Origin of the sequence: Streptomyces sp. SCUT-3, from assembly GCF_014083985.1 — a bacterium.
Classification (GTDB): Bacteria; Actinomycetota; Actinomycetes; order Streptomycetales; family Streptomycetaceae; genus Streptomyces_H; species Streptomyces_H thermolineatus.
Window position 1 is genome coordinate 5,999,463 of sequence record NZ_CP046907.1, and the last position, 57,251, is coordinate 6,056,713.

47 protein-coding genes and 5 pseudogenes (1 of these 52 only partly in view) are annotated in these 57,251 nt (G+C 72.6%); 26 read left to right on the forward strand and 26 right to left on the reverse strand.

Annotated elements, in window-relative coordinates:
* A protein-coding gene (locus tag GQS52_RS26550; protein WP_259371002.1) for a YncE family protein crosses the window boundary here: on the forward strand, nt 1-707 show its 3' portion. The gene continues 634 nt to the left of window position 1, outside the view; only the last 707 of its 1,341 coding nucleotides appear in the window; its start codon lies beyond the left edge, outside the window; it ends in the stop codon at nt 705-707.
* Nucleotides 708-765: 58 nt separating this feature from the next.
* Here the strand turns inward: GQS52_RS26550 and GQS52_RS26555 are convergent, their stop codons facing one another.
* The 3 genes from GQS52_RS26555 to GQS52_RS26565 all read right to left on the reverse strand — a co-directional run bounded on the left by GQS52_RS26555 (nt 766) and on the right by GQS52_RS26565 (nt 3,573).
* Nucleotides 766-1,065, reverse strand: a complete 300-nt coding sequence (locus GQS52_RS26555) for a DUF2087 domain-containing protein (protein WP_182316074.1) — start codon at nt 1,063-1,065, stop codon at nt 766-768.
* A gap of 344 nt (nt 1,066-1,409) precedes the next feature.
* The gene (locus GQS52_RS26560; protein ID WP_259371210.1) at nt 1,410-1,925 is read right to left on the reverse strand and encodes a DoxX family membrane protein; all 516 of its coding nucleotides are present in this window, start codon (nt 1,923-1,925) and stop codon (nt 1,410-1,412) included.
* A gap of 448 nt (nt 1,926-2,373) precedes the next feature.
* On the reverse strand, nt 2,374-3,573 hold the full coding sequence (locus tag GQS52_RS26565; RefSeq protein WP_259371003.1) for an NUDIX hydrolase: 1,200 nt from the start codon (nt 3,571-3,573) through the stop codon (nt 2,374-2,376).
* A 145-nt stretch (nt 3,574-3,718) separates the two neighbouring features.
* On the opposite strand from GQS52_RS26565, the gene GQS52_RS26570 reads away from it, so the two are divergent.
* Nucleotides 3,719-4,003 carry a ribosomal protein L7/L12 gene (locus tag GQS52_RS26570; RefSeq protein WP_182316076.1) on the forward strand — a complete coding sequence of 95 codons (285 nt, stop codon included), beginning with the start codon at nt 3,719-3,721 and terminating at the stop codon, nt 4,001-4,003.
* A gap of 37 nt (nt 4,004-4,040) precedes the next feature.
* Here GQS52_RS26570 and GQS52_RS26575 read toward each other — a convergent pair whose 3' ends face one another.
* Together GQS52_RS26575 and GQS52_RS26580 are read right to left on the reverse strand one after the other, a co-directional pair.
* On the reverse strand, nt 4,041-4,688 hold the full coding sequence (locus GQS52_RS26575) for a response regulator transcription factor (RefSeq protein WP_182316077.1): 648 nt from the start codon (nt 4,686-4,688) through the stop codon (nt 4,041-4,043).
* Nucleotides 4,679-5,899, reverse strand: coding sequence for a sensor histidine kinase (locus GQS52_RS26580; protein WP_182316078.1), 1,221 nt, complete (start codon nt 5,897-5,899; stop codon nt 4,679-4,681). Before GQS52_RS26580 ends, GQS52_RS26575 begins: the two co-directional genes overlap by 10 nt.
* 169 nt (nt 5,900-6,068) lie before the next feature.
* Between GQS52_RS26580 and GQS52_RS26585 the strand changes: the two genes are divergently transcribed.
* Nucleotides 6,069-7,580, forward strand: a complete 1,512-nt coding sequence (locus tag GQS52_RS26585) for a serine hydrolase domain-containing protein (protein WP_346268266.1) — start codon at nt 6,069-6,071, stop codon at nt 7,578-7,580.
* Between the two features lie 12 nt (nt 7,581-7,592).
* Here the strand turns inward: GQS52_RS26585 and GQS52_RS26590 are convergent, their stop codons facing one another.
* Nucleotides 7,593-7,883: a hypothetical protein gene (locus GQS52_RS26590; protein ID WP_182316080.1), complete on the reverse strand. Its 291-nt coding sequence runs from the start codon at nt 7,881-7,883 to the stop codon at nt 7,593-7,595.
* Nucleotides 7,884-8,210: 327 nt separating this feature from the next.
* On the opposite strand from GQS52_RS26590, the gene GQS52_RS26595 reads away from it, so the two are divergent.
* Complete coding sequence (locus GQS52_RS26595; RefSeq protein WP_182316081.1) at nt 8,211-8,573, forward strand: hypothetical protein; 363 nt, start codon at nt 8,211-8,213, stop codon at nt 8,571-8,573.
* 231 nt (nt 8,574-8,804) lie between these two features.
* Here the strand turns inward: GQS52_RS26595 and GQS52_RS26600 are convergent, their stop codons facing one another.
* Nucleotides 8,805-9,257, reverse strand: coding sequence for a DUF2267 domain-containing protein (locus GQS52_RS26600; protein ID WP_182316082.1), 453 nt, complete (start codon nt 9,255-9,257; stop codon nt 8,805-8,807).
* 387 nt (nt 9,258-9,644) lie between these two features.
* On the opposite strand from GQS52_RS26600, the gene GQS52_RS26605 reads away from it, so the two are divergent.
* Nucleotides 9,645-10,718 carry a ferritin family protein gene (locus tag GQS52_RS26605; protein ID WP_182316083.1) on the forward strand — a complete coding sequence of 358 codons (1,074 nt, stop codon included), beginning with the start codon at nt 9,645-9,647 and terminating at the stop codon, nt 10,716-10,718.
* 278 nt (nt 10,719-10,996) lie between these two features.
* Here GQS52_RS26605 and GQS52_RS26610 read toward each other — a convergent pair whose 3' ends face one another.
* Nucleotides 10,997-11,758 (reverse strand): pirin-like bicupin family protein, encoded by a 762-nt coding sequence (locus GQS52_RS26610; protein WP_182316084.1) that lies wholly within the window; start codon nt 11,756-11,758, stop codon nt 10,997-10,999.
* 236 nt (nt 11,759-11,994) lie between these two features.
* Here GQS52_RS26610 and wrbA point away from each other — a divergent pair, with 236 nt between their 5' ends.
* Entirely contained in the window at nt 11,995-12,615 is a 621-nt protein-coding gene (gene wrbA / locus GQS52_RS26615) for an NAD(P)H:quinone oxidoreductase (protein ID WP_182316750.1), read from the forward strand.
* Between the two features lie 209 nt (nt 12,616-12,824).
* A complete protein-coding gene (locus GQS52_RS26620; RefSeq protein WP_182316085.1) occupies nt 12,825-13,793 on the forward strand; it encodes a pirin family protein in 969 nt (322 codons plus the stop codon).
* Here the strand turns inward: GQS52_RS26620 and GQS52_RS26625 are convergent.
* Nucleotides 13,721-14,793, reverse strand: a pseudogene (locus tag GQS52_RS26625) (LysR family transcriptional regulator). The gene GQS52_RS26620 and the pseudogene GQS52_RS26625 overlap by 73 nt on opposite strands.
* A gap of 102 nt (nt 14,794-14,895) precedes the next feature.
* Between GQS52_RS26625 and GQS52_RS26630 the strand changes: the two are divergent.
* Together GQS52_RS26630 and GQS52_RS26635 are read left to right on the forward strand one after the other, a co-directional pair.
* On the forward strand, nt 14,896-15,837 hold the full coding sequence (locus tag GQS52_RS26630) for an AraC family transcriptional regulator (RefSeq protein ID WP_259371004.1): 942 nt from the start codon (nt 14,896-14,898) through the stop codon (nt 15,835-15,837).
* A gap of 33 nt (nt 15,838-15,870) precedes the next feature.
* Nucleotides 15,871-16,731, forward strand: coding sequence for a carbohydrate-binding protein (locus GQS52_RS26635; RefSeq protein ID WP_182316086.1), 861 nt, complete (start codon nt 15,871-15,873; stop codon nt 16,729-16,731).
* 969 nt (nt 16,732-17,700) lie between these two features.
* Here GQS52_RS26635 and GQS52_RS26640 read toward each other — a convergent pair.
* Nucleotides 17,701-18,840: a PP2C family protein-serine/threonine phosphatase gene (locus GQS52_RS26640; RefSeq protein ID WP_182316087.1), complete on the reverse strand. Its 1,140-nt coding sequence runs from the start codon at nt 18,838-18,840 to the stop codon at nt 17,701-17,703.
* Nucleotides 18,841-19,218: 378 nt separating this feature from the next.
* Nucleotides 19,219-19,464 carry a hypothetical protein gene (locus tag GQS52_RS26645; RefSeq protein WP_182316088.1) on the reverse strand — a complete coding sequence of 82 codons (246 nt, stop codon included), beginning with the start codon at nt 19,462-19,464 and terminating at the stop codon, nt 19,219-19,221.
* Between the two features lie 1,136 nt (nt 19,465-20,600).
* Between GQS52_RS26645 and GQS52_RS26650 the strand changes: the two are divergent.
* Nucleotides 20,601-21,770, forward strand: a pseudogene (locus GQS52_RS26650) (sulfatase-like hydrolase/transferase); the annotation flags it as partial.
* A 123-nt stretch (nt 21,771-21,893) separates the two neighbouring features.
* Here the strand turns inward: GQS52_RS26650 and GQS52_RS26655 are convergent.
* Nucleotides 21,894-24,386 carry an excinuclease ABC subunit UvrA gene (locus GQS52_RS26655; RefSeq protein WP_182316089.1) on the reverse strand — a complete coding sequence of 831 codons (2,493 nt, stop codon included), beginning with the start codon at nt 24,384-24,386 and terminating at the stop codon, nt 21,894-21,896.
* Between the two features lie 378 nt (nt 24,387-24,764).
* On the opposite strand from GQS52_RS26655, the gene argG reads away from it, so the two are divergent.
* Nucleotides 24,765-26,213, forward strand: coding sequence for an argininosuccinate synthase (gene argG, locus GQS52_RS26660; protein ID WP_182316090.1), 1,449 nt, complete (start codon nt 24,765-24,767; stop codon nt 26,211-26,213).
* Between the two features lie 126 nt (nt 26,214-26,339).
* Here argG and GQS52_RS26665 read toward each other — a convergent pair whose 3' ends face one another.
* From GQS52_RS26665 to GQS52_RS26675, 3 genes and pseudogenes are all read right to left on the reverse strand, one after another.
* A complete protein-coding gene (locus tag GQS52_RS26665) occupies nt 26,340-26,615 on the reverse strand; it encodes a hypothetical protein (RefSeq protein ID WP_182316091.1) in 276 nt (91 codons plus the stop codon).
* Nucleotides 26,616-27,366: 751 nt separating this feature from the next.
* Nucleotides 27,367-28,584, reverse strand: a pseudogene (locus GQS52_RS26670) (glycoside hydrolase family 64 protein); the annotation flags it as partial.
* 175 nt (nt 28,585-28,759) lie between these two features.
* Nucleotides 28,760-30,172 (reverse strand): aldehyde dehydrogenase family protein, encoded by a 1,413-nt coding sequence (locus GQS52_RS26675; RefSeq protein ID WP_182316093.1) that lies wholly within the window; start codon nt 30,170-30,172, stop codon nt 28,760-28,762.
* 50 nt (nt 30,173-30,222) lie between these two features.
* Here GQS52_RS26675 and GQS52_RS26680 point away from each other — a divergent pair, with 50 nt between their 5' ends.
* Nucleotides 30,223-31,062, forward strand: coding sequence for a TetR/AcrR family transcriptional regulator (locus tag GQS52_RS26680; protein ID WP_182316094.1), 840 nt, complete (start codon nt 30,223-30,225; stop codon nt 31,060-31,062).
* A 118-nt stretch (nt 31,063-31,180) separates the two neighbouring features.
* Here the strand turns inward: GQS52_RS26680 and GQS52_RS26685 are convergent, their stop codons facing one another.
* The 3 genes from GQS52_RS26685 to GQS52_RS26695 form a co-directional block, all read right to left on the reverse strand.
* Nucleotides 31,181-32,410, reverse strand: a complete 1,230-nt coding sequence (locus GQS52_RS26685; RefSeq protein WP_182316753.1) for a SpoIIE family protein phosphatase — start codon at nt 32,408-32,410, stop codon at nt 31,181-31,183.
* Nucleotides 32,411-32,717: 307 nt separating this feature from the next.
* On the reverse strand, nt 32,718-33,062 hold the full coding sequence (locus tag GQS52_RS26690) for a hypothetical protein (RefSeq protein WP_182316095.1): 345 nt from the start codon (nt 33,060-33,062) through the stop codon (nt 32,718-32,720).
* A 153-nt stretch (nt 33,063-33,215) separates the two neighbouring features.
* Nucleotides 33,216-34,418, reverse strand: coding sequence for a helix-turn-helix domain-containing protein (locus GQS52_RS26695; RefSeq protein ID WP_182316096.1), 1,203 nt, complete (start codon nt 34,416-34,418; stop codon nt 33,216-33,218).
* A 147-nt stretch (nt 34,419-34,565) separates the two neighbouring features.
* Here GQS52_RS26695 and GQS52_RS26700 point away from each other — a divergent pair, with 147 nt between their 5' ends.
* Complete coding sequence (locus GQS52_RS26700) at nt 34,566-36,059, forward strand: long-chain fatty acid--CoA ligase (protein ID WP_182316097.1); 1,494 nt, start codon at nt 34,566-34,568, stop codon at nt 36,057-36,059.
* 94 nt (nt 36,060-36,153) lie between these two features.
* On the opposite strand, the gene GQS52_RS26705 is transcribed toward GQS52_RS26700, so the two are convergent.
* Together GQS52_RS26705 and GQS52_RS26710 are read right to left on the reverse strand one after the other, a co-directional pair.
* On the reverse strand, nt 36,154-36,438 hold the full coding sequence (locus GQS52_RS26705; RefSeq protein ID WP_182316098.1) for a hypothetical protein: 285 nt from the start codon (nt 36,436-36,438) through the stop codon (nt 36,154-36,156).
* Nucleotides 36,439-36,571: 133 nt separating this feature from the next.
* Entirely contained in the window at nt 36,572-37,795 is a 1,224-nt protein-coding gene (locus GQS52_RS26710; RefSeq protein WP_182316099.1) for a thiolase family protein, read from the reverse strand.
* A gap of 229 nt (nt 37,796-38,024) precedes the next feature.
* Between GQS52_RS26710 and paaI the strand changes: the two genes are divergently transcribed.
* Both paaI and GQS52_RS26720 read left to right on the forward strand, forming a co-directional pair.
* Nucleotides 38,025-38,411: a hydroxyphenylacetyl-CoA thioesterase PaaI gene (gene paaI, locus GQS52_RS26715; protein ID WP_182316755.1), complete on the forward strand. Its 387-nt coding sequence runs from the start codon at nt 38,025-38,027 to the stop codon at nt 38,409-38,411.
* A 366-nt stretch (nt 38,412-38,777) separates the two neighbouring features.
* A complete protein-coding gene (locus GQS52_RS26720; RefSeq protein ID WP_182316100.1) occupies nt 38,778-39,302 on the forward strand; it encodes a hypothetical protein in 525 nt (174 codons plus the stop codon).
* Nucleotides 39,303-39,372: 70 nt separating this feature from the next.
* On the opposite strand, the gene GQS52_RS26725 is transcribed toward GQS52_RS26720, so the two are convergent.
* Nucleotides 39,373-39,975 (reverse strand): TetR/AcrR family transcriptional regulator, encoded by a 603-nt coding sequence (locus GQS52_RS26725; RefSeq protein ID WP_182316101.1) that lies wholly within the window; start codon nt 39,973-39,975, stop codon nt 39,373-39,375.
* A 77-nt stretch (nt 39,976-40,052) separates the two neighbouring features.
* Between GQS52_RS26725 and GQS52_RS26730 the strand changes: the two genes are divergently transcribed.
* Both GQS52_RS26730 and GQS52_RS26735 read left to right on the forward strand, forming a co-directional pair.
* The gene (locus tag GQS52_RS26730; RefSeq protein WP_182316102.1) at nt 40,053-41,192 is read left to right on the forward strand and encodes an acyl-CoA dehydrogenase family protein; all 1,140 of its coding nucleotides are present in this window, start codon (nt 40,053-40,055) and stop codon (nt 41,190-41,192) included.
* Nucleotides 41,193-41,357: 165 nt separating this feature from the next.
* Complete coding sequence (locus tag GQS52_RS26735; RefSeq protein ID WP_182316103.1) at nt 41,358-41,921, forward strand: snapalysin family zinc-dependent metalloprotease; 564 nt, start codon at nt 41,358-41,360, stop codon at nt 41,919-41,921.
* Between the two features lie 452 nt (nt 41,922-42,373).
* Here the strand turns inward: GQS52_RS26735 and GQS52_RS26740 are convergent, their stop codons facing one another.
* From GQS52_RS26740 to GQS52_RS26745, 3 genes are all read right to left on the reverse strand, one after another.
* Complete coding sequence (locus tag GQS52_RS26740; protein WP_259371005.1) at nt 42,374-43,615, reverse strand: hypothetical protein; 1,242 nt, start codon at nt 43,613-43,615, stop codon at nt 42,374-42,376.
* Nucleotides 43,616-43,687: 72 nt separating this feature from the next.
* Nucleotides 43,688-44,203, reverse strand: coding sequence for a hypothetical protein (locus GQS52_RS28135; RefSeq protein WP_259371006.1), 516 nt, complete (start codon nt 44,201-44,203; stop codon nt 43,688-43,690).
* 605 nt (nt 44,204-44,808) lie between these two features.
* The gene (locus GQS52_RS26745; protein WP_182316104.1) at nt 44,809-46,209 is read right to left on the reverse strand and encodes a DEAD/DEAH box helicase; all 1,401 of its coding nucleotides are present in this window, start codon (nt 46,207-46,209) and stop codon (nt 44,809-44,811) included.
* Nucleotides 46,210-46,489: 280 nt separating this feature from the next.
* On the opposite strand from GQS52_RS26745, the pseudogene GQS52_RS26750 reads away from it, so the two are divergent.
* The 3 genes and pseudogenes from GQS52_RS26750 (at nt 46,490) to GQS52_RS28140 (ending at nt 49,342) form a co-directional block, all read left to right on the forward strand.
* Nucleotides 46,490-47,022, forward strand: a pseudogene (locus GQS52_RS26750) (GNAT family N-acetyltransferase).
* A gap of 604 nt (nt 47,023-47,626) precedes the next feature.
* Nucleotides 47,627-48,052, forward strand: coding sequence for a DUF4259 domain-containing protein (locus GQS52_RS26755; RefSeq protein WP_182316106.1), 426 nt, complete (start codon nt 47,627-47,629; stop codon nt 48,050-48,052).
* A 42-nt stretch (nt 48,053-48,094) separates the two neighbouring features.
* The gene (locus GQS52_RS28140; protein WP_259371007.1) at nt 48,095-49,342 is read left to right on the forward strand and encodes a DUF4253 domain-containing protein; all 1,248 of its coding nucleotides are present in this window, start codon (nt 48,095-48,097) and stop codon (nt 49,340-49,342) included.
* Between the two features lie 532 nt (nt 49,343-49,874).
* On the opposite strand, the gene GQS52_RS26770 is transcribed toward GQS52_RS28140, so the two are convergent.
* Nucleotides 49,875-50,297 (reverse strand): transposase family protein, encoded by a 423-nt coding sequence (locus tag GQS52_RS26770; RefSeq protein ID WP_259371212.1) that lies wholly within the window; start codon nt 50,295-50,297, stop codon nt 49,875-49,877.
* 267 nt (nt 50,298-50,564) lie between these two features.
* Between GQS52_RS26770 and GQS52_RS26775 the strand changes: the two genes are divergently transcribed.
* The 3 genes and pseudogenes from GQS52_RS26775 to GQS52_RS26780 all read left to right on the forward strand — a co-directional run bounded on the left by GQS52_RS26775 (nt 50,565) and on the right by GQS52_RS26780 (nt 52,987).
* Nucleotides 50,565-51,779, forward strand: coding sequence for a nucleotide disphospho-sugar-binding domain-containing protein (locus GQS52_RS26775; RefSeq protein ID WP_259371008.1), 1,215 nt, complete (start codon nt 50,565-50,567; stop codon nt 51,777-51,779).
* Between the two features lie 31 nt (nt 51,780-51,810).
* A pseudogene (locus GQS52_RS28145) lies at nt 51,811-51,964 on the forward strand (IS6 family transposase); the annotation flags it as partial.
* 603 nt (nt 51,965-52,567) lie between these two features.
* Entirely contained in the window at nt 52,568-52,987 is a 420-nt protein-coding gene (locus GQS52_RS26780) for a YkvA family protein (protein WP_220472810.1), read from the forward strand.
* A 359-nt stretch (nt 52,988-53,346) separates the two neighbouring features.
* Here the strand turns inward: GQS52_RS26780 and GQS52_RS26785 are convergent, their stop codons facing one another.
* Nucleotides 53,347-54,258, reverse strand: a complete 912-nt coding sequence (locus tag GQS52_RS26785; RefSeq protein WP_182316108.1) for an NAD-dependent protein deacetylase — start codon at nt 54,256-54,258, stop codon at nt 53,347-53,349.
* Between the two features lie 259 nt (nt 54,259-54,517).
* Between GQS52_RS26785 and GQS52_RS26790 the strand changes: the two genes are divergently transcribed.
* From GQS52_RS26790 to GQS52_RS28150, 3 genes are all read left to right on the forward strand, one after another.
* Nucleotides 54,518-54,988 (forward strand): hypothetical protein, encoded by a 471-nt coding sequence (locus GQS52_RS26790; RefSeq protein WP_182316109.1) that lies wholly within the window; start codon nt 54,518-54,520, stop codon nt 54,986-54,988.
* Nucleotides 54,989-55,440: 452 nt separating this feature from the next.
* Entirely contained in the window at nt 55,441-56,025 is a 585-nt protein-coding gene (locus GQS52_RS26795; protein ID WP_182316110.1) for a GNAT family N-acetyltransferase, read from the forward strand.
* A gap of 64 nt (nt 56,026-56,089) precedes the next feature.
* Nucleotides 56,090-56,584, forward strand: coding sequence for an RHS repeat-associated core domain-containing protein (locus tag GQS52_RS28150; protein WP_259371009.1), 495 nt, complete (start codon nt 56,090-56,092; stop codon nt 56,582-56,584).
* The last annotated feature ends 667 nt before the right edge of the window (nt 56,585-57,251 follow it).

The window sequence follows — 57,251 nt, forward strand, 5'->3', positions numbered from 1 at the left end:
TCAAGACCGGGGACAAGCCCCACGAGAACGTCTTCACCGACGGCGGCAAGTACCTGTGGAACATGTCGATCGGCGAGGTCAACACCGCGCTCGACGCCCCGTCGATGGACTGGACGAAGGGCGACCGCCGCATCACCGTGGTCGACGCGAAGACCTTCGAGCAGGTCAAGGTCATCGACATGCGCGAGCGGCTCGACGCCTTCGGCCGCAAGGACCTGTCCGACGCGGTCCGGCCCGTCGCCCTCACCCCCGACGAGTCCAAACTGTACTTCCAGGTGTCGTTCTTCAACGGCTTCCTCGAGTACGACGTGCCCTCCGACACGATCACCCGCGCGAAGACGCTCCCGAAGAACCCCGCGACCAGCGAGGACCGCACCACCTGGGTCAACGACTCGCGCCACCACGGCATGTCGACGAGCCCGGACGGCGACAAGCTGTGCGTCGCGGGAACGATGGACGACTACGCCACGATCGTGGACCGCGACACCCTGCAGGAAGGGCCGCTGGTGACCGCGTCCAAGCCGTACTGGGCGACGGTGAGCGGTGACGGCAGGTCCTGCGTGATCTCCGAGAGCGGCGCCGACCAGGTCACCGCGATCGACTTCGCGACGGGGAGGAAGGTCGTCTCCGTACCGGTCGGCGACCACCCGCAACGCGTGCGCATCGGTCACGTGCCGGCCGGCTGGACCGGGCCCGCCGCGGGCTGACCGGGGCCCGGACTCCGGAGCCGGGCGGCCCCGCCCCCGTCGGGCTCCGGAACCCCGGTCAGCCGGTCGTTCGGCCGTCCGGTCGTTCGGCACGCCGGTAGGTGCTTCCGTCCCTGGTCCGGATCAGCAGCCCCGCCTCGACCAGGTGGCGGCGCAGCGCCGGGAAGTCGTCGTGCACGGTGAGCAGCGCCTCGTCGACCTCGCGCTCGCTGTAGGCGCGATCCCGTTCGAACAACGTCTCCGCCAGGTGCACGAGCAACTGCTCACGACGCGCGGCCCTGCGCGGGATCGTGGTCGGACGCCCCCGGGAGAAGAGGGCTGTCACCCCGTGCGAACCACGGGAATCGTCGTCGGACATGGACGGGAGTCTCCCGGCCGGCCGGTCGCCGTGCAACGCATTTCCACTGCCGGGGCGACGGCCCCTACGCGCCCGCGCCGTCCGGCAGGGCGCCGGACCGGTGTTCCGCGGCGCGCCGTTCCGGGCTGTCCGCAGCCCCTGCTCTACCGTCTTCCTCGGCCGCACCGTGCCGGGAGGCGGGAGCTGCCGGGACGGTACTCACCCCGGGCCGTCCGGCGGCACCCGCCTCCCACCTTCCGGGACGCGCCGCCCCCCGGGGGCTTCCCCGGAGACCGCGTCCCCGCCCGGTACCGCACCTCGTCGACGGGGGACGGGGGACGGTGCACGAGAACGGATGCAGGGCGTCACAGCAGCCAACGCCTGCCCCGCACCAGCTTGGCCCATGTCCGGCCCAGGCCCCAGACGTTGCCGGAGTACGTCAGCGCCAGAGCGACGAGAACCAGCGCGTAGATCACGTGGTAGTCGACGAGGGGATTGGTCGACATGCTCGGCGCCCCGTCGGACGTGTACCGGTCCGGCGGCCACTCGGCCACCCACATCAGGGCCAGCATCACGATGCCCGCGACCGCGGCGAGCCGCAGGGCCACCCCCGCGACCAGGGCGACGCCCACCCCGAGCAGCCCGAGCATGAACAGCCAGTCGGCCCAGGCGGCCCCGGCCCAGCCGCGCAGGGCGGACTGCATCGGCCCCACGGACACGCTGCTGAGATAGCCCTCGGTGGGTGATCCTCCCCTGACCCAGGCCCGCTCGGAGGGAGTGGCGTATCCCCACCCGAACGTCTTGTCCAGGAAGGCCCAGAGGAAGACGAAGCCGAGTGCCAGCCGCAGGACGGCCATCGTCCGGCCCGCCGCCGGGGTCATGACCGCGCCGTGCTCGGAGGCCGTGACGGCCGCCCACCGTCCGGGCACCTGCGTGCGGCCGGGCGTCCCGGGTTCCTGTTCGGTGGTCATGAGGTTTCCCTCCTCACCTGCCGTTCTCTCGGCAGCAAGTGGCGCCCCTGCCCATTAGGCACCGCCCGGTGGCCGGACGCGAGCGGGAAGCGGCGCCCCTGCGCCGGGTACGGAGCGCTTCCGGACCGCTTTCCCGGCCCGGTCGCCGAAGGCTCGCGGCCCCGGCGGCGGGGGAGTGGGCCGCCGGCCGCGCGGGGAAGGGCGCGTCCGCGTGAAGGACCGGGCCTGCGCGGGGCCGGCGCCCGCCGCGCGGCAGGTGCCGGCTGCCCGACCGGCACAGGTTCGGGAACACTGCGGCCCGCCGCTCGGCAATCACCCGTTCGGCTCAATGAGGCGCCGACGGGCCGCCGCGCACGGTTCACCCCTGCAGCCCGCCGCCTGCCGGACCGGGGCCGGAATCCCCGGCGGGCAGACCGCCCCCGGCGGGGATCTCGGTCACGGGGACGGGAGGAGCAGGGGGGATGCCCCAGCGCTCGGCCGCGGTACGGGCGGCCAGCTCGGCCTGCCGGTGGCCCCGGTCGCCCCAGCCCAGCAGATCCGCAGCCTGGGCGGGGGTCGCCAGCAGCCGGGCGAAGGTGCGGCCGGTGGCCGGATCGGGCGCTGCCGGGCCGACGGCGGTGACCGGGGCCGCCAGGCGCAGCCGTGCGCAGGGGCCGGTGCCGCCGTGGACGGCTCCCGTCGCGTCGTACGACCATCCCAGGCGCAGGGGAGCGCCGATGCGCAGTTGCGCCTCCTCGGCGACTTCCCGGAGCAGGGTGGCCTCCGGGTCGGCGTCGTAGGCCTCCACGGTGCCGCCGGGCAGCTGGACCAGTGCCCCGTCCGGGTCGACGACCAGCACCACCCTGCCGTCGGGGACGAACAGCCAGCCCCAGGCCTGCGTGACGCGCAGCCGGCCGGGCACGGGCTCCGGGTGCCAGGGCCACGTCCTCCCCGCCCGGGGCCGGGTGTGCACGGCGTGCCGGTCCAGCGCGGGGACGGGCCCCGTGTGCCGGCCGTCCTCGAGGTGCGCGGTGCCGGTGCCGCCGAGCCGGGCCCGCAGCGCGGCGAGCGCGGTCCGTGCCTCCACCGGCACCATGCACGAGGCCACCGCGGCCGAGTCGTGGAAGGAGTAGCCCTTCAGTTCGCCGCCCGGCAGCCGGATCGCCGCCGTGTCCTCCTCGTCCAGGACGCCGCCGTCGAAGACGTAACGGACCTCGCCGGGGAAGGGCATGTCCCCGGGGACCGCCTCGTGCCCGGGGCCGATCCAGTTGACCGCCAGCAGCGCGCCCGGCTCCCGGTCCAGCCCCAGCTCTTCGCGCACCTCCCGCCGGCACGCCTGCCGCGGGCCCTCCCCGGGCTCGGCGCCCCCGCCGGGCAGGAGCCGGCGGCCGTCGCGGTGGTAGGACGGCTCGACCAGCAGTACCCGGCCGAGCCGGTCGGTGAACAGGGCTGCGGCGCTCAGCCACACCGCGTGCCGGGAGCGGGCGTACTCCGGGTTCGGCATGCGCGGCGGCACGGGGGCGGCAGTCGCCGGATCGGGCGTGCCGTCGGGGGACGGGACAGGTCGGGCGGTGCTCAAGAGGGCCTCCTCGGGTAGGCCGGGCGGGCGGTGTTCCAGGGGCGTGCGGCCGGGCGGGCGGTGTGTCCACTCCTCTCCGGTGCGGCCGACCGGAAATCAACTCGCCTCGAAAAAAGGGTAGTTCGCCCCGTTAGGATCGCCGGTCATGGACATCGTGCTGCTCATCCCCATCACTCTGCTCGCGTTTGTGGTCGGGGGCTACGAGCACAAGCTCCGCCGCATCGAACGCCGGGCGGCGCGGACGGAACGCAAGGTCGACCTGCTCCTGGAGCACCTCGGTGTCGCCGGAACCGAGGAGGCGCCGGACCGGGTCCGCGCGCTCCTGCGGGAGGGGAAGAAGATCCAGGCGGTCAAGGCCTACCGCGAGATCACGGGCGCCGACCTCAAGGAGGCCAAGGACGCGGTCGACCGCATGGAGACCGTGCTCTGACCCCGTGTCACCGGGACCCTCCGGTTCCGCCGGGTGGTCAGGCGCGCAGGTGGGCGAGGACTGCGAGGACCCTCCGGTGCCCCCGGCCGTCCACGTGCAGGTCGAGTTTCCGCAGGATGCCGCCGACGTGCTTGTTGACCGCCGCCTCGGTGACGAAGAGCTCGCGGGCGATCGAGGCGTTGGAGTGCCCCTCGGCCATGAGGGAGAGCACCTCGCGCTCGCGCGGGGTGAGCCGCTGCAGGGGGTCGTGCCGGCGGCGGAGCAGCTGGCGCACCACCTCCGGGTCCATGACCGTCGCGCCCGCGGCCACCCGGGCGACCGCGTCGACGAACCGGGCGACGTCGCCGACACGGTCCTTGAGCAGGTAGCCGATGCCGCTGTCACCGCCCAGGTCGAGCAGGTGCGCGGCGTAGGACTGCTCGATGTACTGGCTGAGTACCAGAACGGGCAGGGCGGGACGTTCCCTGCGCAGGGCGATGGCGGCGCGGAGGCCGTCGTCGCTGTTGTCCGGGGGCATGCGCACGTCGGTGACGACGATGTCGGGGGAGTGCTCGCGGACAGCGGCGACCAGCGCGCCGGCGTCGCCGACGGCGGCCGGCACGCGGTGGCCGAAGCGGGTCAGCACGCCGATCAGCCCGTCCCGCAGCAGCGGCGAGTCCTCGGCCAGCACGACGTTCAGCGGCACGGGATCTCCACGTGCAGCAGGGTGGGGCCGCCCGCCGGGCTGGACAGCCGCAGCCGGCCGTCGGCGGCGGCGACGCGGTCGGCGAGCCCGACCAGCCCGGTGCCCCCGGCCGGGTCCGCTCCGCCGGCACCGTCGTCGCCGACCGTCAGCACCAGGAGGTCCGTCTCCAGCCGTGCACCGACCTCGGCCCGGGACGCCCGGCTGTGCCTGGTGACGTTGGCCAGGGCCTCGGCGACGACGAAGTACGCCGTGCTCTCCACCGCCGCGGGCAGGCGGTACGGAAGGCGGACGTCGACGGTGACCGGAACGGCGGACCGGGCGGTGAGGTTGCCGACGGCCGCGGCCAGCCCGTGGTCGGTGAGGGCCTTCGGATGCACACCGCGGGCCAGTTCGCGCAACTCGTCCACCGCCAGCGCGACCTCCCCCCGGGCAGCGGCGAGCTGCCTGCCGGCCGGCGAGCCCGGATCCGTGTCCAGCAGGGCCATGCCGAGCATGACGCTGACCGAGACCAGCCGCTGCTGCGCCCCGTCGTGCAGGTCCCGCTCGATCCGCCTGCGCTCGGCGTCGAAGGCGTCCACCAGGCGGGCCCGGGAAGCCCGCACCTCGGTCAGCTCGGCCCCCGGCTCGCCGTCGCGCGGCGCGAGCGCCGACCGGGTCAGCGCGGCCCGGGCACCGGCCCAGGCGGTGACGGTGTACGGCGCGGCCGGCAGCAGGAACAGGCCGACGACCAGCCACGGCCAGGCGCCGGGGTCGCCCGCCGGCGACGTCATGAGGAACACGGGGAGGACCAGGGCGAAGCCGAGGACGAGCAGGTCCATCCACCACAGGGCGCTCAACGACACCGCGGTGAAGCCCAGTTCCCGCCAGGTCGCCGGCTCCCGCAGCCGGGTCTCCAACCAGCCCCGCAGGCCGGGCCGCCCGGGCCTCCGGTGCGGATCCGGCGCGGGGTCCAGGTCCACCAGCCGCAGCCGCCGGCGTTCGACCCGGGCGACGAAGACGCCGGACAGGGCCACGCCCAGGAGGGGAACCGCCCCCACGGCCACGGCCAGGGACACCAGTCCGGCCGCGGCCAGGAACAGGAGGACGACGCCGGCGACCGCGCCGAGAGCGACCCCGGACAGCAGGTAGGCCAGTGCGCGCCAGGGCCACTGCGAAGCGAGGAAGCCCAACGGATGCCGTGCCAGGGCGTGCCAGGCGGTTCGGGAAGGCATGGGCCGACCGTACCGGGCCGCCGTCCTCCGGTCGGTAGTGCGCGCACTACCTCTTTCCTCCTGCGCACACCGGTGCGGTGCCCACCGGTGTCCGGGTGGAATGCCGGTCATGCGGATTCACACGGACACAAGAACGACCGGGCCTGCGGTGCGACGGGTCCTCCGGCGCGTGCCCCCGGCCCGCGGCGGCGCCCGCCGCCGGCCCGCCAGGACGGTGATCGCCCTGATGGGGGCCGTGGCGGCGTTGTGGCTGCCCCCGACGGCACTCGCCGCCCCGCCCGCGGCCGCACCGGACGCCGACTCGATCGACCGCTACGTCAGGGACTACATGGAGGAGACGGGCCTGCCCGGCGCCGTGGTCGCGGTGACCAGGGGCGACCGGGTCGTCCGGGCGGCCGGGTACGGGCGCACCGCGGCGGGGAAGCGCATGACCGCGCACACGCCGGTGCCGGTCGCCTCGCTCTCCAAGGCCATGACCGCGATGGCCGTCCTGCAGCTGGTCGAAGCGGGCAGGGTCGACCTGGACCGGCCGGTCCGGCACTACCTGCCCGAGTTCACCATGGCGGACCGGCGTGCCCGGAGGATCACCGTCCGGCAGCTGCTCAACCAGACGTCGGGAATGGCGGACTCCGCCCACCCCGACCTGACGCTCCCGCAACCGCGCACCCTGCGGCAGGCGGTGGCCGGCATGCGCCGGGCGGAGCTCGCGGCCGACCCGGGAAGCGAGTGGAACTACCACAACCCCAACTACTTCGTCGCCGCCAGGCTGGTGGAGGTCGTCGGCGGACGGCCCTTCGCGGAGCACCTGTCCGCCCGCGTCCTCCGCCCGCTGGGCATGTCCGGCACCGAGTCGGTCGGCTCCACCACCGACATGCCCGAGCAGGCCCGGGGGTACGTCCGCGCCTACGGCCTGACGGTCGAACGCCCCCACCCCCGCTGGTTCGCGGCCGGAAGCTTCGGGGTCGTCACCACGGCGGACGACCTGACCCGGTGGCTCGTCGCGCAGAACAACCACGGCGTCTCCGCGGACGGTCGCCGTGCCGTCTCCGCCCTGAGTATCAGGACCATGCACACCCCGCCGGAGGGCGGCAGCTACGCGATGGGCTGGGCGGTGAGCGGGCCGGGGGAACGGCCCCGGAGGATCGAGCACACCGGCTGGCTCCTGACCCACAACGCCGTTGCGACACTGCTGCCCGACAGCGGGCTCGGCATCGCGGTCGTCACCAACACGGGAATGGTCTCCGGGGACGACGCCCCCGCCCTGGCCCGGGGCCTGGCCGACCTCGCCCGGGGCGGGAACCCCGCGGTGACCAGGCCGTTCACCATGACGGCCGACCACGTCCTCGCCGCCCTCACCCTGCTGGCGGCCGCCCTCGGCGCGCTCGGCGCCGTCCGGGCGCCCCGCTGGGCCGGGCTCACCGCGCACCGCCCGCCGTGGAGGACGGGTCTGCGCATGCTGCCGTACGGCCTTCCCGTTCTCCTGCTCGTCTGCCTCGCCGACGTGTTCGGCCTGTTCATGAACCGGGCCGGAACCCTCTGGCAGGCCGCCCACGCCTGGCCCGCCCTCGCCGTCTGCTCGGCGACCGCCGCGCTGGCCTCCACCACGGTGATCACCGCACGGGCGCTCACCGCGTTCCGTGTCCGCCGCGCCCGCCCTCCCCGCGGCCGTTCCCGGGGGTGAGCGGGCCCGGGATCAGTGGTGCGCCTCCTCGACCCTTCGGCGGACGTCCCCGAGGTGCTCGAGGGCCACGGTCACCAGGGCGGTCATGATGACGTGCTTGGGCCGGCGGGTGGTGAAGTGCAGTTCCTCGACGGCGGACGCCAGGGCGTCGGCGACCTCCCGGGGCATGTACCAGGACCGGCGGTCCATGGCCCGCCCCCGGGCGGCGGCCCGCGCCGCGTCGGCCGCGGCAGCGTCGGCCGCGGCGCCGGCGGTGGTTTCCGCGAGGGGGCCGGCCTCCGGGGGCGGCTGCTCCCCGCTCACCGGGCGGCCTCCGGCGGCCCGGTGAGCGGGCCGAACCGGTCTCTCCGGCCCGTCACGGCGGTGACGTGGTTGCGGGTGTTCACGGCTGCGGCCCCTGTCCGTCGTTTTCGTACGGAAAAACAAGGCAACTGGCGAGGCGCCAGAACCCGGCAGTACCAGTACTCGCACGGGTGCGAGAGGGGGAGGTGCGACAGGTGCGACGCACACGGCGGACCGACTCGCGGACATGCGAGGCGTCAAATCTAGTCCCACCATGAGACGTGGAAAGCGTGGGGATGGGCCGTACGGCCCATCGTCCCCACTCTCTCGATGAAGGGAACAGCACCCATGTCTGCTGAACGGCGTACCCCCAGGAGCAGGCGTCTGCTCAGGGCGTTCGGTCCCGCGCTGCTCGCCGGCGCGCTGGCGATCTCCCCGGCCGTCGCCTCCCAGGCCTCGGCCGCCACCAGCACAGAGACGTCCCAGGCAGCCACGCAGAGCACGTCCGTGCCTCGCGAATACCGTCAGGGCTATCGGGACGGCTTCGCGTTCGGCCTCGCGGACGCCGCGGACAACTGCCGCAAGGACGGGTCTCCCGTCTACGGCCTGTTCAGGACGGAAACGTCCCGGACCAACCTGTACGAGAGGGGATTCGTCGCCGGGTACAACGCGGGCTTCCGTGTGGGGTACCGGGCCAACTGCTGGATCTGACGACCGGCCGGTGCTCCCCGCCCCCGCTCTGCGGGGGCGGGGAGCACCGCTGTGCCCCGGCCGGGCGCCCCGCGGCGCCGTCGCGCGGCGCCCCCGCGCCGCCCCCGGCCGCCCGCCGGCCCGCCCCCGGCCGCGCCCGCCCTGCCGTCCGCGCCCGCCCGTCCGTCCCCGGACGGGCGGGCGCCCTCGTCCGGCCGGGTCCGGCCGGTAGCCCGGCCCGGGAGGAACGTCCTAGCCTCCTTCGGGCTCTCCCCGTTCAGGACGGGGGACGCCGGCCCGCTCGGTGGGCAGCAGCTCGCGGATGTCGTGCGGGAGGTCGTGGCTGAGCTTGTCCATCAGCCCGGGGGAGAGCGCGGCGTCGAGTACCTCGAAGACCGCGCTCGCCTCCCGCAGCGCGGCGTCCTCGGCGACACCGCCGCGCCAGGAGATCCGGGCGGCGAAGGACGTCAGGTCGAACTTCTCCCCGCTCCCGCGCTGCTCGGCCCCGGGGGCGTGCGCGGCGACCACTCGGCGCAGGTGCTCCCCGACCTCGTGCGGCAGCTGCGCCGCGATGTGCTCGGCCAGGCCGTCCGGTACCCGCTCGGCCACCGTCTCCAAGGTGGCCCGCACCGCGCGTTCGGCCGCGCCCCGGTCGGGGAGCGCGGCCCGTGCCTGCACCAGTCCCAGGAATTCGTCGATGTTCATGGTCTGTCGCTTTCCGTGTACCGGCAGGTCGTGACGGCCCTCCGGCCGCCGTACGTCCGCGGTCGCGAGCGCGGCCCGCGGCCGGGGGGGGCCTCCTGCCGTGCCGGCGCCTTCGAACAGGCGGCTTGCCGTACCGCCCGCGCCGAAACCTGACGGACACGGGGCCGGCCGGGGCGGCCCGGAGGCGGCCCGCCGTCCGGCGCACCGCGGAGGAACGCGGGTCACGCCACGTATCCGACCTGCAACTGTGCGGCATACGGCCGCATCGTTGTCACTCCTCCGCAGGACTGTATGCGTGTCGCCGTATGACTTCCCGGATCGGGGTGAGAGTGCGGGCGGGGGCACACGGCTCCGGCGCTTCCACAGCGCCGTGAAAGGAAGCTCAAGATGTCCATCCGTCCTGTCCGCGCGCTCGCGGTGCTCACTCTCGCCTCGGCCGCGGTGGCCGGCGGCACCCTGCCCGCCGTCCTCGCCTCTCCCTCCACCACCGGTGGCGTCCACGCGGACGCCTCCCCGGTCCTGCCCGGCGCCGGTGCGGCGGACGGTCAGCTCACGCCCATGGCGCCCGGGGCGCTCGCGGGGCCCGACGTGCTGGGAGGGATGGAGTCGGACCTCACGCCGGCCGCCGCCCGGCGCACTGTGGCCGACCTCAGGACCGCGATGCGCGGTGAGGCCTTCGCCCACGCCTCGTACCAACTCTTCAGCCTGCAGGCCGCCCGGGAGAACCTGCCGCGCACGGCGGAGCTGTTCGCCGACACCTCCCGCGAGGAACTGGGCGACCACTTCGCCAAGCAGGCCGCCCTGGTCGCCCTGGTCGGAGGCGGGGAGGCCAACCTGCGCCGGGTCCTCAACGATCAGGACCGCATGATCGAGGACTACCTCGTCTTCGCCGACGAGGCCCGTCGCGACGGCGACAACCCCGCCGCCGAGCTGTTCGCCGAGATCGCCCGCAACAAGGAGGCCCACCGCAAGGCCGTGGTGGCCGCCCTGAAGGCCGTCGCCGAGGGCAAGGACGTCGACGTTCCCGCGCTGCCGGCCGTCCGGCACGAGGCCGTCGTCGCCGGCCTGCCCCAGGTCACCTCCCCGCACACCCTGCTCCGCCTGCACGCCGCCCTGCACGACGAGGCGCACTCCCACGCGGCTCTCCTGCTGTTCGCCGAGCACGCCAAGAACCACGGACACCCCAAGCTGGCCGCCATGCTCAACGGTCTGGCCGAGGTCGAGTTCAACGACCACTTCGCCCGCCTGGCCCGCATGGCCGGTCTGGTCGGCACCACCGAGGACAACCTGCGCGCCGCCGTCGGCGGTGAGCGCTACGAGTCGAAGGTGGTGTACCCGGCCTTCGCCGAGCGCGCCCGCGCCGCCGGCGAGTCCCGGGCGGCCGAGGTCTTCGCCGAAGCCGCGGCCGACGAGACCAAGCACGCCGCCGCCTTCGAGAAGGCACTGAGCAACCGCGGCTGACCCGCCCTGCCGGCCCGCTTAGCCGGCCCGCTCTGCCGGACAGGACGGTCCGGCCCCGCCGGTACCGGGGCCGGACCGTCCTCCCGACGGTATTGCCCAACCGGGGAGAAGCCCGCGCGGACACGAGCGCGCCTCTGCCGGCGCCCCCGGCACGAAGCGCGCTGCCGTGAGGGCGACGCCGGGGAGTGCCCCGGCGCGCCGACAGACGTTTTCGACGAAGCCCCGGGGCCGGTGCCCCGGGGCTTCGTCCTGCGGTCACCGGCCCCGCGGGCGGGCTGTCAGCCCGTGGAGACGGCGGCGTGCATCTCCCACATCAGCACCTCGGCGCCGTCGGGGCCGCCGGTGATGCGCCGGCCGTCGGAGGCGGTGATGCGGACGGCGTCGCCGGTGGCCAGCGGGCCTGCGCCCTCGAGCTCGGCGGTGCCGCGGGCGACGAAGAGGTGGACGAAGGGGGCGGCGGCCAGCTCCAGGGTCTCGGCGGGACGGATGCGGGCGACGTGCAGGGCGGCGTGCTTCTGCCGGATGCCGATCGCGCGCCGGTCGCTGTGCCTGGGCATGCCGGAGGCGAGGGTGGTCCAGCCGCCGCGGGCGAGTTCGTCGTTGATGTCGAGCTGCTCGTAGCCGGGGCGGATACCGGCCTCGTCGGGAATGGTCCACATCTGGACGAAGTGGACGGGGTCCTGGTGCGCGGGCTCGCCGGTGAGGGTCCACGAGTCGTTCTTCTCACTGTGGAGGATGCCGGTGCCTGCGCTCATCCGCTGGGCGAGGCCGGGGTAGATCACCCCGTTGTGGCCCTCGGAGTCCTGGTGGACGAGGCCGCCGTCGAGGACCCAGGTGATGATCTCCATGTCCCGGTGGGGGTGGGTCTCGAAGCCGGTGCCGGGCGCGACGACGTCGTCGTTGGAGACCAGCAGCAGTCCGAAGTGGGTGTTCTTCGGGTCCCAGTGGCGGGAGAAGGAGAAGGAGTGACGGGAGTCGAGCCAGCCGGCGCGGGTGTGGAAGCGCTCGTCCGCGCGGCGGATGTCGAGGATGGAGACCATGGGGGAGTCCTTGTCGTCCGTGCGGCCGGGCTGCCGGACCGCGCTTGTAGTTGAATATTATACAAAAAGCCGGGCCGAATCATTCCCTGCTCGTCCGGGCGGTCCGATCGCCTCGAAAATGGTTTAAGGTTGAACCAGTGCCCGGTCGACGGGCGCGGAGCGCAAGGACGAAATCTGTCATGGGCATCTTTAGCCGCAACCGCACGAACACCCCCCACGGAACGGAGAACCCCGCTGTGAGCACCCCGACCAAGGTCGCCGTCGTCTACTACTCCTCCACCGGTACGATCGCCGAGGTCGCCCGGGAGATCGCCCAGTACGCGGAGAAGGCCGGTGCCGAGGTCCGCCTGCTCAAGGCCGCCGAACTGGCCCCGCAGGCCGCGATCGACTCCAACCCCGCCTGGGCCGCCAACGCCGCCGCCACCGCCGACGTCCCCCACGCCACCCCGGCCGACATCGAGTGGGCCGACGCCGTGGTCTTCGGCTCGCCCACCCGCTTCGGCAACATCGCCTCCCAGCTGAAGCAGTTCATCGACACCCTCGGCGGCCTGTGGGCCCAGGGCAAGCTGGCCGACAAGGTCTACAGCGGCTTCACCTCCTCCGCCACCACCCACGGCGGCCAGGAGTCCACCCTGCTCGCCCTGTACAACTCCTTCCACCACTTCGGCGGCATCGTCGTCGCCCCCGGCTACACCGACCCCGCCAAGTTCGCCGACGGCAACCCCTACGGCACCTCCCACGTCGACGCCCAGGGCAACAATCCCGTCGACGACACCACCCGCGCCGCCGCCCGCGTCCAGGCCGAGCGCGTCGTGAAGATCGCCTCCGCCCTCAAGGCCGGCCTCGCCGCCGCCTGAGCCGCACCCGGCACGGAAGCACGGGCCCCGGGCCGGCCGCACGACGGAGTACAACGGAGTGCGACGGAGTGCGGCCGGCCAGGCCCGGACTGACGCCGCCCGGCCCGGGCCCCGCCCGGTACAAGGGCTCGCCGGGGGCGCCGCGGGAGGCCCCGGGCGAACCACGGGACCCGGGCCCCGCCCCGACCGCGCGCGAGAGGATACGGAACATGAGCAACCTCGATCTTCGACCGGTGCCGAGCGCCTGCGGCGGCCGTGGCGACGTCTCCGCCGCCCCCGTGCACGAGCTCCTGCCTCCCCGCAGAGTCCCGCTCGGCGAGAGCACCGTGGTACGGCGCCTGCTGCCCAACCTGGGCCGGCGCATGGTCGGCGCCTGGTGCTTCGTGGACCACTACGGCCCCGACGACATCGCCGACGAGCCGGGCATGCAGGTCCCCCCGCACCCGCACATCGGACTGCAGACGGTCAGCTGGCTGCACGAGGGCGAGGTCCTGCACCGCGACAGCCTGGGCAGCCTGCAGACCGTCCGCCCCCGCGAGCTGGGCCTGATGACGGCAGGCCGGGCGATCTCGCACTCGGAGGAGTCCCCCCGAGAGCACGCCCGCCTCCTGCACGGCGCCCAACTGTGGGTCGCCCTTCCCGACGCACACCGGCACACCGCGCCGGCCTTCGAGCACCACGCGGACCTCCCCGTGGTCACCCACGGCCCGGGACTGCGCGCCACCGTGATCCTGGGCGAACTGGACGGCGCGGCGTCCCCGGGGACCGCGTACACCCCGATCGTCGGCGCCGACATCGCACTGACCCGCGGCACGGAGGCACGGCTGCCGGTCGAGCCGGACTTCGAGTACGCGGTCCTGACCATGTCCGGTTCCGTCGAGGCCGACGGAGTGCCCCTGGAACCCGGGTCCATGCTCTACCTCGGCTGCGGCCGCACGGAGCTGGCGCTGCGGGCTGACACCGACAGTGCCCTGATGCTCCTGGGCGGCGAACCGTTCGAGGAGAAGATCATCATGTGGTGGAACTTCGTCGGCCGCTCCCACGAGGAGATCGAGACGGCGCGGGCGGACTGGGCGGCGGGCTCCCGCTTCGGCGAGGTCAAGGGCTACGACGGCGCCCGCCTCCCCGCCCCCCAACTCCCCCCAGTGGCCCTGAAACCCCGGGGACGGGTGCGCTGACCTGAGGTTTTCCGCGGCAACCCCGTTGTCGGGCGGCGTGCTGCGGGGCTCCTCCGCACGGCCCGCCCGAAGGCGGATGCCGGTCGCAAGTGTCGGCAGGTGTGACCAGCTCTCGTCGGACACTTGCTGACCTTCACGGTGGCTGCCGTGTCCGGCTGCTGGGCGGCCGGGTGCAGGCCCAGCAGGTGCCGCCAGGACAGGGGGTGCCGGCGAGCGGGCGGACGGCGAGGCCGGGTGTCGGCGGGAAGGTGGCCCGGCACAGGCCGACCGCCCGGCCCACCTGCACCAGGTGCACACAGGACGCGGTGTCCGTCTCGTACATGCGCCGGGGCGTGAAGCCGGCCCGGGCGCAGGCCGCGGTGAAGCAGTCCGCGAAGCAGCCGTCGCCGGGGACGCACGCCCATTCCTCGTCCGCGAGCGCGGCCGGGTCGACCTCGCGCCCGCGGGCCGGCCGGTGCCGGTCGGCGAGCATCACGCAGACGGGGTCGACGGCGATCTCCTCCCAGAGGACGTGCGGGCACTGCGGCGGCGGCGCCGAGCCGCAGGTGCCGGTGAGAACGTAGTCCAGGCGGCCCTCGGCCAGCAGCTCCGCCAGTTCCCGCTCCGACCAGGAGGCGCAGGTGGACACGGTGGTGCCGGGCACCGCGTCGGCGAGCCGGTCCACCAGGGCACCCAGCAGCGGTCCGTGCGTGGCGCCGAGCCGCAGCCGCTGCCGCTGCCCGTCCGGCCGGGTCCGCGCGAACAGGGCTGCCTCCCGCTGGAGGTCGCTCACCGCGGGCAGCACGATCCGGGTACGTTCGAGGACCAGTTCACCGAGGGCGGTGGTGGTCACTCCGTGCCGCCCGCGTTCGAACAGCGCGCCGCCCAGGGCCCGTTCGATGCGTCTGAGCTGCGCGCTGAGCGCGGGCTGGGTAAGCCCCAGTACGCTCGCCGCCCTGGTCAGGCTGCCCGCGTCGGCGATGGCCCGGATGGTCTTCAGATGCCGCAACTCCAGCTCCATGAGGGGAGCTTGCGGTCCCGGAGGACGACGGGCAAGGGGTTGGTACAGACCTGAACGGGAACGGATGTGCCCGACCAGGTCGTGTCCCCGAGAGGAGTACGAGTGACGCGCAGCACCACCGTCCTGCCGGGAGTCCCCGCCCTGCCGGCCGGCCCGGGGGACGTGCCGCTGCACCGGCTGGAGGTGCCCTCGCCCACCGCCCTGCCCTTCGCGGTGGGCTCCTTCGAGGAGGTTGGCCCGCTGTCGCGGTGGGACCGGCCGCACCGGCACACCTTCTACGAGATCGTCCACGTCCGCGCCGGTTCGGGCACCCATGCCGTCGATCTCGTCCGGTGGCCGGTCGAGCCCCCGCAGCTGGCCGTGATTCTGCCCGGCCAGGTGCACCACTGGGAGGGCGGGCAGGGACCCGAGGGCTCGCTCGTGCTGTTCACCGACGACTTCCTGGTGGACCACCCCGGCGACCGTGAGCTGCTGCGGGAGCTGGGAGCGCACTGCCGGTACGGGCTGGACGCCGGGCAGGACCGGTCGATCGGGGGCCTGATCGCCGAGCTGGCCGCCGAGTACCGGCAGCGCGCCCCGGGGCACGAGAGCGTCCTGCGGTCCCTGCTCCACATCCTGATCGTGCGCGCCGCCCGGCTACCGTGCCGCACGGGACAGGGCCGCGAGCCGCGCGCCCACGGCCGTACGGCCGCCGTGGCGGAGGCCTTCGCGGAGCTGATCACGCGGCCCGGGGCGGCGGGCCGGACGGTGCGGGAGTGCGCCGATCGGTTGGGTGTCTCACCCGGCTACCTCACCCAGGCGGTCCGGGCGGCCACCGGCCGGCCGCCCGGACGGCTCCTCATCGAGGCCCGCGTGTACCAGGCCCAACAGCTGCTCGCTCACACCGAGTTGACTGTACGACAGGTTGCCGCCCGCACCGGATTCGACGACCCGGCCTACTTCGGGCGGTTCTTCCGACGCGAGACCGGCAGCAGTCCCGGCGCCTTCCGAAAACACCACAGCCGCCACCACCAGTCCCTCGAAGCGCCGTCGGCACCCGCCTAGTTTCGGTGTCCACCACCCCCACGAGGAGGAGACATGGACGAGGCAGGCACGTACGGCGCGGGTCCGGACGACCCCGGCACCGGCCGTGAGCCGGCATCTCCCCGGCTCGTCCGCCGCAAGACGGTGCTGCGGGCCGCGCTCGCGGCCACCGCCGCGATTCCAGTCGCCCTGGCCGCCGGACCGGCCCTCGCCCGCACTGCGGCGGCGAGCGGCACCGCGCCGCAGCTCACGCCGTCCTGCGACGACGGCGACGACCCCACCCCGGAGCAGATGGAGGGCCCCTACTTCAAGCCGAACTCACCGCAGCGCACCAGCCTGCTGGAGCCAGGCATGCCGGGCACCTTGCTGACCGTGACGGGTCATGTCTTCGGCCGCACCTGCCTGCCCCTGTCCGGGGTGCTGCTGGACTTCTGGCAGGCTGATGCCAACGGCGCCTACGACAACACGGGTTTCCGGCTGCGCGGGCACCAGTACACCGATTCCCGCGGCTCCTTCACGCTCACCACGATCGTGCCGGGCCTGTACCCGGGGCGCACCCGCCACCTCCACGTCAAGCTGCAGGCGCCCGGCCGTCCGGTCCTGACCACGCAGCTGTACTTCCCGAACGAGCCGCGCAACAACACCGACACGATCTTTGATCCGCGGCTGCTGATGACCGTGCGCGACGGGGGCGGCGGCCGGGAGGCGGCGTTCGACTTCGTCCTCGACGTCCCGCAGAGCCCGGGCCCCGGCCCCACGCCCACCCCGCCGGGCGGGACCTGGGCGGTGGGCGTCACCTATCGGGCGGGCGACCGGGTCACGTACGCGGGACGCGCCTACGTCTGCCTCCAGGCGCACACCGCACAGCCGGGCTGGGAGCCGCCGGCGGTGCCGGCCCTGTGGCGGGCGGCGTGAGCCGGCGGCGCCGTGCGGGGGGACGGCGCCGCCGGCTGCCCGGCCGTGCGGGCCCGCCCACGCCGATCCGGTCGCGGGCCAGCGGTGGAACAGGGTTCCGAGCTTGTCCGAGAACTCCTGCCGCCGCTCGGCACGGTACTGCCGGCGAGCCTGGGCCACGGCCTCTTCCGCGGCCTTCCGCGCCGAGCGGACCTCAGCCTCGACCTCCCCGGCGGGCACCCGCACGATCGTCCCGCCCAGCCGCTCGGCGACGGCGTCCGCAGGCCCGGGGTCGTCCTCCTCCGCCCCGGCGACCAGGACGTTGCTGCCGTTGTCCACGCCGCGGCTGAGCACGGTCAGCGCGTCCATCGACCCGGCCGCGTCGTCGGCGTCGGAGGCCATGCCGACGAGCGTTCCGGCACCCCGGCCGAGAAAGACGCCCATGGGCCCGCCGAGCAACCCGATCAGCGCGCCGACGATGCCGCCGACCGCCGTGGTGCTGCCGGCGCCGGGTTCGTAGCTCTCGGGCACGGACAGGGTGCCGTCCTCCGCGCGCTCCAGGATTGCCGCCCGGCCCACCGACGGCAGTTGCTCGACCTCGGAGAAGGCCTGGTAGGTGCGGGCGGGGCCGGGGAAGCGGAAGAACATGACCTTGGCGTTCCAGGCCATGGCGGACTCCTTGCACGACTGCGGGTGGGCAGGGCCCGGCTGCGCGGGCCCGCCGAGTTCCGGCGACAGGAGAAATCGCCACGAACCCACAGTGGGCCGTATGCCTCCGCATCGCCGCGGGGGTCTGTGAAGATGAGCGATGCGGCCGCTGAGGAGAGGCTGTCCGCAGAGGCCGGGGCGACGGAACGGCAGCTTCAGGTCCCGGGTTCCGACTGATTCTTTGGACCTTGTGCGGCGTTGTGCCGAGGGCCCCGGTGAGCCGTCATGAGGGTTTTCAAGATCGTAGGCATCTCTGGCTCGGCCGTTGAGACTCCGCTGCCGTCACTTCTGTGATCCACCGGCCTGCGGTGCGACGGAGGGGGCCCGTCCCACGCTGCCGACCGGGACATGTGTGACCGCGAGGGCTGCGGCATCGTCTTCGAGTTCTTCGGTGTGCCGGAACAGAGCGGCGAGCATGGCGTCCAGTACGGCCCCGGGGTCCAGAGGGAGGGGGCCGGTCAGCGGGGGGACGGGGTCGAAGAAGACGCCGTTTCGGTCGCGGGCCTCGATGATGCCGTCGGTGAACATCACGAGCGTGGCGCCGGGGGGCCACTCGAACTCGTCCACCGGGACGTCGGGCCCGGCCAGGTCGCCCATGCCCAGCGGCAGTGACGGCTCCTCCGGTTCCAGGGGAGTCACCTTGCCCTCGTGGACCATCAGCGGCGCCGGGTGGCCCCGGTTCGCCATGCGCAACACGGAACGGTCGGGGGAGATCTCGGCGATGACGGCGGTGACGAAGGCTTCGTCCGGCGCATCGGCCTGGCGGCTCTTGACGTCCTGCAGCTGCACTTCCACGCCGCGGACGATGGTGGGCAGGTCCGGCAGCTGAAGGGCCGCCGCGTGGAAGGCGCCCAGCAGGGTGTTGACCATGGTGACCGCCTGCATGCCCTTGCCGCGGACGTCGCCGACCACCATGCGGAGGCCGTAGGGGGTGTCGTGGACCGCGTAGAGGTCGCCGCCGATCAGGGCCTCTTCCTGGGCAGCCCGATACCGGGCGGCGACGGCCAGCCCCCGGACACGGTCGGGCACGGCCGGCAGTACCGCGCGCTGGACCGCCTCCGCCACCTCGCGGGACGTTCTCAGCTGTTCCCGCTCGCGTGCGAACATCCGGTTGAGGAACGCCGCGACGACGGTCAGGACGCCGATGCTTGCGAGCGCAACGAAATCCGAACGGGTGGAGAAAGTACGGCCTTCGCGAAGAGCCAGAAGTGTCCCGACCAGGCAGGCCGCCACACCACTGGTGATCGTCCAGGCCAGAGAGAGCATCGGTGCCGCGATCACGGAGACAGCCGCCAGGAGGGGGAATGTGCTGAATTCCGGCCAGGCGAGATCAATGACGACCGCAGTGAGGAGCACGGCGGCAGGCAGGCACCGGGACCACCGCACCCTCCTGGAGGCGCGCTTGTGCTGGTACCGCTCCATCCCTGTCGTCCTTAATTCGTCCTGTGCCGATCCGCTCCCCAGTTTCTGGTGGATCCTTGTTCAAGGCGACCGCTGGGCCGTCTCGGTCTGTGCGCCGACGACGCCGCCGACCGCCGTGGTGTTGCCGGCGCGGGTTCGTAGCTCTCGGGCACGGGCAGGGCGCCGTCCTCCGCGCGCCCCAGGATCGCCGCCCGGCCCACCGGGACGCTTCGCCGGGTGATTGCGCTCAAATTCCACGGGTTCACACGCGTGTGCCCGTAAGCCTGTACGCCGCACCGTGGCCGTGGTGGCGCCTGGACAAGCAGAAGGGCCCCAGGCCCTGTTCTCCCGAAGTCACGGCGAAGTGACAGCAGCTCTCCGTTGGCCGTGGTGCGATGCTCAGTGAGCGAGGATTTTGATGGCGATGACGAACACGCACAGGAGGGTTTCGACGGCGACGATGGGAATTCGGCGGCCACCGCTCATTGGCGATCGGGTCACGGCGAAAACCATGACCAGGATCTGTGTGACAACCAGGAGGCCGGCCGCGATAACAAGTCCCGTCCTGAGCGTCCACGGCCCGGCGGCGCCCAAGGACACCGCAATGACCGGCCCCAGAGCGGTTTCCAGCGCCTGCCCAGCCATGAACAGGATGCGCTTGAGCCGCTTGCCTCGCGGAGCGGCAGTTATGAAAGGCGGAATGGGCAACCAATTCGGCAACCAGACCGGCCGCCCACAGCCCGTCCATGGTGACGCCGATGCTGACAGCCGCCGAAACAGCTGTGAAGCTCTCCGCCTGGCCAAGGACGATCAACACAGCGGACAATCCACTCAGCGTGGCATGCACCCGTTCCCGTAACGCCGAGGAAAGAGTCTCCAGATCAGGCAATGCGGAATCGGCCGGGCCGTTTGGATCAGGTGAACTCAAGAGGTTTACCTCCCCGGTCAGGTGTCACCGCCCCCGGATCGATCCGGCCGTATCCCGCAACGGAGACGTCCTCGGGAGCAACCGGGTGCGGCGGCACGGCCCGCCACTTGCTGCAGGTCGTCACCGCCGGCATGCCCTCCCGCCCGAGCGGCACGAACCACCGCCCCGGCTCCCGGCGGGCCGCAGCAGCCGTGCTCTGCTCTGCGCGTCACCCGCGCCGGTCGGACGCGCGCGGCTCGATGGCGTTCGGCTCCGGCACGTCGGCCCCGGCCTGCGCCGAGGCGACCAGTGAGGCGACCAGTGAGGGGTCGCTCGTGTCGACGACCACGGCGACGCCCTGCCGGCAGCAGGCTGAGCGGCGGCAGCAGGCTGCCGGAGCACACCAGCACCGCGCTGAGGGTTTCCCGGATACCGGCTGTCCTCCTGCACCGCCCAGGCCGGCCGGTCAGTGTCTGCGGGCCGGACGGACTGCGCCGGGTCGCCCGTACGGCGGCACTGGAACAGCTGTGCTTCAGGTACCTCACTCCCGGGCGGAGCCCTGCCGCACGGGCTGCCCGCAGGAGAGGCCGATGACCCACAGCGCCGACTGTGTGCGGCAGCGTCTGCGCGAGGTTGCATGCGAGCTCTGCGCGCCTCGGCGGGAGCCGCCCGATCAAGGCGGGACCTTCCTGTCCGTCCCGGCGATCGGCGTGCGAGTGGTGAGATGAGCGGAGCTTTTGAGCGGATGGTGCTGCCGGTTCCGGAACGGCGACCGGCCGGACCTCCGGCGTTCGACATGCAGCACGGGGAGGTGTCGTTCGAACCGATCAGGCCGCCGCGGCCGCCGGCGGGTGCGCCGAACGTCCTGCTGGTGATGCTGGACGACGCCGGGTTCGGGTCGAGCAGCGCTTTCGGCGGTCCGTGCCGGGCGCCGACATTCGAGCGGCTCGCAGCGAACGGCTTGCGCTACACCCGTTTCCACACGACGGCGATGTGCTCCCCGACCAGACAGGCGCTGCTGACCGGGCGCAACCATCATGCGGTGGGGATGGGCGCGGTGTCGGACATGGCGACGGCTGCGCCCGGATACACATCGCTGCGGCCGAACACGGCGGCGACGATTGCGGAGGTGCTGCGCCTGAACGGCTGTTCGACGTCCCAGTTCGGCAAGTGCCACGAGGTCCCGACATGGGAGTGGAACCCGATGGGCCCGTTCGACAGGTGGCCGACGGGCAGTGGGTTCGAGTACTTCTACGGGTTCATCGGCGGGGAGAGCAGCCAGTTCTACCCGAGCCTGGTGGAGGGCACCGCACCGGTGACGCCGGACCGGTCGCCGGAGGCGGGGTACCACCTCAGCAAGGACATCGCCGACAAAGCACGGCGCTGGCTGGGCCAGCAGCGGGCCCTGGCCCCGGACAAGCCGTTCTTTCTGTGCTTCGCCCCGAGTGCGACGCACGCTCCGATCCACGTCCCCCACCACTGGCTGGACCGCTACGCCGGCGAGTTCGACCAGGGGTGGGACGCCGTCCGTGAGGAGACCTTCGCCCGGCAGAAGCGGCTCGGTGTCGTCCCTCCGGACGCCGAGCTGACCGCTCGCCACGAGGGCATCCCCGCGTGGTCGGAGATTCCGGACGGGACGAAGCCGGTGCTGGCCAGGCAGATGGAGCTGTATGCGGCCTTCCTCGAGCACACCGACCACTGCATCGGGCAGGTGGTGGACGCGGTCGAGGAACTGGGGGTGCTCGACGACACGCTCATCCTCCTGATCACCGGTGACAACGGCGCCTCCGGCGAGGGCACGGTGAACGGCACCTGGAACGAGGCGCTGACCATGACCGGCATGAGCGACATCGAGACCCCGGAGTTCCTCCGGGACCGGCTGGACACGTTCGGCACCCCGCACTCGTATCCGCAGTACTCGCTCGGCTGGGCGCACGCCATGGACACCCCCTACCAGTGGACCAAGCGGATCGCGTCGCACTGGGGCGGTACCCGTAACGGGCTGATCGTCCACTGGCCGCGCGGCATCACGGCCCGCAACGAGCTGCGTCACCAGTTCCACCATGTCGTCGACACCGCGCCCACCTGCCTCGAAGTCGCAGGCCTGCCCGAACCGCACACCGTGGCGCCCACGGTGTCCCGCGCACCACCGCCCCGCCCCGAGCACTCAGCCGTCGTCCCGCCCGTCCAGCAGCGGCAGGCCCGCCGCGTACTGGCGGAAGAAGCCCGCAGTCGGGGTGTCCGCCGCTGCGACGGCCTCCGGAGTGCCCTCCGCCACCACGGCCCCTCCGGCCGGGCCCGCTCCCGGCCCCAGGTCGATCACCCAGTCCGCGGACGCGGCGACGGGGATGTCGTGCTCGGCCACGACGACGGTGTTGCCCGAATCGAGGAGGACGTCGAAGGCGTCCACCATGCGCTGGATGTCCGACGGATGCAGACCCGAGACGGGCTCGTCGAGAACGACCAGCCCGGCCTTGCGGCCCGCCGCGCCGCGCTGCACGGCGGACGCCAGCCTCAGCCGCTGCGCCTCCCCGCCGGAGAGCTCCGTGGCGCTCTGGCCGAGCTGCAGGTAGCCGAGGCCGACCCGGTCCAGCGCCTCCAGCGTCTCCGCCAGCTGCCGGGGCTTCGGGAACCGCTCCACGGCCTCGGCGACGGTCAGCTCCAGCACCTCGTCGATGCTCAGCCCCTCGTAAGTGATCTCCAGGGCCTCCGGCTTGTACCGCCGGCCCTCGCACTCGTCGCAGACCACCCACACGTCCGGCAGGAAGTGCATGTCCACCAGCCTGCGGCCGTACCCGGTGCAGGTCTCGCAGCGGCCGCCGTCGGCGGTGTTGAAGGAGAACCAGGAGGCGTTGATCCCGCGCTTTCGGGCCTCGTCGGTGCCGGCGAACAGCTTGCGGACGACGTCGAACGCCTTGCTGTAGGTCGCCGGGTTGGACCGCGGGGTCCGCCCGAGCGGTTCCTGGTCGACGACGGCGACCCAGCTGAACCTCTCCGCGCCGCTCACCGCACGCACCGTGCCGACCGCCGTTCCGTTCAACGCGGCCTCCACGCCGACCCCCAGTGCGCCGAGCAGGCTGCTCTTGCCGCTGCCGCTCACCCCGGTCAGGCAGGTCAGCCGGCCGACGGGGAAACGGACCAGGTCCATGGTCACGTTGTGGGCGGAAAGCCCCCGCAGCTCCACCCACTCGGTGCGGTCGCCGACCGGGCGGCGGGCCCGTTGAAGGCGCGGCCCGTTCCCGCCCAGGTAGCGTCCGGTCAACGAGCGGGGATGCGCGGCGACCTCGGCCGGCCTGCCCGACACCAGCACCTCGCCGCCCTGCCTGCCCGCACCCGGGCCCATGTCGATCACCCAGTCGGCACGGGCGATCAGCTCCGGATCGTGCTCGACCAGTAACACGGTGTTCCCGGCCGCCCGCAGTTCCAGCGCGATGTTCAGCAGATGCGCCTTGTCCGCCGGGTGCAGACCGGCCCCGGGCTCGTCCAGGACGAAGATGATCCCGCTGAGCTCGGTGCTCAGCTGCGCGGCCAGCCGGGTCCGCTGCAACTCGCCCCCGGAGAGCGTCACCACGCTCCGGGACAGCTGCAGGTGGGCCAGGCCGAGCCGGTCCAGTATCCCGAGCCTGCGGTCCAGGTCCTGGAGCAGCGGCTCGCCCACCTCGCGCTGCGCGGTGCTCAGCCCGCCCGCGACCTTCTCCGCCCAGCCCCGCACCGCGCGCACGTCCACCCCGAGCAGTTCCGGGTACGCCATCCCGCCCAGCAGGACGGACCGGGCCACTTCGCCGTATCCGCTGCCGTCGCAAGTGCCGCAGGACACCTTGCGCATGTACGGCAGGTAACGCTGCTTGGCGCTCGGCGTCCCGGCGTTCCCGAAAACCCGTTCCACTTCCGCCAGCGCGCCCCGCAGCGGCTGGCTGGAGGTGTAGGTCCACGAAGCCGTCTCGTTCTTGTTCGGCATGTCGACCGTCGCCTCGACCTTCTCGTCACCCGTGCCGTGGAGCACGCAGTGACGGAACTCCTCGGGCAGCGACTGCCACGGCAGGCCGAGATCAACGCCCCGCTTTTCGGCCAGGGCCGGAACGAAGGCATGCTCGCCCGAACGCCACTTCGCGTACCAGGGCGACGCCCCCTCGAAGAGCGGAAGCTCCGGATTCGTGATGATCAGGTCTTCCTGCGCCTGCCAGTACCCACCCACTCCGTGGCACTCGGAGCAGCTTCCCTCCGGCGAGTGCTGGTCGAAGTCGGCACTGCTCAGGGAATCCTTCGGAGCGGCCGAACCCGCTCCGAGCCCGGGGAGCCGCGAGTACAGCAACCCCAAGTGCCCGTCGATGCCGGTGATCGTCGCCACCGTGGACCTGGGGTTGCGGTTCAGCCGGCGCTGGTCCACCGCAAGTGTCGCGCCGAGCCCCAGGACACGGTCCACCTTCGGCCGGTTGCGCTGGGTGATGTACTGCCGTACGAACGGCGAAAGCCCCTCCAGGTAGCGCAGTTGCGCCTCGCTGTGGATCGTGTCGATCGCCAACGAGGTCTTGCCGCTGCCGCTCACCCCGGTGAACGCGACAACCCGGCCCTTGGGGATGCTCAATGAGACGTTGCGCAGGTTGTTGGTGCGCGCTCCCACTACTTCGACGGTCTCGACGTGCTGTGCGGATTCAGTCATCCATTCCACCTCTACCGGTAGTAAGTGGCCATGGTCCGGGGCTCATTGTGCTCGGAACCGCCGCGGAGCCGGGCCGGTGCCCGTCGGAGTCGGGCCAGACCCTCCGGGTTGAGCGTGGTGTCGGTGGCGGACGCGGAGGCACGGACGGTCTCCGGCCGGCCGAAGCCGGGGATCACGACGACGTTCGGGGAAGGGCGCAGGTGCCGGACCGGACGGGAGGGCGCCCCGGGGGTGGGGGCGCCCCGGGGCGGGGCGGAGGCCGGCGAAGGCGTCGCCGAGCCGGGTGTCCTGCGCCCGCGCGGGCTCCCGCGCCGACCGCCGGGTGAAGGACCCGGTCCGGACTTTGAATGATCATGCAGGGTAATGCATAATCTTTCCATGTCCAAGGTTCTCACCTCCCTGCCCACCGGCGAGCGCGTCGGCATCGCCTTCTCCGGCGGCCTCGACACTTCGGTCGCCGTCGCGTGGATGCGCGACAAGGGTGCCGTCCCCTGCACCTACACCGCCGACATCGGCCAGTACGACGAGCCCGACATCGCCTCGGTGCCCGGCCGCGCGAAGACGTACGGCGCCGAGATCGCGCGCCTGGTCGACTGCCGTGCGGCCCTGGTCGAGGAGGGCCTCGCCGCGCTCGCCTGCGGCGCCTTCCACATCCGCTCGGGCGGGCGGGCCTACTTCAACACCACGCCGCTCGGCCGCGCCGTCACCGGCACCCTCCTGGTCCGGGCGATGATCGAGGACGACGTACAGATCTGGGGCGACGGCTCGACGTTCAAGGGCAACGACATCGAGCGGTTCTACCGCTACGGTCTGCTCGCCAACCCCCACCTGCGCATCTACAAGCCCTGGCTGGACGCGGACTTCGTCTCCGAGCTCGGCGGCCGCAAGGAGATGTCGGAGTGGCTGCTCGCCCACGGGCTGCCCTACCGCGACAGCACCGAGAAGGCGTACTCGACCGACGCCAACATCTGGGGCGCCACCCACGAGGCCAAGACCCTGGAGCACCTGGACACAGGTGTCGAGACCGTGGACCCGATCATGGGCGTGCGGTTCTGGGACCCCGAGGTGGAGATCCCCACCGAGGACGTGACGATCGGCTTCGACCGCGGGCGGCCGGTGACGATCAACGGCAAGGAGTTCACCTCCCCGGTCGACCTGGTGATGGAGGCGAACGCCATCGGCGGCCGCCACGGCATGGGCATGTCGGACCAGATCGAGAACCGGATCATCGAGGCCAAGAGCCGCGGCATCTACGAGGCGCCCGGCATGGCACTGCTGCACGCGGCGTACGAACGTCTCGTCAACGCGATCCACAACGAGGACACCCTCGCCCAGTACCACAACGAGGGACGGCGCCTCGGCCGGCTGATGTACGAGGGCCGCTGGCTGGACCCGCAGGCGCTGATGGTGCGCGAGTCGCTGCAGCGCTGGGTCGGCTCGGCGGTCACCGGAGAGGTGACGCTGCGGCTGCGGCGCGGTGAGGACTACTCGATCATGGACACCTCCGGTCCGGCGTTCAGCTACCACCCGGACAAGCTGTCGATGGAGCGCACCGAGGACTCGGCGTTCGGCCCGATGGACCGGATCGGCCAGCTCACCATGCGCAACCTCGACATCGCCGACTCGCGCGCCAGGCTCGAGCAGTACGCGGGCCTCGGCATGGTCGGCACCGGCCAGGCCGCGCTCATCGGCGCCGCCCAGGCGGCCTCGACCGGGCTGATCGGCGCGATGCCGCAGGGCGGCGCCGAGGCCATCGCCTCGCGCGGCGAGGCCCCCGGCGACGAGGACCTGCTCGACCGCGCCGCCATGGAGTTCGGCACCGACTGAGCACCTCGCCCGAGGATTCACAGGCCTTGTGCGCGGACCGCGGCCGGTCCGCGCACAAGGCCGTGCCGAGCCGCTCTGCCGAGCCTCGCCGTGCCCCTTTGCCGAGTGCGCCCCGGCGCCCGGCCGTCAGCCGACGTCCCCGTACTCGGGCGGGGGCTGGGCCGGCCCGGGGTGCTCCACCGCGTACCGGTCACCGTGGATCGCCAGCATCGCCCAGTGCCAGGCCTCGTCGTGGAAGACGAGCCCGCGGTACGGTGCGCCGTCCGGCTCGTACGGGTAGTGCTCCAGGGCCGCTTCCCGGGCTTCCTCCGGCGTGGAACCGCCATAGCGCTCCATCACCCATGCGTAGCAACGCCGCTCGGACCGCAAATATTCGAGGTACTCCGCCTCGCTCCACGTCATGACGAATACTTTAGGAGCCGCGCCGGAGGGGCCTGGTCCGTGCGGTGTCCGGCCCGCCGCAGGCCGCCGCTGTGACCCCGGCCCGGCGCCGCGCACTCCATGAGCCCGCCCGCCCCCCGTCGGATCAGCCGAAGGGGACGGTCAGCACGGAGCCCGTCTCCACCTGGACGGTGGAGGGGGCGTCGCCGATCGCGTTCCAGATTTCGACGCGGATCGTGCCCCCGTCGAGGTCGCCGAGGCTCCCGGAGGCGGAGTGGAGGCCGGAACGGGACCCGGCGTACTCCTCGTGGCCGGGGACGGGGTCGGAGGCGAAGTAGCGGAAGGTCTCGACCCGTTCGAAGGTGCCGTCGCCGGTCAGGTCGTACGACACCCGGGCCTGCTGCCCGACGCCGACGGCCGTCCCCGCGTCCACCCAGAAACGGAAGTCCGTGGCCTCTCCCGGCCGGAGGGTGCCGTCGACGTTCTCCGCCTGGAGGACGAGAGGACGGTGGGGCGTGCCGTCGTGATTGGCTCCGCCCGCGGACGCGAGGGTCTCGGACGACGGGCCCTCGCCCGCGGTGGTGCTCAGCCTCCCGCCCGAGCGCAGGTGGAAGGTGTCCCCGGTCACCGGGACCGGGCCGGTGGGACTCGGGCCGGTGGGGCTGGGCGTGGGGCCGGGGGAGGAGTCGGTCGGGGACGGGGTCGGGGACGGGGTCGGGGACGGGGACGGCGACGGGTCCGTCGGCGTCGGGTCGGGCGGGGCCGGGGCGTCCGAGAGCGGGTCGAGGGTGACGTACGCCTGCTGGGGGTTGCCGTCGTGCACCAGGGACTCGTGGGCCCCGACGTCGTCGAAGGCGAAGGCGTAGGCCTTTCCGTCCACGGTCCTGGCGTGGATCTCGCGGGCGTAGTGGTTGGTCACCCCGTCCTTGTAGAAGTCCGCCGACGTGGTGTCCGGCTGGTGGGGGTTCTCCAGCAGCGTCGACCGGTTGAACCCGGCGCACAGAGTGCGCGATATCGGCCCCCGCACCAGGTCGTTGGGGGCGTCCAGGCGCTTGTAGCAGCCGAAGACGCTGTCGGAGTCGGGCTTCTGGAAGGAGGCGACGACCGTTCCGGAGCGGTCGGTGAAGTCCATCGTGTCGCCGGAGACCCTGCCGTGGTAGGTGACGTCCGGCTGGTGGGCGAAGGGGGTCACCGTCAGGGTGGAGGTGGAGTACTTGCTCCACACCCGGTCGATGTAGTCGTCCAGGGCGTCGGACCGCAGTCCGCCGGCCTCGATGGCGTGGCTGGGGGCGAGGGCGCGCAGGACCGTTCCGTCGGACCGGGTCTGGACGAGGCCGGCCCAGCCCGGCTGCTTCTCGAGGGCGTCGAAGAACCCCTGGTACCCGCCGGGCTCGAGGTGTCCGGTGGTCGCCACGGTGCCGTCGCCGCGCTTCACGCCCACCGCGTACGGGGCCGAGAACATGTCGACCTGTGTGCTGTTGATCCACAGACCGGAGTCGTTGAGCGTGTACTCGGACCAGTTGAACAGGATGTCCCTGTTGGGGTCGGTGGGGTTCTGCACCGCGGGCTGCACGAGGCCGCCGGTCGTGAGCCTGAAGTCGAGCTTCCGGCCGTACGAGAAGTAGACCCTGCCGGAGAACTTGGGCATGCGGATCGTCATCGAGTGGCCGTCGGCCGGGCCGGCGATGGAGGCGTCGGGTGCGGGGGACGGGGGATTGCCCCCGGCGGGCCAGGGGTGGAAGGTGCCGTCCGCGTCGGCCCAGCCCTGCCGGCCGGTCGAGAGTTCGGTTCCCAGGTTGTAGACGTAGACCTGCTCGCCGGTGCCGGAGTTGTTGGTCAGGGTCAGCGGGATGGTCCCGGGCGCCGCGGCCTCCGCGGCGGGCACGGGGGCGGTGACGGCGAGGCCGGCGGCCGGCAGGACTGCCGCGGCCGCTGCGACCAGCGCCTTCCGTGCGAACGGTGCCGGGGATCTCTTCCGTCTCATGCGCATGGTTGTTGCCGTCCTTGTCGGGGCGGGGCGCCGTCGGCCGTGACTTCTGAGAGCGCTCTCAGAGTGGGTGCGCGAGTGCTGACGTGTCAATGGTCCGGCGGTGACGGACGCCGTCCGGCCGGGCGGGACACCCCGTGCCCCGCCCGGCCGAACGGGGTGTCCCCGGCGTCGCCGCCTACAGCACCCGGCGCAGGAGGCGCTCCTTGAGCCTGGTGAAGGGCGGGTAGGCGAGCCGCAGGGTGTCGGGGAAGAGGGGCTTGTCGAGCACGGCCTTGGTGTGGCTGAAGGTCTCGACGGAGAGTTCGCCGTGGTAGCGGCCGAGCCCGCTCTCGCCCACGCCGCCGAACGGCAGTCCGGGGACGGCGAGGTGGGCGTTGGGGACGCCGAAGGCCAGGGCGCCGGAGGAGGTCTCCGTGGTCAGCCGGTGCTTGGTGCGCGCGGACGCGGTGAAGGCGTAGAGCGCCAGCGGCTTGTCCCGCTCGGTGATGAAAGTGATGGCCGCGTCGAGGTCGGGAACGCGGACGACCGGCAGGATCGGTCCGAAGATCTCCTCCCGCATCACCGGGGAGTCGGGGTCCACGTCGGCGAGGACGGTGGGGGCGATGAAACGGTCCGCGCGGTCGTGGCCGCCGCCGACGACGGCGCGCCCGTCCTCCAGTAGCGCCGTGAGGCGGTCGAAGTGGCGGTCGTTGACGATGCGGCCGTAGTCGGGGGAGGCCGCCGGGTCGTCCCCGTACATGGCGCGCACGGCCGAAGCCAGATGGGGCACGATCTCGTCGGCTGCCTCGCCGACGGCGAGGACGTAGTCCGGCGCGACGCAGGTCTGGCCGGCGTTCATGAACTTGCCCCAGGCGATCCGCCGGGCGGCCGCGGCCAGGTCGGTGCCCGGTTCGACGACGGCGGGGCTCTTGCCCCCCAGTTCCAGGGTCACCGGGGTGAGGTGCCGGGCGGCAGCCGCCATGACGATGCGCCCCACGGTGCCGTTGCCGGTGTAGAAGATGTGGTCGAAACGCTGTTCCAGGAGCGCGGTCGTCTCCGGCACGCCGCCCTCGACGACGGTCACGGCCTGCGGGTCGAGGTAGCGGGGCAGCAGCCGGGCCAGTGCCGCCGAGGTGGCGGGCGCGAGCTCGCTGGGCTTGACGACCGCGCAGTTGCCGGCCGCCAGCGCGCCGACCAGCGGAGCCAGGGCGAGCTGCAGCGGGTAGTTCCAGGGGCTGATGATCAGCACGGTGCCCAACGGCTCCCGCACGGTCCGGGCACGGGCCGGCGCCAGCGACGCGGGGACGGGGACCCGCCGCGGCCGCAGCCACTGCTCGAGGTGCCCGAGCGTGTGGTCGATCTCGTTGAGGGTGAAGCCGATCTCGGTGGAGAACGCCTCGGTCGCACCCTTGCCGAGGTCGGAGCGGAGCGCCTCCCGGAACGTCCCGGCCTGCTCCTCCAGGAGTTTCCGCAGGGCCTCCAGCTGGCCGCGGCGCCAGGGCAGTGGTTTGGTGCGGCCTGTGTCGAAGGCGGCTCGGAGACGGGAGACCGTCGTGGAGACGTCGACGGTGCGAGGGGCGGCTGCGGGGGCGTCCTCATGATTCTGCATGCCCAGAGAGTAAGCGAAACGAAAAACTTTCGTTTCGCTACGATGAAGGTATGACCGGTTCCACACGCCAGGGCCAGGACCCGAACCACCACCCCCGGCCGAACGCCGCGCAGGAGCCGAACGCCGCGCAGGACGGCGCGCAGGAGGGCGACGGCGCCGGCCCTTCGGCGCCCGTCCGGGACGGGCGGCGCGGGCGGCGCCGCGACGCCGGGCTGGACCGGGCACTGCTGGAGGCCGCCCTCGCCGTGCTGGCCGAGCGCGGATACGGCGCACTGACCACCGCCGCCGTCGCCGCCCGCGCCGGGGTGTCCACCGCCACCCTCTACCGCCGCTGGCGATCGAAGGAGGACCTGGTCGTCGGCGCGGTCCTCGCCCACGCCCCCGACCTCGCCCCGCGGACCGACACCGGGACCCTCGAAGGCGACCTGCGGGCGCTCCTGCGGGACAAGGCGGCCACCCTGACCGGCCCCGGGGGGCGTCTCCTGCGTGCCCTGACGGGCGAGGCGGCCCACAACGCCGTCCTCGCGGAAGCCCTGACGACCGCCTTCGTGCTGCCGGTCGGGCGACGGGTGGCGGAGGTCGTGGACCGGGCCGCCGCGCGGGGCGAGATCCCGCCGGTCGAGCAGCCGGACCTGGTCGGCGACCTGGTCATCGGCCCCATGGTCAGCCGGTTCTTCCTGAGCCCCCTCCCGCCCGGCGGCCCCGGCGGCCCTGACGGCCCTGACGGCCCTGACGGCCCTGACGGCCACGGCGGCCCGGACGGTCCGAACGGCCTGGAGTCGCCGTGCGCGGAGGAGACGGCCGACCGCTTCCTGCCCTTCCTCCTGCGCGCACTCGGCGCCCGCACCGTGCCGCCGGGGGAGGCGCGGGCAAGGGACACCGCCGACTGAGGAGATCTCCCGCAGCCCCCTTCCCCGGCCGACACGGGCCACTACCGGAACCACGGTCACCACAGGCCACCACTGGGCGTTATGGTCCGGCACCGGCAGAGGGACGCTCCTGCGGATGTCAGAGGCGGACGACGACCAGGGCGGTGTCGTCGCAGGCGCCGTCGCCGCCGAGGCGGGTCACGAGGGTGTCGGCCAGGTGCTCGACGTCCAGCCGCGCATGACGGGAGAGGGCGTCGGTCAGGCGCGCCAGGCCGGCGTCGATGTCCTCGCCGCGGCGTTCGACGAGCCCGTCCGTGTAGAGCACGAGGGTGTCCCCGGGGGAGTAGGAAAGGGCGGCCTGGGGGCCGGGGAGGATCTCGGAGCGGGCGCCCAGCGGCGGGTCGGTGGCCCGGTCCAGCAGCTCGAAGGACCCGTCGGCGTGCACCAGGACCGGCGGCAGGTGTCCGGCGCTGCTGTACGTGAGCAGGCGGGCGGAGCTGTCGACGAGGACCTTGACCGCGGTGGTGGCCAGGGCTCCGTCGATGGAGCGGGCGTACCGGCCCAGGATCTCCATGGCGGAGGCCGGGCTGTTGATGGCGCGGATGGCCGCGCTCAGGGCGCTGCGGAGCATGCCCATGACGGCGGCGGCCTCCAGGCCCTGGCCGACCACGTCACCGACCGCCACCGCGAAGCAGCCGTCGGGAAGGTCGACCAGGTCGTACCAGTCGCCGCACACGTTCAGCGATCCGACGGCGGGCAGGTAGCGCACCGCGACCTCCTTGTGCCGCTCGAGGTCCGGCGTGTGGAGCATGGACTCCTGCAGGGTGAGGGCGACCCTGCGCTCGCGCGCGTGGGCCTGCCGCAACTCCTCGTTCAGCCGCCGCAGGTCCTGCGCCCGGGCGTAGAGCTCGGCCTCCATCACCTCCTGGGGCGCGTTCGGCTCCGCCCCCGGCGGCCGGCGGGAGTGGACGAACTCGGTCACGTCCTCCACCCGGTGGATGATCCACGCCACCGCGCCGTCCGGCCCCAGGACGGGGGTGTTTATCGGGGACCACCACCGCTCCTCGAACCCCCCGGGCCTGTCGGCGGCCGGGATGTCGTACTTCTGCAGCGTCATGGTGTCGGGCTCCTTGTGGAGCAGGGTCCGCTGCAGCGAGGCGTTCAGGTTCCGCACTCCGTCGGCCTCGGGGTCCGCGGGGTTGTCCGGGAACGCGTCGAAGATGTGCCGCCCGAGCAGGTCGTCCCTGGTGCGCCCGGTCGCCGCCAGGTAGGCCCGGTTCACGTCCACGATGACCAGGTCCGGGCCCAGTACCAGGTACGGGCTCGGCGTGGCTGCGAACAACGCCGCGTAGTCGATCTCTGTCACCAGCCACTCCTCCCCGTTCACCACCGGCCGACGCCCACCCCACTGCCCAATCTACGGAGCCTTCGGCCCCGCCGCCTGCGCCGCCCACTCCCGGGGCGGTCCGGTCCGCCGTGCCGCCCCGCCGACCGGGCCGTGGAGGCGGTCGTCCTGCCGGGCCGGTCAGGGGGTGCCGTCCTCCGGGGACTCCCGCAGGTTCCGCGGGAAACGGATCCCGGGACGCCGGTCCAGCCGGATCCGCCCGGTGGGCACGAGCCCCGCGGCGGCGAGGGCACAGGCCTCGCGGACGGCGGCAGTGGCCGGCCCTGAGGCGTCAGTGCGGAGCGCGGAGACCGGTGATCAGGACGTGGCCGGTGGCCGGGCAGCGGACGGCGGGATAGCCGAGGCGGGTGAGCAGGTCGTGCACGGCCAGGTGGATCGCGTCCCGCACGCTCCCGTGGGGGCCTGCGCCCGCGTCCCGCGCCCGTTCGTCGTGCCGGGGGGAGGGGGCCGCCAGGGCGGTGAACTCCTCGCTGGTCTGCCAGCGCACGGCGATCCCGTCCGGGCCGGGGGAAAGACGCAATCCTGCCGTGCCCGCGGAGGTGTGGGCGTCGAAACCGGCCTCGGCCAGGTCACGGCACAGCTGATCGGTCAGCAGGGCGGAGACGTCGTGGAGCACGGGCACCATTTTCTCCCGGAGCCCCCCGGGGCCGTACCGCCGGTGGAGCGGATTGTGTGAAGGAGCGGGCAAGAGGCCGTGACGGTCACCCGACGCGCCCCGCGGACGGGACCCCGCGGACGGGACCCCATGGGTGGGACCCCGTCGGGCGGGTCAGCGGTCCGCGCCGCCGGACTGCGGCAGGATCCGCAGGACGTCGCGCGCGGCGGAGAGTTCGGACAGCCCGCGCGGGTCGCCCGGCGAGCGCCCGGTCAGGGCTTCGACGCGGCGCAGCCGGTAGCGCACGGTGTTGGGGTGGCAGTACAGCCTGCGGCCGGTCTCCCGGGCCGAGCCGCCGCAGTCGAGCCAGGCGTCCAGGGTGCCGAGCAGCGCCGAGCGGTCGTCGGCGGGCAGGTCGAGCAGCGGGCCGAGGACGGCACGCGCCATCCGCCCGGCCTCGACGGGTGCCGCGGCGGCCAGCAGGGCGATCGGGCTCTCCTCGAACTGTGCGACGGCGGGCGTGCCCGCCGGCAGTGCGTCCAGGGCGATCCGGGCCAGGCGCAGGGCCTCGGGCGTGTCCTTCAGCGCGTCGTAGACCGGGCTGACACCGGTCCGTGCGGCGGGCTCCCGGCGCAGCAGGGCCAGCACGTCCCCGGCGGTGCCCGCGGGCCCCAGGGCGAGCACCCCGATCTGCCGGTCGGGCAGCAGCCGCCAGGCCGAGCGGACGTCGCGCGTCTCCAGCAGGGGCACGATGCCGGGCAGGGCCTCGCGTCCGGCGGCGGGAACCTCGGCGGCGACGACGAGGAACCGCCCCTCCAGGGGGAGCTGCAGTGTCACGGCGGTCCGCCACAGGGCGGCCCGGTCCGAGACCACCCCGGTCAGCAGCGCCTCGACCAGGACGGACCGCTCGTGCTCGCGTTGCAGCATCAGCTCCGCGGCCGTCTCCCGGTAGGAGGTGGCCACCGCGTCCGCGTACTCGCCCATCAGCCGCCACACGTCCGCGGCGACGTCCACCAGGCTGTCGCTGCCGACCGTCCCGGAGGCGCGCGCCTCGGCCACCAGGGTGTCCCACAGGTAGGCGAACGAGGTCCGGAAGGCGTGCAGCACCTCCGGCAGCGGCGCGCCCTGGAGCGCCCGCTCCCGGCCGGTCCGCTGGGGCGCGCGCGGACCGGGCCGCCCCTCCCCGGTGAACTGCTCGAAGATCGTCGTCAGGTTGCCGCGCACGGACCGGTGCAGTTCCTCGGCGGTGACGGCGTCGACGGCGGTGTAGAAGTCGATCTCCCCCCGGATGCGGTCGCACATCGCGGTGGCCAGCTCGTCCACCCGCTCCTGCAGGCTCCTGGCCACCGCCGCGATCCCTGGGTCCACGCCGGTCATGGGCCCCAGGCTACGGGGGCCCTTGTCCCGGCGAACAAAGGCCCCCGAGTCCGGCTTGTCCGGAGGCCCATAGGCCGGGAGCGGCCTCCTCGGCGACGATGACTCGCATCCTCGTGCCGACGTCGGCACGCGAGCCGGAGGAGTGCCATGACCAACCTTGCCCTGAACCTGGTGCGGACCGCCGCGGAGCACCCGGAGCGGCCCGCCATCCGATTCGGGGAGTCCGTGTACTCCTACGCGGAACTCGACGGGGCCTCCGCGCGGGTGGCCGGCGCGCTGGTCGCCGACGGACTGCGGCCCGGCGACCGGGTGGCCGTGATGCTGCCCAACGTCCCCGCCGTCGTCGCCCTGTACTACGGCGTGATGCGGGCGGGCGGCGTGGTGGTGCCGATGAACCCCCTGCTCAAGGCACGGGAGGTGGAGCACTACCTGTCCGACTCCGGAGCGTCCCGGCTGCTGGTCGCCGACGCGTTCGCCGCCGAGGCGGCCCTCGGCGCCGAGGCCGCCGGCACCCCGTGGAGCCGCGTGGGCGGCACCGGGCTCGCCGACGAGCTCCGGGGCGGCGAGCCGGTGGCCGAGCCGGTGGAGAAGGACGGCGACGACTCCGCGGTGATCCTCTACACCTCGGGGACCACCGGCCGCCCCAAGGGCGCGGAGCTGACGCACGCCAACCTCACGCACAACGTCCGGGTGGTCACCGGGCTGTTCTCCATGACACCGCAGGACGTCGTCATGGGCTGCCTGCCGCTGTTCCACACCTTCGGCCAGTGCTGTGCGATGAACGCCTCGATACTCGGCGGCGCCTGCCTGGTGCTCATCCCGCGGTTCGACCCCGCCCAGGTGCTCGGGGCGATGGAGCAGCACAAGGTGACCGTCTTCCAGGGCGTGCCGACGATGTACAACGCGCTGCTGCACCAGCCCGGCACGGCCGACACCGGCTCGCTGCGGATGTGTGTGTCCGGCGGCGCCGCGCTGCCGGTGGAGGTGCTGCGCGGGTTCGAGGAGCGCTTCGACTGCATGGTGCTGGAGGGCTTCGGCATGTCGGAGACCTCGCCGGTCGTCACGTTCAACCACCCCGACCGGCCGCGCAAGGCCGGTTCCATCGGCACCCCGATCGAGGGGGTCGAGGTGCGGCTGGTCGCCCCGGACGGCAGCGACGTGCCGCAGGGCGAGGTCGGCGAGATCGCCATCCGCGGGTACAACGTGATGAAGGGGTACTGGAACGCCCCGCAGAGCACCGCGGAGGCGATCCCGGACGGCTGGTTCCGCTCCGGCGACCTGGCCCGCCAGGACGAGGACGGCTACTTCTTCGTCGTCGACCGCAAGAAGGACATGATCATCCGCGGCGGCTACAACGTCTACCCCCGAGAGCTGGAGGAGGTGCTCAACGAGCACCCCGACGTCGTCGAGGCCGCCGTCCTCGGCGTCCCGCACGCCGAGCTCGGCGAGGAGGTCGCCGCCGCGGTCGTGGTGCGCCCCGGCTCGGGCACCGGCGCCGAGGAACTGCGGGCCTACGTCAAGGAGCGGGTCGCCGCGTACAAGTACCCGCGCCACGTCCGGCTCCTGGACACCCTCCCCAAGGGCGCCACGGGGAAGATCCTCAAGCGGGAGATCGACCTCGGCTCCCCGGCCGGGGCGTGACCACCGGCCGGTCCCGCCCGCGGGGCTCCCCCGCGGGCGGAACCGGCCCGGCTCCGCGCCGAGGACGGGGAGCCGCACCCCGGCCGGGAGGGGGTCAACGGGCGCCGAGCGAATCGGCCAGGCCGCGGGCCTCGGCCCTGCCGAGGCCGACAGCGATCTGGACGGTGGGATTCGTCAACCGCTCCGCCACGACGGGGTGGGCGATCAACCGGTCGCCCAGCACGACGGCCACACCGTTCTTCGGCTCGGGCCGTTCGGCGAGGCGCCCCGTCAGGTCCGAGAACCGGTCGGCGTCCTCGTCCCGCAGGGTGACTTCGACGACCCAGCCCTGCCCTTCCGCCGTACGGTCGAGCACGCCGACGGCCTCGACGCTCCGCACGTCCAGCCCGCCCGGCCCGGAGACCGTGACGCACGTACTGCCGCCGTCGGCGGTGAGGGTAGAGCGAGCCGAGGGGTTCCCTGCCCGGACGAGCCGCACCCCCGTCGCGGGAGGCCCCGGTGCGCCGTGGCGGTCAGACCCGTTCCACGAGCATCGCCACGCCCTGGCCGACACCCACGCACAGGGTGGCCAGGCCGCGGCGGGCGTCCTCCCGCTCCATGCGGCCGAGCAGGGTGAGCAGGATGCGGGCGCCCGAGCAGCCCAGCGGGTGTCCCAGTGCGATGGCGCCGCCGTCGGCGTTGACCTTCTCCTCGTCGAGCCCGAGCCGGCGGACGACCGCCAGCGCCTGGACGGCGAAGGCCTCGTTGAGCTCGACGGCGCCCAGGTCGCCGGCCTGCCAGCCGGCCCTGGCGAGGGCCTTCTCGGTGGCGGGCACCGGTCCCAGACCCATGAGGTGGGGCTGCACACCGGCCGACGCGGAGGTGACGATCCTGGCCCGCGGGACGAGCCCGTACCGTTCGACGGCGGCCGCGCCGGCAACCACCAGGGCGGCGGCGCCGTCGGACAGCGGGGAGGAGGAGCCGGCGGTCACGACGCCGTCCTTGCGGAAGATCGTCCGCAGGGAGCCGAGTTTCTCCGAGGTCGTGGACGGGCGCGGCCCCTCGTCGTGCTCCACGAGGCCGTCCCCGACCGGGACCGGCACGATCTCCCGGTCGAAGTGCCCCGCCTCCCGGGCCGCGACGGCGCGCCGGTGGCTGCGGAGGGCGAAGGCGTCGGAGTCGGCGCGGGTGATGCCGTCCAGCGCGGCGACCTCCTCGGCCGTCTCGCCCATCGACAGGGTCACCTTCGACGCCTCCGGTCCCGCCCCGGCGGGCACGGCCCGGTCGGAGGCGGTGAAACGCGGATTGGTGAAGCGCCACCCCAGTGAGGTGTCGTGCATCTGTCCCGGCTTGGACCAGGGGGTGCCGGGCTTCTCGACGACCCAGGGGGCACGGGTCATCGACTCCACGCCGCCCGCGACGACCACGTCCGCCTCCCCGGCGCGGATCGCCTGGGCGGCCGAGGCGACCGCGGTCAGGCCCGAGGCGCACAGCCGGTTGACGGTGTACCCGGGCACCGTGTGGGGGAGGCCGGCCAGCAGCACGGCCATCCGGGCCACGTTGCGGTTGTCCTCGCCTGCCTGGTTCGCGGCGCCGAGGACCACTTCGTCCACGGCGTCCGCCGGGACGGCCGAGCGGCGGACGGCCTCCGCGACGACCAGGGCGGCCAGGTCGTCGGGGCGCACGCCGGCCAGGGCGCCGCCGTAGCGGCCCTGCGGGGTGCGGGCTCCGTCGACGAGGTAGACCTCTTCAGCCACGGCTTCCCTCCCGGGGGGAGGCGGCCGCCCGGCCGAACGGTGCGCGGCGGTGCACGGGGGAGTCGGGGTGCTCGGGAGAGCCGTGGGGCATGCTTTCCACCTCTTGACAGGCAGGAGTGATGCTGAATTACTGGGCCGCGTCGCACCGTAACCGAATGTTCGGTCGGTATACAAGGTGGTGTAAAAGGTGAACGAGGTCGTCGAGACGGCTCCCGGTCCCGTGCAGAGGATGTTCGCCGAGGACGTGGCGTCCCGGAGCCTGGGCATCGAACTGCTGGAGCACGGCGAGGGGACCGCCCGTCTCCGCATGACGGTGACCCCGGCCATGGTCAACGGGCACGGCATCGCCCACGGCGGCTACCTCTTCCTCCTCGCGGACACCGCGTTCGCCTGCGCCTGCAACGGCCACGGCCCCGTGACCGTCGCGGCCGGCGCCGGGATCGACTTCGTCGCCCCGGCCCGTGAGGGCGACGTCCTCGTCGCCACCGCCGAGGAGCGCACCCGGTTCGGCCGCAGCGGCATCTACGACGTCAGCGTCCTGCGCGGCGACGAGGTGGTGGCGGAGTTCCGCGGACGCAGCCGCGCCCTGCGGGGCGCACGGCCGGAGCAGCCGTGACGGGCGGAGGGCCTGCGGTCCCGGCGTGCGCGCCCCGCAGGGCGCGCCCCTGAAGCGGGGAACCGCGCCGGACCGGCGGACGGCCTTCGCCTGCAGTGCCCCCGTTCTCCGGCGCGGTCCCTCGCCCCGCCCCGTGTGCCCGGGAGCGCCTCCTGCCGCGCCGTGAGTACGGGAAGCGGCGGGCCGGCGATCCGTCATCTTCGTTCATTTGTCCGAAAATGCACGTTCCTCGGCGTGGGGTCGGGTATCCGCCTTCGACAGGGCGCGGGCCGCACACGACGGCGCCTCGCCGTACGCCGTGCACCTTGCGTCGTGCACCCTGCGCAGCCCGCCGCCGTAACCCCCACGACACGGAAGGCAGGACCGATGAGGAAGACCGCAGCGCCGACGACAGCAGCCACGACCGCCGTGCCTCCGGACGTGCAGGAGTGCGTGGCGGACTGGGGCAGCAGGGACAAGAGCCTCCCGGGCGGCAGCCATCCGCAGCTGACGGGCATCAGGGCGGGGCGGCACGAGTGCTTCGACCGCCTGGTGTTCGACCTGCGCGACACGGGCGGCGGCCTCGACGCGGGCTGCCGGGCCCGGTACGTGGACACCCTCCACCAGCTCGGCTCCGGCAGCCCGGTTCCCGTCGGGGGAGGGGCGGTCCTCGAAGTCGTCGTCGGAGCCCCCTCCTACGACGTCCGCACCGGTGGGCCCACCTACGACGCGGAGTTCGGCGCCCCGCTGCCCGGCGTCGCCCTCGGCGGCCACCGCACCTTCCGGGACGCGCGCTTCGCCGGCGGCTTCGAGGGCGAGACCCAGATCGGACTCGGGGTCCGGGCCCGGTTGCCCTTCCGGGTCTTCCGGACCGCCGACCACCTCGTGGTGGACGTCGCCCACACCTGGTGACCCGCACGGGGCGGCCGGGAGCCGGGGTGGCCTACCGCGCCGCAGGGCCGGCAGGGCGGGAACCGGGTCCTCAGCGGGTCAGGCCGTGCAGCAGGAGGTCGGCGAGGTGGCGGTACGCCTCCGCGTCGCTCAGGCCGGTGTTCGCGGCCACCTGGCGGCGTTGGATCCGGACCATCGCCGAGGAGATGACGTCGGCGGCGAAAGCGCCGTGCACCTCCCGGAAGGCTCCGGCGGCCATCCCCTCCGAGATCAGCTCCTGCACCCTGTCCGCCGCCGCCCGGGTGTTGCGGTCGTACACCTCGGCCGCCGGTTCGAACGCCGCGACGTCGTCGAAGAACCGGGGGGACACGGGGGCCAGTTCCGCGGAGACGGCCCCGAGGTAGGCGGCCAGCCGGCCGGCCGGGTCGGTCTCGGCCGCCAGGGCCGCCTCCACCCGCACGGTGGCGCGGCGGAAGAAGTGCACCACGGCCGCCCGGACGAGTTGCTCCTTGCTGCCCGCCAGCCCGTACAGCGTGCGCTTGGAGCAGCGGAGCCTGGCGGCGAGGTCGTCCAGGGTGAACCGGGAGAAGCCCTCGCTGATCAGCAGGGCGACGAGGTCCTCGAACAGCTCGGACCGGCGGGCGGCGCCGCGGCCCGTCGGCCTCGGAACGCCGGTGGCTGGGGTCTCGATCACTCGCACCAGTATTCCAGGCGTCCTAGGCTATTCTTGCCGGTACTTTCGTACCCCCTCCAGTACCGCTTGGAGTTGTCGTGGCCGTCGACCGACTGCTGCCCACCCCTGAGGCAGCCGAGCTCCTCGCGCTCACCCGCGAGATCGCCGACAGGGAACTCGCCCCCCGTGCCGCCGGGCACGAGGAGGCCGGCACCTACCCCGAGGGCCTGTTCGCCACCCTCGGCCGGGCCGGCCTGCTGGGCCTGGCGTACCCGGAGGAGTACGGCGGCGGGGGCCAGCCGTACGAGGTGTGGCTCCAGGTACTGGAGGAGCTCGCCGCCCGCTGGGCGGCCGTCGCCGTGGCCACCAGCGTCCACGCCCTGGCCTGCCACCCGCTCAACGCCTTCGGCACCCCCGCGCAGAAGGAGCGCTGGCTGCCCCGCATGCTGGCCGGGGAGATGGTCGGCGGCTACAGCCTCTCCGAGCCCCAGGCCGGCTCCGACGCCGCCGCACTGTCCTGCAAGGCCGAACGCACCCCGGACGGCTACCGCATCACCGGCACCAAGGCGTGGATCACCCACGGCGGCAAGGCCGACTTCTACGCACTGTTCGCCCGCACCGCCCCCGGCAGCCGCGGCATATCCTGCTTCCTCGCCCCCGGCGCCGTCGAAGGCCTGTCCTTCGGCGCCCCCGAGCGGAAGATGGGCCTCCAGGGGATACCCACCGCCGCTGCGTACTGGGACGGCGCGCTGCTGGAGGCGGACCGGCTCCTCGGCGAGGAGGGCCAGGGCCTCCAGATCGCCTTCAGCGCCCTGGACAACGGACGCCTCGGGATCGCCGCCTGCGCCACCGGGCTCGCCCAGGCCGCCCTCGACGCCGCCGTCGACTACGCCCGCGAGCGCACCACGTTCGGCCGACGGATCATCGACCACCAGGGCCTGGGCTTCCTCCTCGCCGACATGGCCGCCGCGGTCGACTCCGCCCGCGCCACCTACCTGGACGCCGCCCGCCGCCGCGACGCGGGCCGTCCCTTCAGCCGCCACGCCAGCGTGGCGAAGCTCGTCGCGACCGACGCGGCGATGAAGGTCACCACGGACGCCGTGCAGGTCCTCGGCGGATACGGCTACACCCGCGACTTCCCCGTCGAGCGCTACATGCGCGAAGCAAAGGTCATGCAGATCTTCGAGGGCACCAACCAGATCCAGCGGCTCGTCATCAGCCGCTCCCTCGCCGGCTGACGCCGCGGGCCCCGCGCCCGCTGTCCCGGGGGCGCGGGGCGACCGGCCCTGCGGCCCCGGGCGGGGCGGCCGTGCCGTCCGGTGGATTGGGACCCGCCCGCGGCGGGCAGGGAATTCGAAGCGTGTCATGAACACGTCCGCCTTCTCCCCACAAGGAGGTCGACCGTGCACAGCCGCCCGCTCGTACGCGGAGTCACCGCCGCCCTGGCCGTGACCTTCTCCCTGCTCGGAGGCCAAGCCTCCGCCGCCCCCTCCACCGCGGGGCACAGCGCCCTCGCACCACGGGTACTCACCTACGACGCCGCCGCGTCCGCGGAGTTCAAAGCCGCGGTCGACCGGGGCGCGGCGATCTGGAACGAGAGCGTCGACGGCGTCGAACTGCGGCCGGTCACGGCCGGGCAGCGCGCCAACATACGGATCCTCGCCGACGACGGCTGGCCCCGCGCCCTCCCCACCACCCTGGGCAACGGGACCGTCTACATCGGACGGCAGGCCGTCGACCAGGGCTACGACACGATCCGGATATCCGCGCACGAACTCGGCCACATCCTGGGCCTGCCGGACCGCAAGCCCGGCCCCTGCTCGAGCCTGATGTCCGGCTCCAGCGCCGGGACCGCGTGCACCAACCCGTACCCGAACGCGGCGGAGAAGACCGAGGTCGAGGACAACTTCGGCGGCGCGCTCGTCCGGTCCGCGGCAGTACCGTCCGGCACAACGATTGTGGACTGACACGCGGACGCGGGCACTTCCGCCTCCGCACACCGCACACCCCGCCCGGGCGGGACGGCAGGGAACGCAGGACAGGACCCCTCGGCCTGCCGGACCGCCCCCGGCACCGGGCACACCGGGCCCCGGTCCCCCCTCGCAGCATGGCGGGACCGGGGCCCGGTGCCGCCCGGGAGCGTTGCCACCGGCCCTGCGGGCCCACGGAGAGTGCGGGGAATCCCGGCCGGACCGGGGACCGGTGTCGGATTTCCGCACCCGAGGGGGCACCGGCCGGCACAAGGGAGGAGGAGGACGAGGCGGAGGGTGGCCGCACCGGTGAACGAGTGCGGCGCGCCGCGCCGATGCGGAGGGGCCTTGAACGTGTCCAGCAGCGGGGCGGAGCGTGCACGCGGAAGAGGGGCCGCGCGGCGGGGCGCGGGCCCCGCGGTGCTGCTCCGCGGTGAACCACCGGGCGCTCACCGGGTGCTGTCGGGCCAGGGGAACCCGAGCTCCTCGGCGCGCTCGCGGCTGCCGCCGCACACCCGCGCGTAGGACTTCGGGTCCTCCTCGGCCAGCCGGCGCAAGGCGGCAGCCGCCTGTGCCCGTGGCGGAGTGCCGTCGTCCGGGACGACCCAGCGGAACTGGACCGACTCTTCGGCCCGTTCCGGCCTCCCGGCCGCCGGCCCCGGCACGTACAAGAAGGTCACCACGGTGGTGTCCGGGTCGTCGAAGCCGGTGCCGATCCACCCGCGGCGCGCGTCCCACCGGCTCAACAGCTCCGGCTTCTCGACCAGCCCCGCCTTGATCAGGCGGGCCGTGGTGCGGGCCGGCCAGGACCAGGGGCGGTCGTCCTCCGCCCGGGCCGTCTCCGCGTCGTAGGCGGAGGCGTCGAACCGGTGGGCGGGCAACTCGGGCGCGGGCCCGTGGGAACCCGGCACGGTCTGCGGTCGCCGCCAGTTCTCCCACACCACCTGGTCCGCATCCCGCCGGACGGTGACGTAGAGCGCGCCGCAGCACCCTTCGGTGCAGTGGGCCTTTGCGAGTTGCACCTCGCGAGGTTCCGTGCCGGCCCGTAGCAGACCGTTGTCCAGCAGGTACTCGGGGCTGTGGGCGGGGCCGCGGCCGAAGACCGCCGGGACCACCGGACGGCCGTCGACGATGATGCGCGTCTCGACGGGCTCCCGGTCCGCGGGGTCGCCGGCCACCACCTCGATGCGCAGCCCGCCCGACGTGGCGGGGCGCTTGAACGGCTGCCGTCCGGTGCGGCGGATCCAGTCGGCTCGGAACCGTTGCTCCGCCCCGCTCGCGGCGGCGCCCGCAGCTGCCCATCGGGGCTCGTCCAGCAGCCGCCCGAGTGATTCCAGCAGTGCAGCACGCCGTCCGGGCGGCCAGTTCAGCAGTACGCCGGTGCCGCTGCTCAGGTCCAGTGCGAGAGACAGCAGCATGGCGGCGTTGTCGAGGGTGGGCGGCAGCAGGCCGGCTCGCGTGACGACGCTGTCGTACACGCCGAGCGCGTCGCAGTAGTCGAGGAGGTCGGTCGGTTCACCGCGCGAGCTCCCCATCCGGACGAGCAGCCTGCCGGCCCGGGCGAGCAGGTCCGTGTCGAAGGGATGGCGCTCGAGCAGCTCCGGCAGCCGGGAAGCCTCTGCGATCCGGCGGGCTGCCGCGCTGCCGACGGAGCGGGATGAGGCGGGAAACGCGACCAGCTCCGTGTGCACGGCCGGCCGGTTTCCTGTCCGCAGAGCGCGGACGAGTGGCTGCAGTTCGTCGCGGCGGGCGTGGACCGTGAGTCACACGACAGCAGCGGAGCGGCGATCGAGGACGTCGAGAGCGTCGACCGCCTGGCCGGTGAACTCCCGGAAAAGGCCGAGAACGGAGAGACACGGAACGTCCTCGGGCTCGCCGAACCGGGCCAGCAGGGCGATCCCCGCAGCGACGGCGGGTACGGTCGTCCCGGTCCGGGCCAGCCGCCGCCCCAAGGAGCGGGCGGCACCCCACTGCCCGGCCGGCAGCGGCAGCTCGGCGACGGCGGAGCGGACCGGACGGCTGTGGCGATCCCGGATGCCGAGCCGCACGAAACGGTGGTGCAGGGTGACGGGGTCGTCCGGGAGCGGGGCGAGCGCTTCCCCGACGGCGTTCCTCGCATCTTCCCGGGAGAGCGGGCCTTCGCCCGTTGCGGGCTCTTGGTGCAAGAACCAGCCGTGCCGGGGTGGGACTCCACCGGGGGACTCGCGCAGCAGGCGCAGGGCGTGGTCGTACAGAGAGGTCGGGAAGGCGAGCGCGTTGTGCTCCTTCGGGGCGCTCACAGGGCGGGACGGGACTCGATTCCGTAGGTCATGTGCACAGCCTGTCAGCCGGCTCGTGCCGTGTCGAAGGAATTGGCGGATCCGACGAAGTCGGTCACGGAGGGCGTTCACCGGTACGTGCGGCGGCTCCTGGACGCCCTGGGCATCACCTACGGTGTCACCCACACCGAAGTGGTCCTCACCGGATCGGGCCCGCGGGTCGTCGAAACGCACGTCCGGCTCGCCGGCGACGAGATTCCCTACCTGGTCAAGGACGTCACCGGAGTGGACCTCGTCGACTGCGTGGTCCGCGTGACAGGACAAGCCCCGCAGTACAGGCGCCCACCCGCCCGACGGAGCAGGCCCACCCCGTCCTGCCCCCGCGGCGTACGAGTTCCACGCCGCGGGGGCGGACGAGCAGATCAACGCGGCCGGGGCCCCGGCCGCCCGGCGCAGCCACCGGTTGCCGCCCCGCGTGCTGCGCGACGCCGCCGCGGCGGACACCGGCACCGACCTGCTGGACACACCGCCTGCCGCCCCGTACCGGCCGACCCGGCCGCTCTCCACCGCACGGCGCACCACGAGGGCGGGACGCGGCCACGGCAGCCGGGGCCGACGGCACGGCCTCAGTGGCCCCTGCGCACCCTGGCGGCCTTGCGGGCCTCCGCGAGAACCCGGGCCTCGGCCGCCTTGCGCGACTCCTTCGGGGCCCGGGAGCCCAGGCCGCGGAACGGCGCGTTGCCGCCGGCCGGCCGGCCTCCGGCGGGCGGACGCCTCGCGCCCGTGATGACCGTCAGCCTCTCCTCGCCGGAGCGCACCTGGGTGACCACCGGCCGGATCCCGGCGTCGGACATCATCCGGTTCACGTCACGCCGCTGGCCCGGAGTGACAAGGGTGACCACCCGGCCCGACTCGCCCGCACGTGCCGTGCGGCCGCCCCGGTGGAGGTAGTCCTTGGGGTCGGCGGGCGGGTCGACGTTGACGACAAGGTCGAGCGAGTCGACATGGATGCCCCGCGCGGCCACGTTGGTCGCCACCAGCACGCTGATCTCACCGCTCTTGAACTGCGCGAGCGTGTGCGTGCGCTGCGGCTGCGACTTCCCGCTGTGCAGCGCGGCGGCCCGGATGCCGCTGCCGCGCAGATGGCGGGTGAACTGGTCGACCCCGTGCTTGGTGTCCAGGAACATCAGCACCCGGCCGTCCCGGGCGGCGATCTCCGTCGCCGTCGCGTACTTGTCCGCCGGGTGGATGTGCAGCACGTGGTGCTCCATCGTGATGACCGCGCCCGCCGCCCGGTCGACCGCCGCGAGCACCGGGTCGTGGAGGTAGCGCCCCACCAGGCGGTCGATGTCGCGGTCCAAGGTCGCCGAGAACAGCATCCGCTGCCCACTGGGCCGCACCTGGTCCAAAAGGTCCGACACCTGGGGCAGGAACCCCATGTCGCACATCTGGTCCGCCTCGTCCAGCACCGTGATCCGCACCTGGTCCAGGTGGCAGTCCCGGCGCGCCACCAGGTCCGTCAACCGCCCCGGGGTCGCGACGACCACGTCGGCGCCCGCCCGCAACAGCGTCACCTGCCGCCCGATCGACACCCCGCCCACCACCGTCGCCAGCCGCAGCCGGAGCGCCAGCGCGTACGGGGTCAGCGCGTCACTCACCTGCTGCGCCAGTTCCCGCGTCGGCACCAGGACCAGCCCGAGCGGCCGCTTCGGTTCGGCGCGCCGACCCGCGGTACGGGTGAGCAGGGCCAGCCCGAAGGCGAGAGTCTTGCCCGACCCGGTCCGCGCACGGCCGAGGACGTCCCGGCCGGCCAACGCGTCGGGCAGCGTGGCCGCCTGGACCGGGAACGGCTCCGTCACCCCGGAGTCGGCCATCACCCGCGTCACTTCCGCGGGCAGCCCCAGTTCGGCGAAGGACTGCGCGGGCGGCGAACCGGGCGTCGGCGTCACCGCCGGAGACTCGCCCCGCGCCGCCGCCGGGACGCTGTCGGCACCGGAGTACCCAGGGGCTGGCGGCTTCGCATTCATGGGGACCCTTCCGTGGTCTGGCGCCCGGAACGAGCCGGGGCCCGCACCCCTTGGTACGGGCCCCGGAACGACGAAGCGTGCCACCATTTTACCAGCGCACCACCCACGCAGACCGCGCCGGCCGTACCCGCCCCACCCGCCTCGGACGGAGCGGACGTGATCACGCCGGTAACGGTCGGACAGCGGGACCCGTGACCACGGCATGAGACCCAGGGTCCCGCTCCCGCGGCACGAGCACCGATTAACGGTGGCGCCCCTGCCTCCGGCAGGATGGGCGCCCATGACCGAGATCCGCACCCCCGCCTCCTCCTCCGCCGTTGGCACGACGACGACCTCGTGCCGATGGCGGACATCAACGCGGACCCCCGGGGCGTGCACCGGGTCGATGAGGCCTTCCCGCACGATCTCGAGCGCACCGCCGAGGCGATCGAGCAGTGGGAAGAGGAATGGGACGAGGAGGGCTTCGGTCTCTTCGCCGTCGAACTGCTCGCCTCCGGCGAACTGGCCGGCTTCACCGGGCTGTCCGTGCCCGAGTTCCTGCCGGAGGTGCTGCCCGCCGTGGCGATCAGCTGGCGCCTCGGCCCACAGTTCCGGGGCCAGGGATACGCCTCCGAAGCCGCCCACGCGACGCTGGAGTTCGCGCTCCAGGACCGCGGACTCGACCGCGTCATCAGCATCAGCCGCGCGGGGGACAATGCCTCCGAGAACGTCATCCGCAAGCTCGGCATGGTGCTGGAGCGCGAGACTGTGCACCCGGAGCACGGCTTCCCACTGCGCGTCCACAGCATCGACCTCACCGAGTTCCACGCCTGAGCCCCGGGACGGCCGGCAACCGCCGCCCTCCACGCCCCGGCCCCTCAGAGCGACGCTCCTGAGCCCACCCGCCCCGCCCGGCCAGGCCGCCCGGCCAGGTCCGACACGGACGCTCGGCCGACCCCCGCAGCACCGGGCCGCACCCGGCAGACGGCCTCCGCAGGGCCTGGGCGTATTGCCCCGCAACGTTGTTGACACGGCTGGCCGGGGGCCGGCCTCCGAGCATGAGCTCGACGCCTCACCACCAACCACGCACGAGCTCGTAAAGATTGTCCCGCAACTGAGGGCCGCAGCCGTGGAGTGGGGTTCGAAACCCGGTGGCTGCGGGCCCGGGCGGGGCAAGCTGATGAGACCCTGACCCGCCGCGATTGTGGGTGGCCGGCAGATGAAGGCCTCTTGGGCCGCGGATTACCACACCACTCGCACCCTCGGCGGGCCCGGCCGGGAGGCATTTCCCGGCCGGGCCCGCCTCCCGGATACAGCCGATGCCGAGAGCGGTGGCCGGGGAAGGGCAGCAGCCGGAAGCGGCAGGGCTAAGTGCTTGCGTTCCTTGTCAGTGCTTCCTGCCAGGATGCCCAGCCGGACAACGATGCAGGAGAGACGTATGGGTACATGGGATGTCGGCCCCTTTGACAACGACACCGCGGCAGACTTCTGCGGCGACCTCGATGAGGCAGCCCCGAACGAGCGCAAGAGCATCGTCCACGACGCTCTCGCCCGTGTGATCGGCACTGCGGGCTACCTCGAAGCGCCTGAATCCGAAGAGGCCGTGGTCGCGGCTGCCCTCGTTGCCGCGCAATGCCCCGGGGGCGAGCCCGCCGATCCCGTCTACGGGCCGGACGAGCCCCTTCCCGACCTCACCGGCTTGCGCGACCTCGCCCTCCAAGCTCTCGACCGAGTCACGACCGAACCGTCCGAGCTGATGGACCTGTGGGCCGAATCGGAAGGCGACCCTTGGCGCGCAACGATCGACCGGCTGCGCAGCACACTACTGCCGCAGCCTTCGGGCGAAGAACTCCGCTCGCGCTGACCCCACCCCGTCCTGTTTCTCGTTCCCCCACGGAAGGCCCGCATGAGCTGGGACGTTCTGCTCCTTCACCTGCCCGACGGGGTCTCACCCGCCCAGGAGGTACCTGAGGACTACGCCCCGCCCCCACTCGGCCCCCGGCAAGAGATACTTGCGGCCGTGGGCCGGGCCGTGCCCGAAGCTGATCTTTCGGACCCTACCTGGGGCGAACTCCTCGGGCCCGGCTGGTCCATGGAACTCAACATCGGCTCGAAGGACCCGGTGGACTCGATCATGCTCCACATCCGGGGGTCCGGCGACGACGTGCTCGCCCCCGTCTTCCGACTTGCCGAAGCCCTGCGATGCAAAGTCCTCGACTGCGCGGAAGGGCACCTGCTCACCCCGTGCCAAACGTCGAGCTGGCATGCTTTCCAGCAGTTCCGCGACCGCGTGGTCGGCCTCTCCAGGCGAGATCTCCCGGTCCCGGCACTAACGTCCCCCGCGCACCCTGAACCCCCATCGAGCCTTGAGGCCCTGCTCCCGCCCGGCCGGACGGTCACCTCCGACGAAGGCCACGGGGGCGAACAGCCCCTGTGGCTCAGTGATCAGCCGGCCACAGCTGGACTGTGGGCACGAGTACACGCCGAGCACACACGCTCCGGCCTGTGGCCACTGCTGCTCGACCCACTGGATTCCGACGATGACGAGTTCCGCCCCTGGGGATCGGGCGAGATCTTCCCCGAACGAATGTCTTCCCCCGCGAGTCACGACCCGGAAGGTGTTCTCGCCCAGTGGTGGGCCACGTACACAGCCGCCGACGAAGACGACGACATGCTCTCCTCCGAGAGGCGCCTTGCTGTCACAGCCCCCTTCGGCCAAAACTGGCCAGGCCTCGCGCCCGGCCGAGGGACGGCAACGAACGCCGACCGACTCGCCGCCGAGTACGCGCAGTCGTTTCTCTCCGACCACCCACAGTCACGACTGGGACTGGTCGCCGCCGCCTCCGGCGCCGATGCCCTCACTGCCGCGGGCTGGTCCGGCCCCGCCAACTACGAGAACGACACCGCGAAGTTCTCCGCGATCGTCCGCGACTGGGAGCGCCGATTCGGCGCTCGTGTCGTCGCAGTCGGCTTCTCCACCCTGCACCTCAGTGTCGCTGCGCCACCAACGGCTGAGGAAGACGCTCTCCTGGTCGCTGCCGAGCACTTCGCCTTCTGCCCGGACAACGTCTGGCAGGGCAGTCGGCCCTGCACGCTGGCTGGGTACGCCAAGCGGATCACCGGTGCCCACCACTGGGACTTTTGGTGGGACTGATCCATGCCCGCCCGGGAAACGAGTACCCGCCCTGCGGGAAGTGATCTTCCACGTCTCACCGCGTCGTAAGCCGGCGGTACTCGTGGACAGCCCGAGGAGGTGCCGACAGGCCGCGGGGCGGTTTGATGCGGCAGTGGGGGGACCTGCGCGGCACCACCGGGATCCTGGACTTTCTCGCCGAGCTGACCGTGGACGTCGACGCGATCGTGGACGAGGCGAACCGCTGGTACCAGCAGGCGTCCGAGGCGTTCGAACGGGCCCTGAAGACAGAAGAGTCGGCCCGCGACAAATGCGTGGCCGCCTTGCGAGAGGCGTACGAGACGCTTCCGGACTTCCTCGGGAACTTCAAGGACACGGCAGCCCTGCTGGACCGCGTGGACGCGCTCCAGCAGGAGGCCCGGCAGGCCGCCGACGACCCCAACACCCACCTGCCCGGCAGCGGCCCCAAGACCGACGGGATCCCCAAGGCCGGGCCCGACGCTCTGCTCTCGCAGCAACTGATGCGGACCCAGGAACTGTGCGTTTTCCATCTTCACTCTGAGCTGGCCAGGTGCAGGCAGAGGACGGCTCGGACGAGGCTGGTGATGCGGTTGGTCGAGCATCGGAGCTTGCGCAGGAGCCGCCAGGTCTTGAGGGTGGCGACGGCCTGCTCGACCAGTGCTCGAATCTTCGCGTGGGAGCGGTTGGCGGCCTTCTGCCCGGCGGACAAAGTCTCCCAGCGACCCCAGTGCGGAGTGAGGGTCGGGGCGAGGGCGGACAGGAGCTCCACGGCCTCGGCGACGTACCGGCAGGCGGTGGTGGTTCCGATACCGAAACCGGCGGCGAGCTGAGCATACGGGTGACCGTTGCGGAGGTGGGCGAGGGTGAGGAGGGCTTGCTGGCCGGTGCTCAGCCTTCGCCACCGGGTGCTGAGTTCCTTGCGGCGACGGTGGAGCTGGGCGGACAGGAAGCGCAGAGCAGAACTCGCCCCCACAGCGAGCACCTCGCCGCACAGCTGACCCAACCGCCTGGCTGTTGCCCTCACGCCACACGGCCCGCGACCACGAGCGACGGCCCGAGAACGGCGCTTCCGGCGGTCTTGCCCGGCGTTCAGATCCAGTGCGAGACTTCGGAACCCCCTTATCGAATAAAGGAGTTGGGCTTGTCGCCTACGGGAAGGCCGTTACGGCCCCTGACCATCCTCTTCGCTCCGGAGAGCGCGTACGGGCCGACGAACAACTGCGTGGGAATCGGGGGTGTCCTGCGCCGCCGGGGGCACCGTGTGGTGTTCGCCGCGGAGGCGTCCTGGAAGGGCCGCCTCGCGCCGCTCGGTTTCGAGGAGGACCTGGTCGATCTGGCCCCACCGCCCGAACAGCCCCAGGACGCGGGCCAGTTCTGGAAAGACTTCGTACGCGACACCGCGCCCGAGTTCCGGAAGCCGACCATCGAGCAGCTGGGCACCTGGATCAAGCCGGTGTGGGAGGAACTGGTCTCCGGCGCCCGGTACTGCGAGCCGCAGATGAAGGACATCATCGACCGGGTCCGGCCGGATGTGATCGTCGAGGACAACGTCGTGTGCTTCCCGGCGTTGACCACGGCGGGCGTTCCTTTCGTGAGGATCGTTTCCTGCAATCCGCTGGAGATGAAAGGAGAGCGCGTGCCGCCGCCGTTCTCCGGGTATCCGGCCGGGGACCGGAGCGAGTGGGACGAATTCCGCGCCGAGTACGAGCGCACGCACCGGAGCCTGTGGAACGACTTCAGCGCCTGGGTGACCGAACAGGGCGCGCCTCCGCTGCCCGACCTGGAGTTCATCCACGAGGGCGATCTGAACCTGTACGTCTATCCCGAGTCGGCCGACTACACGGACGCCCGTCCGCTGGGCCCCGCCTGGCACCGGCTGGACTCCTCGGTCCGCGAGACGCAGGAGAAGTTCACGCTGCCGCCCGGCCTGGCCGAGGGCGGCGCGCTGATCTATTTCAGCCTCGGCTCGCTCGGCTCAGCCGACGTGGACCTCATGCGCAGGGTCATCGCCTCGCTCGCCCGCACCCCGCACCGCTACATCGTCTCCAAAGGCCCGCTGCACGAGGAAATCGAGCTGCCGCCGAACATGTGGGGTGAGGAGTTCCTGCCGCAGACCCGGATCCTCCCGCTGGTCGACCTCGTCATCACGCACGGCGGCAACAACACGACCACCGAGGCCCTCCACTTCGGCAAGCCCATGATCCTGCTGCCGCTGTTCTGGGACCAGCACGACAACGCCCAGCGCATGGCCGAACTGGGTTACGGCGTCCGGCTCGACCCGTACCGCTTCACCGACGCCCAACTCCACGGCGCGATCGGCCGTCTGCTCGACGATACGACTCTGCGGCGCACCCTCACCGAGGTCGGTGAGACGATCCGGGCGCGCAACGGGCTGCATACGGCCGCGGATCTGATCGAGCAGGCCGCCACGGGCTGACCCCACCGGCCCCCGGACGAGCCGGTCCCCGTCCCACGGGGCGGCCCACCGCGAGGTGATGCCCTTGACCGAGCACCGTCCCCACAAGGACCTGGACAACCGGGCAAAGAACAGCCACCACCCCCACCCGCCGGCGTGAACGCGTGAGGAAAGGCTTCCGCAGCGCCGGCGGAGCTCAGCAGTTCCCGCCCGGCCCCGCCACCCCCTGATGACCGCCGCCCACCACCGCGCCGAGACAGCCTCCCGCGTCGCCGTCGGGGACCAGATCACCGGCGCCACCGCCCTGCCCACCGCGGCACGCCCCAGGCACCCGCCCGCCCCTCCACGCCCCGACCCGCCTCAACCGATCAGCACCTCACCAACGTGACAAAACCCTCACGGAGAGCTACCCCGTTGCACCGCATCCGTGGACGCAACCCAGCTCGGCTGCCGTCCGAGGCAGTTTGCCCGCGAACGCGACGGCCCCCTCAACCTCCTGCTGGGAGGTCACCACGGTACGCAGGTTGTACGCGGCCGCGTGCTCCCAAAGCGCGGTCTGCGGCAGGCGAGGCACCGGCCCCACTGCCGCCGCAGCCCGCCCGAAGCGCCGCCCGGGTCCCGCACGGGGCGGTCCGGCTCTGCCCACCGGGAAGGCACAGCACCACGGCAGCGGTTCGGCAGGCACACGGCCGCCGGGCCGCGCCAGAATGTTCACAGGTCTCGGCAGCACCGGACCCCCGCGGCAACGACCCCAACACGGCACGGAAACCGGCCCCACCCGGCCCCGCACAAGGAAAGAAACCCCGCTCGTGAGCACCTGGCTGTCCGTATCCCTGGCCGTCGGCGGCGGGCTGCTCCTGCTGTGGCTGCTCGCCCTGGCGGCCCTGGCCCTCGCCCGCCCCCGCGGCAACCTGCTCACCGAGGCAGTCCGGCTGCTGCCCGACCTGCTGCGGCTCGTCCCCCGCCTCGCCCGCGACCGGACCCTCCCGCGCGGGGTGCGCATCCGGCTGTGGCTGCTCCTCGCCTACCTGGCAATGCCCCTCGACCTCGTGCCGGACTTCATCCCCGTCCTCGGCCACGCCGACGACGCCATCGTCGCCGCAGCCGTGCTGCGCTCGGTCGTCCGCCACGCCGGAATCGACGCCCTGACCCGCCACTGGCCCGGCACCGACGACGGACTCACCGCCGTACGCCGCCTCGCAGGCCTGCCTACCACCACGGCCCGGTAGCCGGCCGGCCACCGACGCCGCGAACAGGAAGGTGTATCCCCGCTCGGGACGGAGCCGGCCGCCGTGCGCTGACTGTCCTGGTGACCGTTCCCGTCAACATCGGCCCCGATCCCGACCGCGCGCCTCCCGAAAAGCTGAACAACTGCCGTCGACACCCGTGAGCAGAACCAGCAGTCAGCACGCCGACGTGTGTGATCCGGCCGGTGGCGTGGTGACCCCTGCGACACCTCCGGCCGTGCGAGGTCTTGGCACAGGCGCGGCAGGGCCGGGGTGCTGGAGAGGGGACTGCCAGGAAGCGGTCGCACGCCTCAGGCCGCGAGGAACAACTGCCGGAACCGAACCCGCGCGGTCTGCCGCCGTCACCGTCTCGCCCGGGCCGCCACCTGGCCGTCGAGGGGGATGTCCAGTCGGTCGGCCACGGTGGTGAGGGCCGTTCCCAGCGAGAGCGCGACCCGGGTGAGGGCGTGCCGGTCGCCCCGGGTCGGGTCCCGGTTGACGATCAGTACCGGCTTCCCGTCCTGGGCCGCCTGGCGGACGAACCGCAGCCCGGACATCACCGTCAGCGAGGACCCCAGGACCAGCAGCGAGGCCGCTTCACGGACCAGCCGGCGGCAGTGCTCGACCCGCTGCGGGGGAACGGTTTCGCCGAAGAACACCACGTCCGGCTTGAGGATGCCGCCGCAGACCGTGCAGGGCACCACGCGGAAATCCCCGACCTGCTCGTCGGTGAGGTCGGCGTCACCGTCCGGATTGATTCCGGCGACCACCGGCGCGAAGCCCGCATTGGCCTCCTCCAGCCGCCGGGCGAGTTCGCCGCGCGGGCTGAAGGCGCCGCAGGAAAGGCAGACGACCCGGCCCAGGTTTCCGTGAAGTTCCACGACGTCCTCGCTGCCGGCGGCCTGGTGCAGGCCGTCGACGTTCTGGGTGATCACACCCGAGAGCAGACCGTGCCGCCCGAAGGCGGCCACGGCCCGGTGCCCGGCGTTGGGGCGGGCGCGGCCGAAAGTGCGCCAGCCGAGGTGGCTGCGCGCCCAGTACCGGCGCCGGGCCTGGGCACCGGCGGTGAAGTCCTGGTAGGTCATCGGGGTGTGCCGGCTCAGGCTCCCGCCCTCGCCCCGGTAGTCGGGGATGCCCGACTCCGTGGAGATGCCCGCCCCGCTGAGCACCAGCACACCGCCGGCGCTCAGCGCATCGACGACCGGCTCCAGGTCCGTGGTGCCCGGCGGCAGGCCCTCGGCAGGGGTCCAGCTCAAAGTGGGGCGCATGCGCATGCCGCCAGGGTACGGAACAGGCCGCCTTCGGTCGCCTTCTTCTGGATGCCGATCGAGAAGACCCCGATGGCTTCGATCACTTCTTGCGGCGCTGGCCCAAATTATGCGGAGCGGTTGCTCTCCGTCACAATATTGTGTCGGACAAATGCCCAATCGGCGATATCGCCAGTTTCGGGCGGTCCACCTGGTGTGCCATGGTCCTCGAGGCGCAGGAGCGGTGGACCTGGCATGTCGGAAGCGGCCAGTAGCCTCAGACGCCATGGGAATTCAGGTAGATGTGGTGGCGGGTTACCCGAACAACGATGAGGTGGAGAGGGTGCTCGGGTTGGCCGAGTCGGTCGGCGAGCCCGTCACCGTCACGTTCATGTGGGAGGGGCGAAAAGAGGCGGAGCGCGCCGTACTGGTGCCCGCGGCCACGCTGGCGCTCTGGGAGCATTGGGCCCCCACGGCCTGCCCGACGCGGGAGGTCGGGGACGACAAGCAGGATGAAACAGAAAAGCCGGAACTGGCCCACCCGGCAGAATTCGGCGCGTTCACGCTCTTTCGTCGTCGCGTGGGAGGACGCACGGCGGTCGCTCGTGGAGGCGTGGTGGTCGCCGAGTTACTGGACCCCGACGAGGCGCACTGGCTCCAGGAGCAGGCCCGCAATGTCCGCCAAAGCTTCATGGATCCGAAGCAGAAGGCAGCGTTCGAGGAGTTCCTCGCCCGCCAGGCATCCCTCGATGATTAGTGACGCGCCGACTCATGCTCCCTGGCCTTGCAGTTGAACTCCGGGCTCTGGTGCACTACGTGCGGTGTGATGACGCCCGGCCACGCCAACCGTGACCTCGCTGCAGCCGCCGTCGACTCGGGGATCACCCCGGAAGCGCCCCAGGCCGACCCTGTCGTCAGGGAGATCACCGCCGCCTGTGCGCGCACCCTCGGGCGCCCCGGCGACACCGAACCCCACCTATGGCTACTGCCGCGTTTGGAGGCCGCGAACGATCCCTGCCGAGACCGGTACTTCCACCTACTCGCCGTCATCAACGACTGGCCGGCCCCGCGCCCTCTCACACCCGCACCCGACTGGTTTGTCACGGCGTTGCGCATGCGGGCAACACGATGACACGACACCTTCACCAGGCAGGAGGCCGGCACGGACCGGCCCCGGACACCGCCGCAGCCGCCGCTTACACTCCGGCCATGGACGAGATCACCACCCTGCTGGAGGCAGCCGCCACACCCTCGGCGCCCGCTCTCCTGCTGCGCCAGTGGAACCTTACGGACGCTGCCGACCTGGTTGAGCTGTACCAGGACAACTCCCTGCGCCGCTGGACAAGTGTGGCCCTCGACGACGAGGTGGGCGCCATGCGATGGGTGCAGGATCAGCAGAACGGGTGGCAGGCAGGCAACCGCTTCGCATTCGCAGTAGTGGAGAGCGAAAATCCGGGTCGGTCTGACAAGTTGGTGGGCCACGTGGTGCTCAAGCGTGCTGCTCCTGGTGCTCCGTCGGCCGAGGTCGGCTACTGGACGGCGGCACACGCCCGGGGCAGGGGAGTGGCGCCCAGAGCGCTGCAGGTACTGACGGAGTGGGCCGTCACTGCCTTCGAGGGAGAGGGGCTGCAACGGCTTGAACTCCTGCACCAGGTGGACAACGTCGCGTCCTGCCGGGTCGCACAGAAGTGCCGGCACGAACTGACCACACTCCTGCCCGCGGCACCGCCTGAGTTCCCTCTCGAAGGCCACCTCCACACATGGGCGCGCAGCTTCCAGGTCACAGAAAGTTGACGTCGACTCCAACAGCATCCGGGAGCCGAAGGCTGTCCGGCACACCTACCAGTCCGCCGCGGCCGTGGCCTGGCGAGCCCGGGCGACGGCCTGGGGCGCGACGCAGTGGAACAGCGATGCCGCCGCTTACACACCGCTGCGGTACCCAGGCCGGTACTTCGATACCGAGACCGGGCTGCACTACAACGTCCACCGCTACTACGGCCCCGGGGCCGGCCGCTGCATCAGTCCGGACCCGCTGGGCCTGGCGCTGTCACCGAACCACTACGGCTATGTGCCCAACCCCTTCATCATCGCGGACCCTCTGGGACTGGCCGGATGCTCTCCGGATCACACCTGGGGTGGCAAGGTCGTATTCGTCAACCAGGCCCGCGGGCACATGCCGGCCCGCATGCTGGGCGGCGCCGGTGACCGCCTGGACAATCTCTTCACCATTACCCAGAACCCGACCAGCAGCCCCCACAAGCCGGGGCCTGGAGCAGCTGATTTACAACGCCGTGGCGGGCGACCCCGCCCAGGACATCCCCGGTCAGACCGTCCAGCACAGCGTCCGCCTTGAGTACACGGACGACAAAGGAGACTCCGTGCCCTCACGCATCTACATGCAGGCAGACGGATCCCGCGGGTTCAACCCCGACACCGATTTCGCCCGTCCCGACCGTGCAGTGCGGCAGAACCGACGCCGTCCAGGAATCCAATGACAGACCTCGTCGCGCTCACCCGGCTCTGCCCGCCCCCCGGCCAGGGTATGGGCATCCGATGGAGCACGATCGAAGCCGACCTCGGCATGCCGCTGCCGCGGGACTACAAGCAGCTCGCCGACCGCTACGGGCCCGGAACCTTCAACGACTACATCCACCTCTTCCACCCCCACGGCGTGACCGAGTTCGTCAACCTCACCGGACCCGTGCCCGGCCGGATCCGAGCGCAGCTGCGCAAGGACCGCGACCAGGGCACCCATCCTGTCCCTCACGACCCCGAGCAGCTCTTCGCCTGCGGCTCCACCGACAACGGCGAATACCTGTTCTGGATCACCGATCCCGCAACCGATCCCGGCCGCTGGCGCATCGCGGTCAACGAAGCACGCGGCCCCCGCTGGTTCGCCCACGACGGAACCCTGACGGCCTTCCTCGTCCAGGTCCTCACCGGGCAGTTCCAGGTCCCCCAGTTCCCGCGCAGCATCCTCGACGCCCCTGCCCGATTCACCCCCTCGCGCCCCACCCTGT

Coding starts and splice junctions, on each gene's coding strand:
- GQS52_RS26555 (WP_182316074.1), bottom strand. CDS start 1,065: ATGTCCGACGACGATTCCCGTGGTTCGCACGGGGTGACAGCCCTCTTC.
- GQS52_RS26560 (WP_259371210.1), bottom strand. CDS start 1,925: ATGACCCCGGCGGCGGGCCGGACGATGGCCGTCCTGCGGCTGGCACTC.
- GQS52_RS26570 (WP_182316076.1), top strand. CDS start 3,719: ATGGACATCGTGCTGCTCATCCCCATCACTCTGCTCGCGTTTGTGGTC.
- GQS52_RS26580 (WP_182316078.1), bottom strand. CDS start 5,899: ATGCCTTCCCGAACCGCCTGGCACGCCCTGGCACGGCATCCGTTGGGC.
- GQS52_RS26595 (WP_182316081.1), top strand. CDS start 8,211: ATGTCTGCTGAACGGCGTACCCCCAGGAGCAGGCGTCTGCTCAGGGCG.
- GQS52_RS26600 (WP_182316082.1), bottom strand. CDS start 9,257: ATGAACATCGACGAATTCCTGGGACTGGTGCAGGCACGGGCCGCGCTC.
- GQS52_RS26605 (WP_182316083.1), top strand. CDS start 9,645: ATGTCCATCCGTCCTGTCCGCGCGCTCGCGGTGCTCACTCTCGCCTCG.
- GQS52_RS26610 (WP_182316084.1), bottom strand. CDS start 11,758: ATGGTCTCCATCCTCGACATCCGCCGCGCGGACGAGCGCTTCCACACC.
- GQS52_RS26620 (WP_182316085.1), top strand. CDS start 12,825: ATGAGCAACCTCGATCTTCGACCGGTGCCGAGCGCCTGCGGCGGCCGT.
- GQS52_RS26635 (WP_182316086.1), top strand. CDS start 15,871: ATGGACGAGGCAGGCACGTACGGCGCGGGTCCGGACGACCCCGGCACC.
- GQS52_RS26640 (WP_182316087.1), bottom strand. CDS start 18,840: ATGGAGCGGTACCAGCACAAGCGCGCCTCCAGGAGGGTGCGGTGGTCC.
- GQS52_RS26645 (WP_182316088.1), bottom strand. CDS start 19,464: ATGGCTGGGCAGGCGCTGGAAACCGCTCTGGGGCCGGTCATTGCGGTG.
- GQS52_RS26655 (WP_182316089.1), bottom strand. CDS start 24,386: ATGACTGAATCCGCACAGCACGTCGAGACCGTCGAAGTAGTGGGAGCG.
- argG (WP_182316090.1), top strand. CDS start 24,765: ATGTCCAAGGTTCTCACCTCCCTGCCCACCGGCGAGCGCGTCGGCATC.
- GQS52_RS26665 (WP_182316091.1), bottom strand. CDS start 26,615: ATGACGTGGAGCGAGGCGGAGTACCTCGAATATTTGCGGTCCGAGCGG.
- GQS52_RS26675 (WP_182316093.1), bottom strand. CDS start 30,172: ATGCAGAATCATGAGGACGCCCCCGCAGCCGCCCCTCGCACCGTCGAC.
- GQS52_RS26680 (WP_182316094.1), top strand. CDS start 30,223: ATGACCGGTTCCACACGCCAGGGCCAGGACCCGAACCACCACCCCCGG.
- GQS52_RS26695 (WP_182316096.1), bottom strand. CDS start 34,418: ATGACCGGCGTGGACCCAGGGATCGCGGCGGTGGCCAGGAGCCTGCAG.
- GQS52_RS26700 (WP_182316097.1), top strand. CDS start 34,566: ATGACCAACCTTGCCCTGAACCTGGTGCGGACCGCCGCGGAGCACCCG.
- paaI (WP_182316755.1), top strand. CDS start 38,025: ATGTTCGCCGAGGACGTGGCGTCCCGGAGCCTGGGCATCGAACTGCTG.
- GQS52_RS26720 (WP_182316100.1), top strand. CDS start 38,778: ATGAGGAAGACCGCAGCGCCGACGACAGCAGCCACGACCGCCGTGCCT.
- GQS52_RS26745 (WP_182316104.1), bottom strand. CDS start 46,209: ATGAATGCGAAGCCGCCAGCCCCTGGGTACTCCGGTGCCGACAGCGTC.
- GQS52_RS26755 (WP_182316106.1), top strand. CDS start 47,627: ATGGGTACATGGGATGTCGGCCCCTTTGACAACGACACCGCGGCAGAC.
- GQS52_RS28140 (WP_259371007.1), top strand. CDS start 48,095: ATGAGCTGGGACGTTCTGCTCCTTCACCTGCCCGACGGGGTCTCACCC.
- GQS52_RS26785 (WP_182316108.1), bottom strand. CDS start 54,258: ATGCGCATGCGCCCCACTTTGAGCTGGACCCCTGCCGAGGGCCTGCCG.
- GQS52_RS26790 (WP_182316109.1), top strand. CDS start 54,518: ATGGGAATTCAGGTAGATGTGGTGGCGGGTTACCCGAACAACGATGAG.
- GQS52_RS26795 (WP_182316110.1), top strand. CDS start 55,441: ATGGACGAGATCACCACCCTGCTGGAGGCAGCCGCCACACCCTCGGCG.